This is a genomic window from Micromonospora sp. NPDC048986 (assembly GCF_040649335.1).
GTDB lineage: Bacteria > Actinomycetota > Actinomycetes > Mycobacteriales > Micromonosporaceae > Micromonospora > Micromonospora alfalfae.
In genome coordinates this window covers 55,962-101,713 of sequence record NZ_JBEZFJ010000021.1, presented here as the reverse complement: position 1 = coordinate 101,713, position 45,752 = coordinate 55,962, and the positions used below count along the sequence as shown (strand labels likewise).

The 45,752-nt window shown below is 71.8% G+C and carries 42 protein-coding genes (1 of these 42 only partly in view); 40 read left to right on the top strand and 2 right to left on the bottom strand.

Going from position 1 to position 45,752, the window contains the following annotated elements:
- Positions 1 to 973 precede the first annotated feature (973 nt).
- The 21 genes from AB0B94_RS31780 (at position 974) to AB0B94_RS31680 (ending at position 24,044) form a co-directional block, all read left to right on the top strand.
- Positions 974 to 1,669, top strand: a complete 696-nt coding sequence (locus AB0B94_RS31780; protein ID WP_357289175.1) for a hypothetical protein — start codon at positions 974 to 976, stop codon at positions 1,667 to 1,669.
- 150 nt (positions 1,670 to 1,819) lie between these two features.
- Positions 1,820 to 2,284: a DUF948 domain-containing protein gene (locus AB0B94_RS31775; protein ID WP_112677951.1), complete on the top strand. Its 465-nt coding sequence runs from the start codon at positions 1,820 to 1,822 to the stop codon at positions 2,282 to 2,284.
- Between the two features lie 30 nt (positions 2,285 to 2,314).
- Positions 2,315 to 2,620, top strand: a complete 306-nt coding sequence (locus AB0B94_RS31770; RefSeq protein ID WP_091401860.1) for a hypothetical protein — start codon at positions 2,315 to 2,317, stop codon at positions 2,618 to 2,620.
- Complete coding sequence (alaS, locus tag AB0B94_RS31765) at positions 2,617 to 5,295, top strand: alanine--tRNA ligase (protein WP_357289150.1); 2,679 nt, start codon at positions 2,617 to 2,619, stop codon at positions 5,293 to 5,295. Before AB0B94_RS31770 ends, alaS begins: the two co-directional genes overlap by 4 nt.
- Before the next feature lie 72 nt (positions 5,296 to 5,367).
- Positions 5,368 to 5,826: a Holliday junction resolvase RuvX gene (gene ruvX, locus AB0B94_RS31760; RefSeq protein WP_238671622.1), complete on the top strand. Its 459-nt coding sequence runs from the start codon at positions 5,368 to 5,370 to the stop codon at positions 5,824 to 5,826.
- Positions 5,826 to 7,019 (top strand): endolytic transglycosylase MltG, encoded by a 1,194-nt coding sequence (mltG, locus tag AB0B94_RS31755; protein WP_357289145.1) that lies wholly within the window; start codon positions 5,826 to 5,828, stop codon positions 7,017 to 7,019. The genes ruvX and mltG overlap by 1 nt, the downstream gene beginning before the upstream one ends.
- 293 nt (positions 7,020 to 7,312) lie before the next feature.
- On the top strand, positions 7,313 to 8,140 hold the full coding sequence (locus AB0B94_RS31750) for a shikimate dehydrogenase (RefSeq protein ID WP_357289172.1): 828 nt from the start codon (positions 7,313 to 7,315) through the stop codon (positions 8,138 to 8,140).
- Between the two features lie 96 nt (positions 8,141 to 8,236).
- Positions 8,237 to 8,455 carry a hypothetical protein gene (locus AB0B94_RS31745; RefSeq protein WP_357289142.1) on the top strand — a complete coding sequence of 73 codons (219 nt, stop codon included), beginning with the start codon at positions 8,237 to 8,239 and terminating at the stop codon, positions 8,453 to 8,455.
- A 226-nt stretch (positions 8,456 to 8,681) separates the two neighbouring features.
- Positions 8,682 to 10,388 carry a glycoside hydrolase gene (locus tag AB0B94_RS31740; RefSeq protein WP_357289139.1) on the top strand — a complete coding sequence of 569 codons (1,707 nt, stop codon included), beginning with the start codon at positions 8,682 to 8,684 and terminating at the stop codon, positions 10,386 to 10,388.
- Positions 10,389 to 10,610: 222 nt separating this feature from the next.
- Positions 10,611 to 12,548, top strand: a complete 1,938-nt coding sequence (locus AB0B94_RS31735) for a hypothetical protein (protein ID WP_357289136.1) — start codon at positions 10,611 to 10,613, stop codon at positions 12,546 to 12,548.
- A gap of 128 nt (positions 12,549 to 12,676) precedes the next feature.
- On the top strand, positions 12,677 to 13,195 hold the full coding sequence (locus tag AB0B94_RS31730; RefSeq protein WP_357289133.1) for a DapH/DapD/GlmU-related protein: 519 nt from the start codon (positions 12,677 to 12,679) through the stop codon (positions 13,193 to 13,195).
- The gene (locus AB0B94_RS31725) at positions 13,188 to 14,789 is read left to right on the top strand and encodes a lipopolysaccharide biosynthesis protein (RefSeq protein WP_357289130.1); all 1,602 of its coding nucleotides are present in this window, start codon (positions 13,188 to 13,190) and stop codon (positions 14,787 to 14,789) included. Before AB0B94_RS31730 ends, AB0B94_RS31725 begins: the two co-directional genes overlap by 8 nt.
- An 8-nt stretch (positions 14,790 to 14,797) precedes the next feature.
- A complete protein-coding gene (locus AB0B94_RS31720; RefSeq protein ID WP_357289128.1) occupies positions 14,798 to 16,141 on the top strand; it encodes an O-antigen ligase family protein in 1,344 nt (447 codons plus the stop codon).
- Entirely contained in the window at positions 16,138 to 17,775 is a 1,638-nt protein-coding gene (locus AB0B94_RS31715; protein ID WP_357289124.1) for a polysaccharide biosynthesis C-terminal domain-containing protein, read from the top strand. The genes AB0B94_RS31720 and AB0B94_RS31715 overlap by 4 nt, the downstream gene beginning before the upstream one ends.
- A gap of 8 nt (positions 17,776 to 17,783) precedes the next feature.
- Entirely contained in the window at positions 17,784 to 18,686 is a 903-nt protein-coding gene (locus AB0B94_RS31710) for a sulfotransferase domain-containing protein (protein ID WP_357289169.1), read from the top strand.
- Positions 18,683 to 19,945, top strand: a complete 1,263-nt coding sequence (locus AB0B94_RS31705; protein WP_357289120.1) for a hypothetical protein — start codon at positions 18,683 to 18,685, stop codon at positions 19,943 to 19,945. The genes AB0B94_RS31710 and AB0B94_RS31705 overlap by 4 nt, the downstream gene beginning before the upstream one ends.
- Before the next feature lie 214 nt (positions 19,946 to 20,159).
- The gene (locus AB0B94_RS31700) at positions 20,160 to 20,639 is read left to right on the top strand and encodes a UDP-N-acetylglucosamine--LPS N-acetylglucosamine transferase (protein ID WP_238671613.1); all 480 of its coding nucleotides are present in this window, start codon (positions 20,160 to 20,162) and stop codon (positions 20,637 to 20,639) included.
- On the top strand, positions 20,636 to 21,310 hold the full coding sequence (locus AB0B94_RS31695; RefSeq protein ID WP_238671612.1) for a glycosyltransferase: 675 nt from the start codon (positions 20,636 to 20,638) through the stop codon (positions 21,308 to 21,310). Before AB0B94_RS31700 ends, AB0B94_RS31695 begins: the two co-directional genes overlap by 4 nt.
- The gene (locus AB0B94_RS31690) at positions 21,307 to 22,230 is read left to right on the top strand and encodes a glycosyltransferase family A protein (protein ID WP_357289115.1); all 924 of its coding nucleotides are present in this window, start codon (positions 21,307 to 21,309) and stop codon (positions 22,228 to 22,230) included. The genes AB0B94_RS31695 and AB0B94_RS31690 overlap by 4 nt, the downstream gene beginning before the upstream one ends.
- A gap of 132 nt (positions 22,231 to 22,362) precedes the next feature.
- Entirely contained in the window at positions 22,363 to 23,541 is a 1,179-nt protein-coding gene (aroC, locus tag AB0B94_RS31685; protein WP_357289111.1) for a chorismate synthase, read from the top strand.
- A complete protein-coding gene (locus AB0B94_RS31680; RefSeq protein ID WP_357289108.1) occupies positions 23,541 to 24,044 on the top strand; it encodes a shikimate kinase in 504 nt (167 codons plus the stop codon). Before aroC ends, AB0B94_RS31680 begins: the two co-directional genes overlap by 1 nt.
- A gap of 159 nt (positions 24,045 to 24,203) precedes the next feature.
- Here the strand turns inward: AB0B94_RS31680 and AB0B94_RS31675 are convergent, their stop codons facing one another.
- Entirely contained in the window at positions 24,204 to 24,932 is a 729-nt protein-coding gene (locus AB0B94_RS31675) for an alpha/beta hydrolase (RefSeq protein WP_357289105.1), read from the bottom strand.
- Positions 24,933 to 25,011: 79 nt separating this feature from the next.
- Here AB0B94_RS31675 and AB0B94_RS31670 point away from each other — a divergent pair, with 79 nt between their 5' ends.
- From AB0B94_RS31670 to nusB, 5 genes are all read left to right on the top strand, one after another.
- Positions 25,012 to 26,010, top strand: coding sequence for a YafY family protein (locus AB0B94_RS31670; protein WP_357289101.1), 999 nt, complete (start codon positions 25,012 to 25,014; stop codon positions 26,008 to 26,010).
- Between the two features lie 10 nt (positions 26,011 to 26,020).
- Positions 26,021 to 27,100 (top strand): 3-dehydroquinate synthase, encoded by a 1,080-nt coding sequence (aroB, locus tag AB0B94_RS31665; protein ID WP_357289098.1) that lies wholly within the window; start codon positions 26,021 to 26,023, stop codon positions 27,098 to 27,100.
- Positions 27,097 to 27,522: a type II 3-dehydroquinate dehydratase gene (aroQ, locus tag AB0B94_RS31660; RefSeq protein WP_357289093.1), complete on the top strand. Its 426-nt coding sequence runs from the start codon at positions 27,097 to 27,099 to the stop codon at positions 27,520 to 27,522. Before aroB ends, aroQ begins: the two co-directional genes overlap by 4 nt.
- Before the next feature lie 98 nt (positions 27,523 to 27,620).
- Positions 27,621 to 28,178 carry an elongation factor P gene (efp, locus tag AB0B94_RS31655; protein WP_007458344.1) on the top strand — a complete coding sequence of 186 codons (558 nt, stop codon included), beginning with the start codon at positions 27,621 to 27,623 and terminating at the stop codon, positions 28,176 to 28,178.
- A 23-nt stretch (positions 28,179 to 28,201) separates the two neighbouring features.
- Positions 28,202 to 28,612 carry a transcription antitermination factor NusB gene (gene nusB, locus AB0B94_RS31650; RefSeq protein WP_208641306.1) on the top strand — a complete coding sequence of 137 codons (411 nt, stop codon included), beginning with the start codon at positions 28,202 to 28,204 and terminating at the stop codon, positions 28,610 to 28,612.
- Positions 28,613 to 28,737: 125 nt separating this feature from the next.
- Here nusB and AB0B94_RS31645 read toward each other — a convergent pair whose 3' ends face one another.
- On the bottom strand, positions 28,738 to 29,226 hold the full coding sequence (locus AB0B94_RS31645) for a transcriptional regulator (RefSeq protein ID WP_007458348.1): 489 nt from the start codon (positions 29,224 to 29,226) through the stop codon (positions 28,738 to 28,740).
- A gap of 288 nt (positions 29,227 to 29,514) precedes the next feature.
- Here AB0B94_RS31645 and pyrR point away from each other — a divergent pair, with 288 nt between their 5' ends.
- From pyrR to AB0B94_RS31575, 14 genes are all read left to right on the top strand, one after another.
- Entirely contained in the window at positions 29,515 to 30,099 is a 585-nt protein-coding gene (gene pyrR, locus AB0B94_RS31640) for a bifunctional pyr operon transcriptional regulator/uracil phosphoribosyltransferase PyrR (RefSeq protein WP_238671606.1), read from the top strand.
- Positions 30,096 to 31,022, top strand: a complete 927-nt coding sequence (locus AB0B94_RS31635; protein ID WP_238671605.1) for an aspartate carbamoyltransferase catalytic subunit — start codon at positions 30,096 to 30,098, stop codon at positions 31,020 to 31,022. Before pyrR ends, AB0B94_RS31635 begins: the two co-directional genes overlap by 4 nt.
- Positions 31,019 to 32,296 (top strand): dihydroorotase, encoded by a 1,278-nt coding sequence (locus AB0B94_RS31630; RefSeq protein ID WP_357289087.1) that lies wholly within the window; start codon positions 31,019 to 31,021, stop codon positions 32,294 to 32,296. Before AB0B94_RS31635 ends, AB0B94_RS31630 begins: the two co-directional genes overlap by 4 nt.
- Positions 32,296 to 33,459: a glutamine-hydrolyzing carbamoyl-phosphate synthase small subunit gene (carA, locus tag AB0B94_RS31625; RefSeq protein WP_357289084.1), complete on the top strand. Its 1,164-nt coding sequence runs from the start codon at positions 32,296 to 32,298 to the stop codon at positions 33,457 to 33,459. Before AB0B94_RS31630 ends, carA begins: the two co-directional genes overlap by 1 nt.
- Positions 33,452 to 36,799: a carbamoyl-phosphate synthase large subunit gene (carB, locus tag AB0B94_RS31620; RefSeq protein WP_357289081.1), complete on the top strand. Its 3,348-nt coding sequence runs from the start codon at positions 33,452 to 33,454 to the stop codon at positions 36,797 to 36,799. Before carA ends, carB begins: the two co-directional genes overlap by 8 nt.
- Entirely contained in the window at positions 36,796 to 37,842 is a 1,047-nt protein-coding gene (locus tag AB0B94_RS31615) for a quinone-dependent dihydroorotate dehydrogenase (protein WP_357289078.1), read from the top strand. Before carB ends, AB0B94_RS31615 begins: the two co-directional genes overlap by 4 nt.
- Before the next feature lie 376 nt (positions 37,843 to 38,218).
- A complete protein-coding gene (locus AB0B94_RS31610) occupies positions 38,219 to 39,493 on the top strand; it encodes an adenosylmethionine--8-amino-7-oxononanoate transaminase (RefSeq protein WP_357289074.1) in 1,275 nt (424 codons plus the stop codon).
- Between the two features lie 72 nt (positions 39,494 to 39,565).
- Positions 39,566 to 40,402, top strand: coding sequence for an orotidine-5'-phosphate decarboxylase (gene pyrF, locus AB0B94_RS31605; protein WP_357289071.1), 837 nt, complete (start codon positions 39,566 to 39,568; stop codon positions 40,400 to 40,402).
- 178 nt (positions 40,403 to 40,580) lie between these two features.
- Positions 40,581 to 40,898 carry an integration host factor, actinobacterial type gene (gene mihF / locus AB0B94_RS31600; RefSeq protein WP_030335662.1) on the top strand — a complete coding sequence of 106 codons (318 nt, stop codon included), beginning with the start codon at positions 40,581 to 40,583 and terminating at the stop codon, positions 40,896 to 40,898.
- Positions 40,899 to 40,923: 25 nt separating this feature from the next.
- Positions 40,924 to 41,457 (top strand): guanylate kinase, encoded by a 534-nt coding sequence (locus tag AB0B94_RS31595; protein ID WP_357289068.1) that lies wholly within the window; start codon positions 40,924 to 40,926, stop codon positions 41,455 to 41,457.
- Between the two features lie 64 nt (positions 41,458 to 41,521).
- Positions 41,522 to 41,785, top strand: a complete 264-nt coding sequence (gene rpoZ, locus AB0B94_RS31590) for a DNA-directed RNA polymerase subunit omega (RefSeq protein ID WP_030335666.1) — start codon at positions 41,522 to 41,524, stop codon at positions 41,783 to 41,785.
- A 14-nt stretch (positions 41,786 to 41,799) separates the two neighbouring features.
- On the top strand, positions 41,800 to 43,008 hold the full coding sequence (coaBC, locus tag AB0B94_RS31585; RefSeq protein ID WP_357289065.1) for a bifunctional phosphopantothenoylcysteine decarboxylase/phosphopantothenate--cysteine ligase CoaBC: 1,209 nt from the start codon (positions 41,800 to 41,802) through the stop codon (positions 43,006 to 43,008).
- A gap of 87 nt (positions 43,009 to 43,095) precedes the next feature.
- Positions 43,096 to 44,289, top strand: coding sequence for a methionine adenosyltransferase (metK, locus tag AB0B94_RS31580; protein ID WP_091401916.1), 1,194 nt, complete (start codon positions 43,096 to 43,098; stop codon positions 44,287 to 44,289).
- A gap of 59 nt (positions 44,290 to 44,348) precedes the next feature.
- Positions 44,349 to 45,752, top strand: the 5' portion of a protein-coding gene (locus tag AB0B94_RS31575; protein ID WP_357289062.1) for a primosomal protein N'. It continues 507 nt past the right edge of the window; only the first 1,404 of its 1,911 coding nucleotides appear in the window; the start codon lies at positions 44,349 to 44,351; its stop codon lies beyond the right edge, outside the window.

Here is a 45,752-nt window from a genome sequence, read left to right as displayed (position 1 = left end):
CCCCGCCACCCCCCCCGGCACGCCACCCCCCCACGACCCCGCGCCGGGGGGGCGCCCCGCCCCCCCCCCGGCCGCGGAACGCGGCGCCGCCCGCCGGCCCGCCGGCCCGCCGGCCGACCCGGGCGCGGACGCACCGAACGGTCGTCGCGCGGTCCGGCCCGGGTCGGGATCCACCGGAGAGCACGCCCTCACCTACCCCCCGCCGCCCGGTGACCGCCCCGCCCGTGGGCGGGGCGCTGCGGCGGTGCCGACTCCGGACCCCACTGTCCAGCGCGGCCGTGCCGTGGCGGGGCCCGGCCCGGACGCACCGCCCGCCCCGGACCCGACCGGCCGACGACGGCGTGGACCGGCCGAACCCGGTCCCGACGGTACGGCTGTCCCCGGCCGACCCGGGCCGGTGAGCGACCACGGCGACGACCCCTACGCCGGTGGTCGACCCGGCGCCGGTCCCGCCGCTCGGGGCGCTGCCCGCTCCGTCCCACCGGGCCGGGCCCGCCCCATCCCGGGCGACGCGCCGGCACCCGGCGCCGCGCGCCGTGGCGCTGACGGCCCCCTGCGCCCCGGCCCGGGTGGCGATGCGGCACCCCGGGACGCGACCCGTCCGGACGGTCCGGCTCGTGCGGCAGTGCCGCCGGGTGTCGACGGTCCGCCACGTTCCCGTCCGGACGGTCCGGCTCGTGCCGCCGTCCGCCCACCCGGCGGGCAACCGCCAACCGACGACCGGACGACCGGTGAGCCCGGGCCGGCCCGTGCTGCCGCGCCGGCCGGGCGACCCGCGCCGGCCGACCGTGCCGCCGGACGCGCAGCGCCTCCGAATCGGGAGCCCGGCCGTGCCGAGCCGAGCGGTGTCGCGCCCGTGCCGCCGCCCGGACGCGCCGCCGAGCCCGTCGGCGTGGCCCGCGCCGCCGCCGTGGTGCCCTCAGTGCCTGGCCCGGTGGACCGGCCGGAACCGGAACCCTCCGACGGGCCGCCGCTGCGCCCGGCCGGTCAGGACGCGCCGGACGACGACGCCGCACCGGGCGCCCGCTCCGAGGAACGCCGGCAGACCCGTGAACGACGCCGCCTTCGCGCGGCGGTGTTGGTGCTGGTCAGCGTCGTGCTGCTCGGCGCGCTGCCGCTCTTCTTCGGCATCCGGACGCTGAGCCGTGACCCGGTCTTCGACAACCTCGACCAGCTCGGCGTGCCCGGCTGGGCGGCCGCGAAGACTGTCGACGACGTCAGCGGCAGCCGCTGGTGCCTGCTCGACTGCCGGCTGCGGGAGCGCACGGTGACCTCGGAGAAGGCGCCAAAGGAGACGGCGCAGGTCTACGAGGACGCGCTGCGCCAGGATGGGTGGCAGCCGTGGAAGGTGAGCCGCTGCCCGGAGCAGCAGACGAAGGGCAGCTACACCTGCTGGCGTCGCGACGAGTTGACCCTCGACCTGTGGGTCCGCGAACCGACCTGTGTGCCGCCGCCGGTGGACGGCGAGCCGGCGATCGTGCCGTCCGGCGACCCGTCGGCCGCTGCGACCGAGTGCACCGGCTCGTTGGTGTCGGTGAAGGTGCGCAATGCGATAGACGACGAGCGGACCAGGCCGCAGCCGACCACCGACCCGTCACTGACCGGTGAGGATCCGTTCCCAACTGTCAGTGCGGATCCGCTGGGTGAGCTGACACCCTCACCGTCCTGAGCCGGTCTCCATCACGGACGGTAGGGTCTGGGGCTGGCGGGCACGCCCGTCACCGGTGACCGCCGAGGGCTCGGCGGCCGGTACGGGTGGCATGGTTGTGCGTTCCGGGGACGTCGGGTCCTGCGGAACTTCTGCTTGAGGAGGACAGGCGTGGGCGACATTGGAGCGATCGCGGCGCTGATCGCGGCATCCGCGTTCGCGGTGCTGGTGCTCATCCTGACGCTGCCCATCCTGCGGCTGCGGCACACGGTTGACGCCACCACCCGCATGATCAACGACCTGAACGACCGGACCGCGCCGCTGCTCGGTGACGTGAACACCACTGTGAAGAACGTCAACACCGCCCTGGAGCAGGTGCAGACCTCGCTCGACGGTGTGAACCTCCAACTGGCGAAGGTCGACACCATGACCAGCCACGCGCAGAACGTCACCGCCAACGTCGCCAACCTCGCCACTGTCGTCTCCGCCGCGGCCGCCAACCCCCTGGTCAAGGTTGCCGCGTTCGGCTACGGCGTGCGCAAGGCCGCCGCCGGCCGCCGGCACGCCGAGACCGAGCGCGAGGTACGCGACACCATCAAGCAGCAGCGACGGGCCGCGCGACGCGGCAACAGCTGACCGACCCGGCGCACCAGGAGGTAGCGGGACATGAGGCGCTTGTTCTGGCTCGGCATCGGGGTGGCCGTCGGGGTGATCGTGGTCCGCAAGGCGACCCGGACCGCGCAGGCGTACACGCCGGCGGGCATCGCCAGCTCGCTGACGGAATCCGCTGGCGGGCTCGTCGAGTCGCTGCGTAGTTTCGTGGAGGACGTCCGGGTCGGGATGGCCGAACGCGAGCAGGAGATCCACCACGCGTTCGCCCAGGGCGAGGCGTTCGACGACAAGTTCGCCGACCTGCGGGAAGACCCGCGAATCGGCGATCGAGAAATCTTTCCGGAGGAACACCAGCGATGAAGACGGCGGAGATCAAGCGGCGGTACCTCGCGCACTTCGAGGCGAATGGCCACACCGTGGTGCCGTCCGCTCCGCTGCCCGCCATCAGCGACCCGAACCTGCTGTTCGTCAACGCCGGCATGGTGCAGTTCGTCCCGTACTTCCTGGGTCAGCAGACGCCCGCGTACCAGCGGGCGGTGAGCGTGCAGAAGTGCATCCGTACCCCGGACATCGACGAGGTCGGTAAGACCAGCCGGCACGGCACGTTCTTCCAGATGAACGGCAACTTCTCCTTCGGTGACTACTTCAAGGCCGGCGCGATCCCGCTGGCCTGGGAGTTGTCCACGAAGCCGATCGCCGAGGGTGGGTACGGGCTGGATCCGGAGCGGATCTGGCCGACGATCTACCTCGACGACGACGAGGCGTACGAGATCTGGCGGTCGGTCGGCGTGCCGGCCGAACGGATCGTGCGCCGGGGCAAGGCTGACAACTTCTGGTCGATGGGCATTCCCGGGCCGTGCGGTCCGTCGTCGGAGCTGTTCTACGACCGGGGCCCGGAGTACGGCCGCGAGGGCGGCCCGGCGGTCGACGAGGACCGGTACATGGAGTACTGGAACCTCGTGTTCATGCAGTTCGAGCGGGGTCCGGGCACGACCAAGGAGGACTACCCGATCCTGGGTGACCTGCCGGCGAAGAACATCGACACCGGCATGGGCCTGGAGCGGATGGCCTCGATCCTGCAGGGTGTCGACAACCTGTACGAGATCGACGAGGTCCGGCCGATCCTGGCCCGGGCGGCGGAGTTGACTGGCAAGCGGTACGGCGCGCACTCCGGGCATGTGGCCAGCGAGTCGCACCCGGACGACGTCCGGCTGCGGGTGATCGCCGATCACGTGCGCACGGCGTTGATGCTGATCGGCGACGGCGTGACCCCGTCCAACGAGGGCCGCGGCTACGTGCTGCGCCGGATCATGCGCCGGGCGATCCGGTCGATCCGGTTGCTGGGCTGGCAGGACCGGGCGCTGCCCGAGCTGCTGCCGGTGGCGCGGGACTGCATGGCGCCGTCGTACCCGGAGCTGGCCACCGACTTCGACCGGATCGCTGATTACGCGTACGCGGAGGAGGAGGCGTTCCTGTCCACTCTGCGGGCGGGCACCACGATCCTGGACACCGCGATCGCGGAGACCCGTACGGCGGGTGGCTCGGCGTTGTCCGGCGCGAAGGCGTTCCAGCTGCACGACACCTACGGCTTCCCGATCGATCTGACTCTGGAGATCGCCGCGGAGCAGGGCCTCACCGTCGACGACGAGGGGTTCCGGCGGCTGATGGCCGACCAGCGGACCCGGGCGAAGGCGGACGCGCAGGCCCGCAAGACCGGGCACGTCGACCTGTCGGCGTACCGGTCGGTGCTCGACGCGGGTGGTCCCGTGACGTTCACCGGCTACAGCGAGGTGTCCCGCGAGTCGACGGTGCGGGCGCTGCTCGGCGCCGACGGCCCACGCCAGGCGGCGACCGAGGGCGACACCATCGAGCTGGTGCTGGACACCACCCCGTTCTACGCCGAGGGCGGTGGTCAGCAGCCCGACCACGGCATGATCACGGTTGGTGGCGGGCAGGTCGAGGTGCTCGACGTGCAGCAGCCGGTGCCCGGCCTGATCGTGCACCGCGCCCGGGTGGTCCGGGGTGAGGTGCGCGCCGGTGAGGCCGGCTTCGCCGAGATCGACGCGACGCGGCGTCGGGCGATCTCCCGGTCGCACACCGCCACGCACCTGGTGCACCAGACCATGCGCAACTTCCTCGGCGAGTCGGCCACGCAGGCCGGGTCGCTGAACGCTCCCGGTCGGCTCCGGTTCGACTTCAACACCCCGACCGGGGTGTCGCCGAGCGTCCTGCACGACGTGGAGCAGCAGGTCAACGAGGTGCTCCTGGCCGACCTGGAGGTGCACGCCTTCATCACCTCATTGGAGGAGGCGCGGCGGATCGGCGCGATGGCGCTCTTCGGCGAGAAGTACGGCGAGGAGGTGCGGGTCGTCGAGGTGGGTGACTATGCCCGGGAGCTGTGCGGCGGCACGCACGTGGCCCGTTCGGCCCAGCTCGGCCTAGTGAAGATCCTCTCCGAGTCGTCTATCGGTTCCGGCGTGCGCCGGGTCGAGGCGTTGGTCGGCATGGACGCCTTCGGGTTCCTGGCCAAGGAGCACCTGCTGGTCTCCCGGTTGGCCGAGCTGTACCGGGTGCCGAACGATCAGGTCGCCGACCGGGTGGAGCAGACCGTCACCCAGCTTCGGGACGCTGAGAAGGAGTTGGAGAAGCTGCGGGCCCAGCTGGTGCTGGGTGGCGCGGCGGCGCTCGCGGCGCAGGCCAAGGACGTGCGCGGGGTCGCGTACGTGGGCACCGAGGCGCCGGAGGGCGCGGCCGGCAACGACGTGCGCACCCTGGCCCAGGAGATCCGCGGCAAGATCGACCCAGCGCGGCCGGCGGTCGTGGCGGTGGCGGCGCGGTCGAACGGCAAGGCGTCGCTGGTGGTGGCGGTCAACGCGGCGGCCCGCAGCCGGGGCCTGGCCGCGTCGGATCTGGTGAAGGCGGCGTTCTCCGGGCGCGGCGGTGGCAGCCCCGACCTGGCTCAGGGTGGCGGTCTGCCAGCTGCCGAGGCGCCGAACCTGCTGCTCACCGTCGAGAAGGCGATCACCGAGGCGTGATAGATCATCACTGTGAGTCAGGGCGGGCCGATTGGTCCGCCCTGGTTCGTTACCGGCCGGTGGTGACGTTCGGTGGCTGAGTCGACGCGTGGTGTGCGGATCGGCGTGGATGTCGGTCAGGTGCGGGTGGGCGTGTCCCGCTCGGATCCGGACGGGATCCTGGCAACGCCGCTGGTCACCCTGGCCCGCGATCTCACGGCAGCGCCGGACGCGGTGCCGAGCGACCTCGCGGAGCTGGCCGCGCTGGTGGCCGAACACGAAGCCGTCGGGGTTGTCGTCGGTCTTCCGGTCAATCTCGCCGGCAAGCACGGCCCTGCGGCCGTCCATGTGAAGGCGTACGCTGACCGACTGGTCGATGTGATAGCGCCTGTCCCGGTAACGCTCACTGACGAGAGGATGTCGACCGTGGTCGCTTCTCGTAGGCTTGCCGAGCGTGGCGTCCGAGGTAAACGTCAACGTGCGGTTGTCGATCAGGCGGCCGCGGTGGAGATCCTGCAGAGCTGGCTGGACGCGCAGCGGAGGCGGACGTAATGATCGACGATCTGGATCTTGGGTTCGACGAGCCGGAGCGGGGGGAGAAGGGTCGGCACCGGCGCGGCTTCCGCAAGGGCAAGAGCGGGTCCGGCGGCGGCCGGGGCAAGACGTTCCTGGCCCTGCTGATGGCCCTGTTCCTGTTGGGCGGCATCGGCGGCGGCGCGTTCTACGGCTTCGACCGCATCCAGAACTACTTCGTCACCCCCGACTACGACGGCAGCGGGGCCGGTGAGGTCACCGTCGAGATCAAGAACGGCGCGTTGATCGCCGACATGGCTGACGCCCTCGTCGCGGCGGACGTGGTGAAGAGCCAGAAGGCGTTCATCGAGGCGGCCGAGGCCAACTCGCGCAGCAAGAACATCCAGCCGGGCACGTACAAGCTGCGCAAGCAGATGAGCGGCACTAACGCGGTGACCGCGATGCTCGACCTGAAGAACAAGATCGTCAACGGGCTGACCATCCCTGAGGGCCGCACCAGCTTCAACATCTACAAGTTGCTCTCCGAGAAGACCAAGATCCCGGTCAAGGACTTCCAGGCCGCCGCGAAGGACCCGGAAGGGCTCGGCGTTCCGGACTGGTGGTTCGCGCGCGGCGACGGCAAGAAGAGCGTCAAGTCCGTCGAGGGCTTCCTCTTCCCGGACACGTACGAGATCCCGCCGAAGTCCACCGCCGAGAGCATCCTCAAGCTGATGGTGAACCGCTTCCTGTCGGTGACGGGGGAGATGAAGTTCGCCGACCGGGTGCAGGAGGAACGCAAGGTCAGCCCGTACGAGGCGCTGATCGTGGCCTCCCTCGCCCAGGCCGAGGCGGGCAACAAGGACGACCTCGGCAAGGTCGCCAGGGTGGCCTACAACCGCGCGTACGGCGAGTTCGACTGCAACTGCCTGGAAATGGACGTCACCGTCAACTACTACCTGGAGTCGATCGGTAAGCCGACCAAGTCGTCCAAGCAGATGACGGCGGCCGAACTGGACGATCCGAAGAACCCGTACAACCGCAAGCTGCGTGGCATGATCCCCACCCCGATCAACAACCCCGGTAAGCAGGCCCTGGAAGGCGCGATGGACACGCCGACCGGCAAGTGGCTCTACTTCGTGGCCATCGACAACAAGGGTCACTCCGCGTTCGCCGAGACCTACGAGCAGCACCAGCGCAACGAGAACAAGGCTCGGGAGGCTGGCATCATCTGACCGGCCGGGTCACGCCGTAAAGGCTCCCTTCCCATTGCGACCGCAATTATGGTCGCCGCCGGGAAGGGAGCCTCTGTGGTTCAGTTTCCCTTTGTGATCGGCGCTTCCGTCGCCGAAATGCTTTTACCAACGTCGATGGGAATGTCACGCGATGACGCGGTCGCCAGGGGTGGCCGAAGGGCCGGTTGCCTGGTGCCGGGGCCGGAGTGCTGGGTACTGTCGATTCCGACAGGCGCGCGAGAGCGGGGAAGTGATGTCGACAGTGACCGGGCCGCCTGCCGCGACCGGCGGTGATCGTGTCGATCCGTAGGGCCGCGGTGCTGGGCAAGCCGATCGCGCACTCCCTCTCCCCGGTGATCCACACCGCGGGTTACGTCGCCGCAGGGCTGACCGGGTGGTCGTACACCCGGATCGAGTGCGCGGCGGCGGAGCTGCCGGATCTGGTCGCCGGCCTGGGCCCGGAGTGGGCCGGGTTGTCGGTGACCATGCCGGGCAAGGAAGCGGCGCTCGCCGTGGCCGACGCAGCCTCCCCGGTCGCCGCCGCCGTCGGCGCGGCAAACACGTTGGTACGCCGTCCGGACGGCTCCTGGTACGCGGACAACACCGACGTCGCCGGCATGGTGCGGGTGCTCACCGATGCCGGCGTGACCGCCGGTGCCACCGTCACGGTGCTCGGCGCCGGGGGGACCGCCCGCGCCGCGCTCGCCGCCGCCGCGCAGCTCGCGTGCGCGGCGGTGACGGTGGTGGCCCGCCGACCCGAGGCGGTCGACGAGCTGCGCCCGGTGGCCGGCGCGCTGGGTGTCGCGCTGACGTTCGCTGCGTGGGCTGACGCCCCCCGGCAGTTCGTCGCCGCCGACGTGGTCGTCTCCACGGTGCCCAAGGGGGTCGCCGACCCGCTGGCCGGCGCGGTGGCCTGGCGGCCGGGCGCCGTGTACTTCGATGCGCTCTACGACCCGTGGCCGACCCCGCTGGCGACGGCCGCGAACGGGGCCGGATGCCGGATCGTCTCCGGTCTGGATCTGCTGCTGGCCCAGGCCGTCGGGCAGTTCGAGCAGTTCACCGGCGTGCCCGCGCCGAGGGCGGCGATGGCTGCCGCGCTGACTGCCGCTCGCGCCGGCTGACGGACCGCACAGGCAGCCCCACCATCGAGGGCGTTGATTGCGAACGGGGTTCCGGGGCGGCGTTTGCGCGCCGGCGGGCCGCGGTACTACTACGCCATGCGGGCGGATGAGCGAACTGAGGGGCCGTACAGCAAGAGCACGATGCGCGTTCTCGGTGCGGCATCCGTCGCACTGAGCATCCTCGTCGTGGTCTGGGGAGCGGTGGAGGTGGCCACCGGCGGCGAGAGCGGTGTCCGGATGATCGTCATCGGGGGGATCTGCGCGGTGGTGACAGCCATCGCCATTCCACTGGCGATCCGACGCGGTCGCCTGTAGCCGCACCGGCTGGCAGGCCCCAACCCGGGCCGTTGACTCCGCGCGTGCTCCCCGGGCAAGGTGTGTGGCGGGCTTGTGGTCGCACCTGCGGCCAGCGGCAGTGATTTCCCCGAGGCGTTTCTTAGCTGACGATTAAGACGCGCTTACGGAAAACTGTCCTACCTGCCACATGTCCTGGTCATCGATACGCTGCTCACCGTTACGGACGCAGACACAGGGAGTTTCCTTGACCAGGCACGGACTGCACCGCATCACCCGGTTCCGCTCCGGACCCCGGCGTAAGGCGATTGCCATCGGCGTGGTCGGCGGTTCGGTGGTGGCCGGCATCGTGGCGACGATGATGCCGCTGCTGGCCAGCGACGACCTGTCGATCCGGGCGGCGGCCGACACCACCGCCACCGCTGTCTCGCAGGACGGTGACAACTCTGCCAAGTCGACCCTCGCGACCTGCGCGACGCGCTGCGACGGCAACCCGCGCGGTGGCCGCGAGGCGGTCATCGAGTTCGCCGTCACCACGGTGCCGGCCACCGCTGTCAACATCCGGGCGACGCTGCGGGTGCACGCCTGGCAGCAGTTCGCCGCCACGGTGACGGCGCACGCGTCGCCGCTGAGCGCCCGCGAGTCGCGGCCGCCGCTGACGTCCGCCGGTGCCGCGCTGGACAGCGTGACAAGCGTGTCCAAGGGCGTCAACGAGTGGGACGTCTCCAAGCTGGTCACCGGCAACGGCACCTGGACGGTCTCGTTGGCGCAGAGCGGCCTGGAGAGCCGGATCTACTGGGCGTCGGTCGAGAACCGCAACCCGGACCTGCGGCCCAGCCTGCTGATCAGCTACGACCTCGGGTCCCGGCCGTCGCCGGTGACCCCCACCCGGCCGGCACCGCCGCCGTCGCCGAGCGCGTCGCCGACCACCGCCGCGCCGAAGCCGTCGCCGACCATCGCCCCGACCCGGACGGCGACCCCGAGCGCCAGCGGCACCCTCCCGTCCGGCAAGTGTGGGTCCGTCTCGGACAAGCTCGTCCCGTCCTGTGGCGCCTGGTGGGGCATGTACTCGCCCGCCGGGGCGGCCGGTGGCTGGGATCACGGCAAGGCAGTCGTCGACGTGGAGACGCAGGTCGGGCGCAAGTTCGACATCGTGCACCGCTACCACGACTTCTCCAACGCCGGCAGCAACGGCGCCTTCCCCGACATGTACGAGCAGCAGCAGATGCGCGAAGGCCGGTTGATGTTCTTCGCCTGGGAGTCGCGTGACTTCTCCGCCGGCACCACCCTCAAGTGGTCGGACGTCTACGGCGGCAAGCAGGACGACACCATCGACGCGGTCGCGGGCCGGATCAAGGCCACCGGCGTTCCGGTCTTCATCGGCTTCGACCACGAGCCGGAGGACGAGCCGAACAAGGGCAGCGACGCCGACTTCGTCAGGGCCTGGCGCTACGTCCACCAGCGGTTCGCCAACGCAGGCGCGACGAACGCGGTCTGGGTCTGGACGATGATGGGCTGGTCCGGGCACTACTCCCGGTACGCCGGCCTGTACCCGGGCGACCAGTACGTCGACTGGGTGGCCTACGACCCGTACAACTTCCACGTCTGCAACGGCAGCACCGTGTGGAAGAGCCCGAGCACAACTGTCGGTGGCTTCTACCGGTGGCTGGACGACAACGGCATCGGCGCGGGCAAGCCCCGGATGCTCGCCGAGTTCGGCACCAACTTCAACTCCGCCGACCTGGGCGCCAAGCAGCGCTGGTTCCAGGAGTTCCCGGCAGCGCTGAAGGCGCACCCGAAGATCAAGGCGGCGATCTACTTCAACTCGGCCGGCATGACCAGCCGCACGTCGACCTGCGACATGACGATGAACCACGACGCCTCGGCGGTGGCCGGCTTCGCGAAGGCCGGCCAGGACCCCTACCTGCGGCAACCCACCGGAGGTAACCGCTGACGTTCGAACCGGGCTGACCGGACGGCGGTCGCCGGGGGGTCGGACAACCGATCCTCCGGCGTTCTGTCGGCTTGCGGATTCATGCACCGCCCAATCGGCGGATTTTGTTAACCAGGCTGGACGAGGCACGCTACCTCGGGTTCTCATCCAATCTGGAGGCGCAGCGTGCCCAAACTCTCGCACTTGTGGCGTTTTGCAGGACGACGTCGTACTCGGGCGGGGATGGTCGCGTTGGCGATCATCGCCGCAGCTCTGGGCGTGCCCACTACCGCGTCGGCCGCCGTGGTGCCGGTCCCGACCACGGCGACCCTGGTGTCGGCGAACCCCGCCGACGCGACCCCGCACGCCCGAGACGGTGAGACCCGTGCCTTCGCGCAGGTGGGCAACACTGTCTTCGTCGGCGGCAGCTTCACCCAGCTCCGGCAGACCGCCAGTTCCGCGTGGATCACCCAGCGCTACCTCTTCGCGTACGACCGGACCACCGGCACCATGTCGACCACCTTCCTGCCGGTGCTCGACGGCGCTGTCAACACCCTCGTCGCCGGCCCCGGCGGCACGCTGATCGTCGGCGGCACCTTCAAGAACGTCAACGGTGTCTCCCGGAAGAACCTGGTGGCGCTCAACCCGTCGACCGGCGCGATCATCGACAGCTGGGTCGGGCGCTCCGACGGCGGCACGGTCCGCGACCTGGCGCTGGACGGCAACTGGCTCTACGTGGCCGGGGCATTCAACTGGCTCAACGGCACCGCGCACGCCGGTCTCGGCCGGCTCAACGCGACCACCGGCGCGATCGACCCGAGCTTCAGCATCGACGCCACTGTGGGACGGCACAGCACCACGTCGTACGTCTGGACCATCGACGTCGCGCCGGACGGCGACACCCTGGTCGTCGGCGGCAACTTCACGCTCGTGAACGACCTGCCGCGCAACCAGATCGCACTGGTGGACGTCTCCGCGACGCCCACGCTGATCGACTGGAGCAGCGACAAGTTCGTCGCGCCGTGCGCGTCACCGGCGACCTTCGTGCACTACGTGCAGGACGTGAAGTTCGGCGGCGACGGCACCTGGTTCGTGGTCGGCACCAACGGCGGCGCCGGCTGGCCGTCCGCGTACTGCGACGCCCTGGTCCGCTTCGAGACCGGGGCGCGGGGCGGCGGCCAGCTCGCCACCTGGGTCGACTTCACCGGCAACGACACCATCACCTCTGTCGAGGTGGCGGACAACGTGATCTACCTGGGCGGGCACTTCCGCTGGCTGAACAACCCGAACGCCAGCGACAACGCGGGCGCGGGCGCGATCGACCGGCTCGGCATCGCCGCCGTCACCCCGGCGACCGGTATGCCGGTGAACTGGAACCCGCGCCGCAGCGGCAGCGCGTCGATGCCGTCGGGCACCAGCAGCTGGGGTTCGGCGGTGCCCGTGCTCTGGCGCGGTTCGGACGGCCTCTACTTCGGGCACAACTCCGATGGCATGGGCGAGGAGTACCACGGCCGGCTCGGCATGTTCCCGCTCGCCGGCGGACGCACCTTCACGGCGAAGAACCCGCCGTCGGCCACCACCGGCAACCTCTACCTCGGCACCGCCTCGGGCACCGTGGCGAAGGTGCCGTTCGACGGCACCGCGCTGGGCACCGCTACCAGCGTCAGCCAGCCCGCTTACACGGCGGCCGGCGCGACCTGGCGGGTGGACGACCGGATCTACTGGTCGCACACTGTGGCCGGCACGCCCACCGGCAGTCGGATCGACATCTCGCTCTTCAACGGAGGCGCGATCGGCTCGCCGTGGGAGGCGTCCGGCTACAACGACTGGTACAACCCGGCGTTGCTGACCGGCGCCTTCTTCCTCGACGGCCGGCTCTACTACACCCGTACCGGGGCGAACAGCCTCTACTACCGCTACTTCGAGATCGACGGCAACTACCTGGGCGCCACCGAGTTCGCCCTGCCGACGACGGGCGTTACCTGGTCCGCGGTGCGGGGCATGGCCTGGGTGGGTGGCCGGATCGTCTACGGCTCCACCGACGGCGCGCTGCGCAGCGTGCCGTTCGACCCGACGGCCGCGCCGAGCGCGGTGGTCAGCGGCACCACGGCGACCGTGATCAGCAGCGCGACGCCCGAGTTGTCCTGGTCTACCCCATCGACATTCTTCTCCGTACAGTAAGGGTCAACCGTTCGTAACGGAGCATCGGTAGATTGTTCACGTTGGGCCGGTGGCGGTACCCACCGCCGCCGGCCCGCGATGGTGGGGGAGGGTCGTTGCTCGGCGCCGCTGGCATCCGAACGAGACGTGTGGTGCGTCTGGTCTTCGCGGTCAAACGCGGCTGGTATCAGCTCCGTTATCGACGGTTGACGCTTGGTCGGGACGTGGAGATCCGGGGCCGCATCCGGTTGCGACGCGGGGTGCGGGTGACAATTGGCGACCGCACCCGGTTGAACAAACTCGTCCGCTTCGCCGGCCCCGGCGAGGTACGCGTCGGCGCTGACTGTCTGCTCAACGCCACCTGGATCGGCACCTGGACGTCGGTCACAGTGGGCGACCGGTGCCTCCTGTCGGACTGCGAGTTGCTCGACAACGACTTCCACAACCTGCCCCCCGAGCAGCGGCACGCCCCGCCCGGCCCGCTCACCCGTGCCCCGATCGTTCTCGAGGAGAACGTCTGGGTCGGTGCGCACGCCCTGGTCCTGAAGGGCGTGCGGGTCGGCCGGGACAGCGTCGTCGGCGCGGCGACGGTGGTCCGCACGGACGTACCGCCCGGCGTCGTGGTCGTCGGTAATCCTCAACAGACGGTGAAGAAGTTCCATGACTGATGCAGCGCCCGCCCCCTGGCCCACGGACGGCCCGTCCTCCGGCACCTCGCGTGCCGTGACACTGACCGACCTGCTGCGGGTGCCGATGCACCGGCTGCGGTTGGTGGCGGCGGTCGCCATGGTCGGTCTGCTCGCCGCGCTCGGCTACGTGCTGCTGGTGCCGGCGGCGCTGTCCGCGAGCGCCGTTGTCGCAGTCCGGCCGGTGGTGACCGACGCCTTCACCCCCAGCGGCGCCGGCGCCGACCGCGCGGTCAACATGAACGTGGAGAGCGGCATCGCCACCGGCACCGAGGTGGTGCAGCGGCTCGCCGACTCGGCCGGTGGCGACCCGCGCGACATCCGTGACGCGCTCGAGGTCGAGGTGCCCACCGGTGGGCAGATCCTGCGCTTCACCTACCAGGCGGGCGAGGCGCACCAGGCCGTGCAGAGCGCCAACATGGCCGCCGAGGCCTACCTGAGCGTGCGCCGCACAATGTACGAGCAGCAGCGCGCCGAGATGCTGCGCTCCTACGACGCCAGCATCACCAAGGTCGCCGCCCAGCAGACCGCCCTGCAGAAGCGGGCGAACACCGCCAAGGACACCGCCGCCGGTGACGCGCTGGTGGCCGAGCTGGCCGGGATCAACAACCAGCTCACCCAGCTCAACGCCGCCCGCACCGAGATCGCGGCGGTCGACGTCAACCCCGGCTGGGTCACCCAGACCGCGGAGAAGGCGCTGGTCACCTCCGCCGGGCACCGGCCGCTCTACCTGGTCGCCGGCCTGCTCGGTGGCGCGCTGATCGGCATCGTGCTGGCGTACCTCTGGGAGTCGACCGACCGGAGGGTCCGCTCGGTCGCCGACGGTCGGGAGGCCTCCGGCCTGCCGCTGCTCGGCACCGTACGCCGACCGGCGTTCCGGGGCAGCCCCCGGGCGGTCGACGCCGACGTCCGGTACGTGGCGATGGCGGTCGCCGAGCGGGTCCGGCAGCCGGCCCGGGTGGCGCTGGTCACCGCCCGGGAGGACGCCACGGCGCTCACCGCCGGGCTCGCTGTGGCGCTCGCCGTGGACGGCCGGGAGGTCTTCGTCGCCGACGACAGCGGACGGATCGAGCGGCTACGGGCCACCGTTCTCGCCGACCGGGGGCGGCTGCCCATCGACCCGTCCCGGCCGCTGGTGCCCAAGCCCCGGCCGGCCGGCAGCACACCACCCGCGGCGGCTGCCGCCACGGAGAGCACGCCCGCCCGTCGGCCCTCCCCGCACCCGCCCGGTGCCCGCCCGTCCACCGACCCCGATGCCACACTCACGCTGCCGAGGGTGTCGTCCGCCCGCCCGGAGAACAGTCGCGTCGTCACCCCCGACGAGATTGTCGTGGGTGTGGGCAGTGTCCGGTTCGGCACCTGGCGGCAGGGCGCGGACCACGGCCTGGTCCTGTTCAACGCCCCGCCGGCCGAGTCCGACGAGCGCGGCGTGGCAGTGGCCCGGCAGGGCAGCGCGGTGGTGGTCGTGGAGCGCGACCGCACCCGGCAGAGTGACCTGCGACGCCTGGTGCAGCGGTTGCGCGCCGCCGGGGTCACCCCGCTGGGCTTCGTGCTCACCCGCAACGGCCGGGCCTGAGCGTGTCGGTGACCCGCGCCCCGGCGACCGAACCACCACCCGGAGGCGCTGCCCAGGAGCCCGCGCCGGTGCCGTCGTTCGCGCCGCCGCAACTGCCGCTCTGGCCGCTGTCGATGATGTTCGGCCTGGTGCCGCTCTGGTGGCTGTTCGGCGCGTTCTACCTCGGCTGGCCGCTGCTGGGCGCGCTGCTGTTCGCGTTGCTGCTCACCCGGGGGCGCGTGCCACTGCCACCGGCGGCCGGCATCTGGCTGCTCTTCCTCGCCATCGTGGTGGTCAGCGCCACCCAGTTGTCGTCGCCCGCCTCACTGCTCACCTTCGCCCTGCGGCTGGCCTTCTACCTGACCGCGTTGGTGGTCGGCGTCTACGTCTACGCGGCCGCCCGGGAACGCGCCAGCCTGGTGGCGGTGCTCACCCCGCTCTGCGCGTTCTGGTTCGGGCTGGTGGCGCTGGGCTGGCTCGGGGTGCTCGTGCCCCGGCTGGCCATGACGACCCCGATGGAGATGCTGCTGCCCGGTGGGGTGGCCAACACCCCGTTCATCCAGGACATGGTGCACCTCACCACCGCTGAGTACAGTGCCCGTTCACTCAACCCGATCTATCGGCCGGCCGCGCCGTTCGCGTACACCAACAACTACGGCAGCGCGTACGCGATGACCCTGCCCTGCGTGGTGGCGTTCGCGATGCTGCGCCGGCAGGGGCTGCTGCGCTGGGCGCTGCTGGCGTCGCTGCCGCTGTCGCTGGCGCCGGCGTTCCTCACCCTCAACCGGGCGATGTTCCTCAGCCTCGGCGCCGGGCTGGCGGTGCTCGGAGTGCGGGCCAGCCTGCGCGGCAACGTCCGGGTGGCCGCGTCCATCGTCGGGGTCGTGGTGATCGGCGGGTTGGCCACGCTGTTCATCCCGATCACCGAGCTGATCAGCAGGCGGGTCGACTCCAGCGACACCAACACCGACCGGCTCTCGCTCTACACCGAGGTGATCCGCCGCGTGCAGGAGTCGCCCTGGTTGGGCTACGGCGCTCCGGTGAACGTCGACACCGTGTCGGCGGCCGCGCCGATCGGCACCCAGGGGCAGCTGTGGATGGTGCTGTTCAGCCACGGCGTACCCGCGCTCATCTGCTTCCTGGCGTGGTTCGTCGCCGCGGCGGTGATCTGCGCGCGGGCGACGTCGGCGGCCGGGCAGTGGCTGGCGGTGGTGCCGGTGGTCTGCCTCGTGCAGGTCCCGTTCTACGGCATGGCGAACCAGAACCTGGCTGTCGCGTTCTTCGCTGTGGCCTTCGCGATGGCGCTCACCGAACGTGAACGGCGGACCCGGTTGGCCGGGTCGTCGCCGACGCCCGCGGCGGTGCCCGCGTGACCGCCGCGACCCGTCCGTCGGCCGGCGCCGACGAGGGCCGGTCCACGCTAACCCCGGTCGAGGGTCAGGCCGCGTCGTCGCCCGCCGGGGACACCGGCTCGGCCGAGACCCGCCGCAGCGCGCGCAGCGGCGTGGCCGGACTGCTCGGCGCGGCCACCAGTGGCCTGTTCGGGTTCGTGCTGGCGGTCGTGATCACCCGAAGCTACGGCCCGGCCGGCGCTGGCGCGTTCTTCGCCGCGATCGGCGTCGTCACGGTGGCCACCGCGATCTGCACGCTCGGCGCGGAAACCGGTCTGATGTGGGCTCTGCCGCGCCGCAGCGCCGGTGTGCGCGGTGATGCCGCCCGGGTGCTGCCGGTGGCGCTGATCCCGCCGCTGGTGACCGGGCTGCTGGTCGCCGGCGCGGGCGTGCTGGCCGCCGACGCCCTCGCGCCCCGACTGCTGGGCGGCTCCGGCGCGAGCGGCGGCGCGCTGCTCACCGTCACGTTCGCCGCGGTGCCGGTGGTGGTCACGATGACCCTGCTGCTGGCCGCGCTGCGCTGCGTGCGGCCCATCCGGGCGTACGTCGGGGTGCAGTTCCTGCTGCTGCCGATCGCCCGCCCGGCGCTGGTCGGCGCGGCCGCGCTGGCCGGTGGTGGCCTGCTCGCCGGCATGACCGGTTGGTTGGTGCCGGCGGCGTTGGCGCTGCTGGCCTGCCTCATCCTCGTCGCCGGCCCGCTCGGGCTGGGCCGGGGCGCGACGCTGCGTCCGCGCCGCGCCGACTGGTCCACGTTCTGGCGCTTCGCGCTGCCCCGGGCCGCCTCGGCGGCCATCGACGCCGGCAGCATGTGGGTGGGCGTGCTGCTCACCTCGGTGCTGGCCGGCCCGGCGGACGCCGGTGTGTTCGGCGCCGTCGGCCGGTACGTGTTGGCCGGTCAACTGGCCATGCAGGGGCTACGGGTGGCGGTGTCGCCGCAGCTGTCCCGGCTGCTCGGGCGAGGCGAGCGGGCCGCGGCGGCGGCGGTGCACCGGCAGTTGACCACCTGGGGGCTGGTGCTGTCCTGGCCGGTGTACCTGCTGCTGGCGGTCTTCGCGCTGGCCTTCCTCCAACTGTTCGGGCCGGAGTTCACCGCCGGCGTGCCGGCGATGACGGTGCTCGGGCTGGCGATGCTCGTCAACACCGGAGTGGGCAACGTGCAGAGCCTGCTCCTGATGGGCGGACGCAGTGGGCTGCACCTGGTCGCCACAGTGGCCGGGTTGACGGTGACCGTCTCGCTGGGTCTCTGGCTGATCCCGCGCTATGGCGCGACGGGCGCGGCGGTGGCCTGGGCGGCCGGCATCGCCACCGAGAACCTCACCGCCGCCGGGTTCGCCCGGTCGGTGGTTCGGGAGCCGCTGTTCGACGCCGCGATGGTGCGTGCCGCGGCGGCCACGATCGCCGGTGTGGGTCTGGCCGCCGGGGTCGGCGTGCTGGTGGGCGGTCGCGGTCTGCCCGGCCTCGCGGTGGCGTTGGCGGTGCTGCTGACCGGCTGCGTCGGCATGTTGACGTTGCCCCGGGTGCGCGCCGGAATCCGGGGGACCATGAGACAGATCCGTGGAGGGGACAACGCGGCCACGGCCGCCGAGCCCACCTCGGCATCGACGAGAGGCAGGTGAGGTTCGGCGTGGTGTCCATCCGTGACCGGGTCAAGCAGTTGGTTCCGACCCAGGTGACCACCCGGGTGAAGGAGTCGCTTGTCGACTACGGCGTTCGCACCAGCGACCGTCGGCCGCTGCCGGACTTCCTGATCATCGGGACCAAACGGGGTGGCACCACCTCCCTGTGGAACTACCTCATCCAGCACCCGTTGGTACCCCGGCTCTTTCCCGCGTGGAACACCAAGTCGGCGCACTACTTCGAGGAGCACTGGGGTCGCGGCGAAGCATGGTACCGCTCGCATTTCCCAACCGAGCGGCAGCGCGAGGCCCTGGCCAAGCGACACGGCGGCCCGGTCCGGGTCGGTGAGGCCGCCCCGCTGTACATGTTCCATCCGCTCGCCGCGCAGCGGGTCGCCGGGCTGATGCCGTCGGTGAAGCTCATCGTGCTGCTGCGGGACCCGGTGGAGCGGGCGTACTCGCACTGGAAGGAACGCCGCACCCACGGCATCGAACCACTGGACTTCGCCGCCGCGCTCGCCGCCGAGCCGGAACGCACGGCGGGGGAGCGGGAGCGGTTGATCGCCGAACCGGAGTCGTTCAGCGAGCCGTACGACTGGTACACGTACCGGGCCCGGGGACGCTACCTGGAGCACCTGGAGCCGTGGCTGGAGCGATTCGACCGGGAGCAGATCCTCTTCCTGCCCAGCGAGCACCTGTACAGCGACTCGCGGGCGACCTACCGACGGACCCTGGACTTCCTTGGTCTGCCGGCGTACGACCTGCCCAACTTCAAGGTCTACAACGATCGGCGCTCGGCACCGCTGGAGCCGAACGTGCGCGCTGAGCTGACCGACTACTACCGGCCGTACAACGACGCCTTGCGTCAACGGCTCGGGCTGGACCTCGACTGGGCGGACCGGGCGGCGTGACGACAGGGGTGGGCCCGGCCACCGACCCGCGTTCACGGGTGGACGGCCTGGGTTGGGTGAGCCGCGCGGTCTTCCCGGACGACCGGGTCGGCCTGACAGTGGCCGGCGCCCCGCCGGCCGGTCATCAGGCGGTGGCGAGGTACGCGGTGGTGCCGTCGGTCGCCCGGGCCCGGTTCCTGGTGCCGTTGGGCGCGCCCCGGGCCGGGGCGGCGTCGTTGTTGGCGTACAACGCCCTGCGGCCACCGAAGGTGCGCGCGCTTCGGGCGGTGCTCGGTGGGCTGGCCCGGTTCGGTCGGGTGGGGCTCGCGCCCTTTCCCACGTTGACCGTCTCGGTGCCGACCGGGGTCCCGGCCGCGGAGCTGCTGCTCAGCGAGCGGCTCTCCGCCGACCTGGGTGACACGCCGCTGCTGGCCGCGTTCGGGGTCCGCCCACCCGACCCGAACGGCAAGCCCACGTTGCAACTCTTCACTGCCGACGGGCGTCCGCGTGGCTACGCGAAGATCGGCTGGAACGACGCGACCCGTGCGCTGGTCAGCGCGGAGGCGGCGGCGCTGCGGGCGTTGCGCGAGGTGGTCGGCGTCGCCGACCATCCGACGCCGCCGCGGCTGCTCACCGAGACGTCGTGGGCGGGCCAGGTGGTGGCGGTGATCGAGCCGTTGCCCCCGGCGGTACGCGGTGTGCCGGTGGACGACCCGCCCCGGATCGCGGCGCTGCTCGCTGTCGCCCGGCGAGGCGACAGGGCGCACGCGCCCCGACCGCTCGCCGACTCGACGTTCCTGCGCCGGCTGGCCGATCAGGCCGGCCGGGCCGCCGCGACCGAGCCGGCCGGTGCGCGGGCGGTCGCCGCGGTCTCGGCGTTGGCCCGCCGGCATGGCGACACCAGCGTCGAGTTCGGTCACTGGCATGGTGACTGGGTGCCGTGGAACCTGGGCTGGCACGCCGGTCGGTTGGTCGCCTGGGACTGGGAGCACAGCGGGCCGGACGTGCCGGTCGGCTTCGATCTGGCGCACGACGCGTTCCAGCGGGCCCTCGTGCTGCGCGGCGAGCCGGCCGACGTGGCCGCGTCGGCGGTGGACGGATGTCTGAGCCGGCACGGCGAGCGGCTCGGCCTCGATGCCGCGCAGCGTCGGCTCGTCGCCGACGCGTACCTGGTGGAGATGTGGTTGCGGACGTGGCGGCTGGCCGACGCGGGCGCGGGCTGGAACGCCGCCCTGCATCCCGCACTCTTGGACGTCATCGAGAAAAGACATAGCGGCTGATCTGGAGGAATCGCGGCGACGACGGTGCGCCGCAGAGTGACGACATAATCGCAGGTGGTGATGACGATCGATGGACCTCGGACGTTCGGTGCACCGCACCGCCCGCTGTGGAGATCGTCATCTCGGCCGGTCGCGCTATTCAACGACCGGGAATCGTGTGATCTGCTTCTGCCTGGCGTGAACTGAAATTCCAAGCGAACTTGTGGGGAGTCGCGTGGACACGAACAACGACGACAGTGGGGCACCGGTGCTGCTGCTGGTCGGCTCCAGCGGCGGCCATCTGGCCCAACTACTGGCCCTGCGGCCCTGGTACGAACAGCGGCGGCGCTGCTGGGTCACCTTCGACACCCCGGAGGCGGTGTCGCTGCTGGCCGGCGAGGACCTGGTGCCTGCGCACCACCCGACCACCCGCAACGTGCCGAACCTGCTGCGCAACGCGCTGCTGGCCTGGCGGGTGCTGCGGGCCCGGCGGGTCGCCGCCGTGGTCACCACCGGCGCCGGGGTGGCGGTGCCGTTCGTGGTGCTGGCCCGGCTGCGGCGCATCCCGACCGTCTACATCGAGGTGTACGACCGGATCGACACCCCGACGTTGACCGCTCGGCTCTGCCGACCGTTCCTGTCCTCGATGCTGGTGCAGTGGGACGAGCAGCGCCGGCAGTACCCCGAGGCGACAGTCGTCGGGACGCTGCTGTGACCGGGGAGACGGGCACCGCCCGGCGTCCGCAACCCCGACCGGCCACCGAGGCGGCCCGCCTGCCGCGCCAGCGCGACAGCTCGGCGGTCGCCCAGCTCCGACTGCTGGTCGCGGTGGGCACCGACAAGCACCCCTTCGACCGGCTGGTCGACTGGTTGGCACAGTGGCACGCGCAGGCTGCCGGCCCGGTCGGGCTGACCATGCAGCACGGGCACACGAAGGCGCCCCAGCTCAGCGGCGCGGTGCCGTTCCTCGGCCACGACGCGTTGCAACAGGCGATGATCGATGCGGATCTGGTGGTCTGCCACGGTGGACCGGCGACCATTCTGGAGGCCCGCCGCCACGGCCACCTGCCCATCGTGGTGCCCCGCGATCCGGCTCGCGGCGAGCACGTCGACAACCATCAGCTCCTCTTCGCCCGCCGGCTCGGCGCCGCCGGGCTGGTGGCGCTCTGCGAGACCCGGGAGGCCCTGCACGACGCGTTGGCCGCCGGGGTGGCAGACCCGTCCCGGTACGCGGTGGCCGCCGACCCGGAGGCACACGAGGCGCGACGGGCGGCGGTGGCCCGGGTCGGGCAGATCGTCGACGACCTGGTGGCCCGTTCGACCCCGCGCCGACCCCGGTGGCGGGCCTGGTCCCGGCCGCGCCCGGGTACGGAGGAGATTCGATGACCCAGCAGCCGACCGTCAGCGTCGTGGTGCCCACCCGGGACCGCCCCGAGCTGCTGCGGGCCGCGGTGCGCGCGATCCTGGCACAGGACTACCCGGGCCGGATCGAGGTCGTCGTGGTGTTCGACCAGTCCGCGCCGGACGAGTCGTTGAACGAGTTGGGCAGCGGCCCGGCCCGTGTGGTGCGGGTGGTCCGCAACGCCCGTACCCCCGGGTTGGCCGGTGCGCGCAACAGCGGCACCCTCGCGGCCGAGGGCGAGCTGGTCGCGTTCTGCGACGACGACGACGAGTGGCTGCCCGGCAAGCTGGCCGCCCAGGTCGACGCGCTGGCCGGCGATCCGGCCGCCGAGTTCGTCTGCTGCGGCATCCGGGTCAACTACGACGGGCACAGCGTCGACCGGGTGCTCGACAAGGACCGGATCACCCTGGACGACCTGCTACGCGACCGGATGACCGAGCTGCACCCGTCGACCTTCCTGATCCGCGCCACCGCGTTGCGCAACGGGTTCGGGCTGGTCGACGAGGAGATCCCGGGCAGCTACGCGGAGGACTACGAGTTCCTGCTGCGGGCCGCCCGCAGCGCGCCGCTGATCAACCTGCGGACGCCGTCGGTGCTGGTCCGCTGGCACAAGCGCTCGTACTTCGCGCAGCGCTGGGACACCATCTCGGAGGCGTTGCAGTGGTTGCTGCAGCGCTACCCGGAGTTCGCCAGTCAACCGGCCGGCGAGGCCCGGGTGGCCGGGCAGATCGCGTTCGCCCAGGCCGCCTCCGGTGACCGCCGGGGCGCGCTGCGGTGGGCCCGGCGCACCCTGCGGAGCAACCCCCGCGAGCCGCGCGCCTACCTGGCCCTCGCCGTCGCCGGTCGGGTGGTCCGGGCCGACGCGGTGCTGCGCACCCTGCACAAGCGCGGTCGGGGGATCTGAGCCGCCGCCGTCGGGTGTCGCGTCGGCGGGTGCAGAGCAAAGGACGCCGGGTCGGCGGGCGGCGGCGTCCGCTGGGCGGGACACGACGGGGAGCGCGCCGCGTCGGTGGCCCGCCGTGACAGACTGACCGCTGTGTTGCGCTGGCTGACTGCAGGTGAATCGCACGGTCCCGCCCTCGTCGCGATGATGGAGGGGGTGCCGGCCGGCATTGAGGTGACCACCACCGAGATCGCCGACGAGCTGGCCCGTCGACGGCTGGGCTATGGGCGGGGTGCTCGGATGTCGTTCGAGCGGGACGAGGTCGAGCTGCTCGGTGGCCTGCGGCACGGCGTGACCCTGGGCAGCCCGGTGGCGATCCGGGTCGGCAACTCCGAGTGGCCGAAGTGGCAGACGGTGATGGCCGCCGACCCGGTCGACCCCGACGAGCTGGCCCGGCAGGCCCGCAACGCCCCGCTGACCCGTCCCCGGCCCGGCCACGCTGACCTGGCCGGCATGCAGAAGTACGGCCACACCGACGCCCGGCCGATCCTGGAGCGCGCCAGCGCACGGGAGACCGCCGCCCGGGTGGCCGTCGGCACTGTCGCCAAGGCGCTGATCCGTCAGGCGCTCGGCATCGAGATCGTCTCGCACGTCGTCGAGCTGGGCCCGGTGGCCGCGAAGCCCGGCCTGCGTCCCACGCCGTCCGACACGGCCCGGATCGACGCCGACCCGCTGCGCTGCCTCGACCCGGAGGCCAGCGCCCTGATGGTCGCCGAGGTCGACGCCGCGAAGAAGGCCGCCGACACCCTCGGCGGCGTGGTCGAGGTGCTGGCGTACGGGGTGCCACCGGGGCTGGGCAGCCACGTGCAGTGGGACCGCAAGCTCGACGCCCGGCTGGCCACCGCGCTGATGTCCATTCAGGCGATCAAGGGCGTGGAGATCGGCGACGGCTGGCAGCAGGCCCGTTCCCGCGGCTCGGAGGCGCACGACGAGATCATCCCGTCGGCCACCGGCGTTCGGCGGGTCACCGACCGGGCCGGCGGGCTGGAGGGTGGCATCACCACCGGCGAGCCGCTGCGGGTCCGCGCCGCCATGAAGCCGATCTCCTCGCTGAACCGGGCGCTGGCCACAGTGGACGTCACCACCGGCGAGCCGGCCACCGCGATCAACCAGCGCTCCGACGTCTGCGCGGTGCCCGCCGCGGCGGTGGTCGCCGAGGCGATGGTGGCGCTGGTGCTGGCCGAGGCGGCCACCGAGAAGTTCGGCGGAGACTCGATCGCCGAGATCCGCCGCAACCTCGCCGGTTACCTCGACGCGCTGGTCATCCGCTGATGGCACCTGTCGTCGTGCTGGTCGGCGCGCCCGGCTGCGGCAAGACCACAGTCGGTCGGGCGCTCGCCGCCACCCTCGGCGTGGAGTTCCGCGACACCGACGCCGACATCGAGCAGATGGCCGGGAAGCCGATCCCGGAGATCTTCATCGACGAGGGCGAGGCGCACTTCCGTACCCTGGAACGGGCCGCAGTGGCCGCGGCGCTGGCCGGCGGCACGGGCGTGCTCGCCCTCGGCGGCGGCGCGGTGCTGGCCGAGGAGACCCGAGCGGCCCTGATCGGGCACCGGGTGGTGCACCTCTCGGTCGAGTTGCCCGACGCGGTGCGGCGGGTCGGGCTCGGCGCCGGCCGGCCGCTGCTGGCGATCAACCCACGGGCCACCCTCAAGCACCTGCTGGACCAGCGCCGGCCGCTCTACGCCGAGGTCGCCACCGAGACGGTCATCACCGACGGCCGGGCCCCGGCGCAGGTAGTCGCCGACGTCGCCGCCCTGCTGCCCCGCTGACGTACCCCTGCCCCGTCGCCCCCGTCGCCCCCGTCGCCCCCCTTGCGCCGATCTTGCACTTACTGCTCTGACTTAAGGGGCATTCACCGCATTTCGGCAACCGGAAGTGCAAGATCGGCGCAGGGGGCGGGGCGGGGCGGGGGCGCGGTGGGGTGGCCCTCAGCCGCGGGCGATCAGGTCGAGGACGTCGGCCAGAGCCTTCGGCTCGCTGAGCATCGGCCAGTGCCCGGTGGGCAGCTCGTGCAACTGGCCGTCGGCCAGGCCGGTGAAGAACGGATGCTCCTGTTGGATCATCTGCCGCACCATGCCGAGCGGGAAGGTGCTGGCCACCAGCGCGGTCGGCACCCGTCGCCCGCCGGTGCGTCGGACCGGATCGGTGGCGGCCCGCAGCGGCTGTGGGGTGGCCCGGGTACGCAGCAGCGCGAGCGTCGGCTCGTCCAGACCGGCAAGGTTGGTCGGGTCGGCGGCCGGATCCCAGGCCGGCGGCGGCAGCAGGTGCCCGCTGCCGACAACAGCCCGCAGCCGCTGCTGCTCGTCGGCCGGCAGCGTGTCGAACTGCGCCGTGCCGTCCGGCAACGGCCCGCTCTCCACGTAGATGATCCGGGCGATCCGGTCCGGGATGCGGTCCACCGCCTGGGCGGCCGGCATCCCCCCGCCGGAGTGCCCGACCAGCAGCACGTCGCGCAGGTCCTCGACCTCGATCAGTCGGACGATGTCGGTGGTGTGCGTGTCCAGGCTGACCTCCGGCCCGGCGAGGTGGTCGCGTTCGGCCAACCCCGTCAGCGTCATCGGATACACCTCGTGCCCCTGCGACCGCAGCGCCACTGTCACGTCCCGCCATGCCCAGGCACCCAGCCAGAAACCCGGCACCAGCACGAATGTCGCCATCTGTGGCTCCTTCTCTCGGTTACCGACAGACCGTACGATCTATTCCGGACAGGATCCGCCCGCTTTGAAGGAGTGGCCCGTGTCACGTCCCGCTGGCCGGGTGCTGGCCCTGCTCGAACTGCTGCAGACCCGGCACCGGTCGACGGCCGCCGACCTCGCCGGCCACCTCGGTGTGGACGAGCGGACCGTGCGCCGCTACGCGACCACGCTTGTCGAGCTGGGCATTCCCGTCACCGCCGACCGCGGCCGCTACGGCGGCTACCGGCTGCACTCCGGTTACAAACTGCCCCCGCTGATGCTCACCGACGACGAGGCGGTGGCCGTGCTGCTCGGCCTCGTCGTCGCCGAACGGGTCGGGCTGGCCACCGAGCAGCCCGCCACCGCCACCGCGCTGGCGAAGATCCGCCGGGTGCTGCCGGCGGCGCTCGCCGACCGGCTCGCCGCCGTCCAGGAGCACCTGGGCTTCACCCTGCGTCGTCCGGAGCCGGAGCGCGGACCGGCGTCCGGCACACTGCTCGCGCTCGCCTCGGCCACCCGGCACCGGCAGCGGGTGGCGGTGGACTACCGCTCCTGGCGGGGCGAGCAGTCGCACCGCGAACTCGACCCGTACGGGCTGGTCTTCCACGCCGGCCGTTGGTATGTCACCGGCCACGACCACAGGCGTGGGGAGATCCGCACCTTCCGACTGGACCGGATCGGCGCGGTGACGCCCGGCGTGGCGACGTTCACAGTGCCGGACGGCTTCGAGGCGGTGGCCTGGGTGACCCGGTCACTGGCCGGTGTGCCGTACCGGCACGAGGTGGAGGTCGTGCTGGAGACCGACCTGGTCGCCGCCCGCCGCCGCATCCCGCCCAGCGTGGCCGAGTTGACAGCCACCACCGACGGGGTGCTGCTGCGGGCCCGAGCGGAGAGCCTGCCCGGGATGGCGGCTTTGCTCGCCGGTCTGGGGTGTCCGTTCACCATCCGGCATCCGGACGCGCTGCGCGCCGCTGTGGCCGAACACGCCCGCCGGTTGGCGGACTGGGCCACCCGGCCAGCAGGTGGACAGCCGCCCTCCCCGCGCCGCCCGCTGGACTAGGCTGCCGGCGATGGACGAGGTGACCCGAATTCCGGTCGGCGGCGAGCGGCCGTACGACGTCTTGGTGGGACGTGACCTGCTGGGTGCGTTGCCTGGCCTGCTGCCCGGCGCGACCCGGGTGGCGGTGCTGCACACGCCTCCGCTCAAGGCCCTCGCGGACGCGCTCGGCGAACGCCTGCGCGCCGCCGGCGTCGAACCATTGCCGATCGAGGTGCCCGACGCCGAGTCGGGAAAGCACATCGAGGTGGCCGCTGCCTGTTGGGACCGGCTCGGAGCGGCGGGCTTCACCCGTACCGACGCGGTGGTCGGTGTGGGCGGCGGCGCGGTGACCGACCTGGCCGGCTTCGTCGCGGCCTGCTGGTTGCGGGGTGTGCGCTGGGTGCCGGTGGCGACCTCGCTGCTGGGCATGGTGGATGCCGCGGTGGGCGGCAAGACGGGCATCAACACGGCCGCCGGCAAGAACCTGGTGGGCGCGTTCCACCCGCCGGTCGGGGTGTTGGCCGACCTGGCCACTCTGGACAGCCTGCCCGCTGTCGACCTGGCGGCCGGGTTGGCCGAGGTCGTCAAGTGCGGTTTCATCGCCGACCCGACGATCCTGGATCTCATCGAGAACGACCCGGAGGCCGCCACCGACCCGCGTGGGCCGGTGAGCCGGGAGCTGATCGAGCGGGCCATCCGGGTCAAGGCCGACGTGGTCGCCGGCGACCTGCGCGAGTCGGGCCTGCGGGAGGTGCTCAACTACGGCCACACCCTGGCCCACGCCATCGAGCAGAACGAGGGCTACCGCTGGCGGCACGGCCACGCCGTCGCTGTCGGTCTGGTGTACGCGGCCACGCTGGCCCGGCTCGCCGGGCGGCTGGACGCGCCGACCGCCGACCGACACCTGGTCGCGCTGAGCGCGCTGGGCCTGCCGGTGAGCTACCCGGCCGACGCCTGGCCGCAGCTGTTGGCCGCGATGCGGGTGGACAAGAAGACCCGGGGCAGTCGGCTGCGCTTCGTGGTGCTCGACGGGCTGGCCCGCCCGGCGATGTTGGAAGGCCCCGACGACGCGTTGCTGGAGGCCGCCTACCGGGAGGTGGCAACCCCGTGAAGGTCTACGTCTTGAACGGGCCGAACCTGGGCCGGTTGGGCACCCGCGAGCCCGGCGTGTACGGCGCCACCAGCTACGCGGACCTGGTGGCGCTCTGCGAGAGCACCGGTCGGGAGCTGGGGCTGGCGGTGACGGTCCGGCAGACCGACGCGGAGCACGAGCTGCTCGGCTGGCTGCACACGGCGGCCGACGAGGGCGCCGCGGTGGTCCTCAACCCCGCCGCCTGGTCGCACTACTCGTACGCGGTGCGGGACGCCTGCGCCATGCTGCGGGGGCCGCTGGTGGAGGTGCACATCTCCAACATCCACACCCGTGAGGAGTTCCGGCACCACTCGGTGGTCTCGGCGGTGGCGACCGGGGTGATCTGCGGTCTGGGTATCGACGGCTATCGTCTCGCTCTGCACCATCTGGCCACCCGCTGAAGGCCCACGGACTGGGCGCTCCGAACGGGGGGCCGTCCGATTCGACGCAGCTTGTAGACTTGCCAGGTCTGTCCGCCAATTGATGATCAAGGCAGGAAATGGCCTCCACCAACGACCTCAAAAACGGCCTGGTACTCAACCTGGACGGCGAGCTCTGGGCCGTCGTCGAGTTCCAGCACGTCAAGCCCGGTAAGGGTGGTGCCTTCGTGCGCACCACGCTGAAGAACGTGCTGTCCGGGAAGGTGGTCGACAAGACCTTCAACGCGGGCACCAAGGTCGAAACCGCGACCGTTGACAAGCGCACGATGCAGTACCTGTACGCCGACGGTGAGGACTTCGTCTTCATGGATCTGGAGACCTTCGACCAGATCACGGTGCCCGGTGGCACCGTCGGTGAGGCAGCCAACTACCTGCTGCCCGAGGCGGAGGCGACCGTCGCCCAGCACGAGGGTGTGCCGCTCTACATCGAGCTGCCCACCAGCGTCGTGCTGGAGGTCACCTACACCGAGCCCGGCCTGCAGGGCGACCGTTCGACCGGCGGCACCAAGCCGGCGACCGTGGAGACCGGCGCCACGGTGCCGGTTCCGCTGTTCATCACCACCGGCGAGAAGATCAAGGTCGACACCCGCGACGGCCGTTACCTCGGCCGCGCCTGATGGCTGAGGGTTCCAAGCAGCAGATGCCGGCGCGCCGCAAGGCGCGCAAGCGGGCGCTGGATGTCCTCTACGAGGCCGACCTGCGGGACAAGCCTCCGGTGGAGGTGCTCGCCGGCTACGTGCAGCGGATCGAGCAGCCCCGACCGGAGCACCTGGGCTACGCGGTGGGCCTGGTCGAGGGGGTAGCCGAGCACCTCGACCGGATCGACGAGCTGATCGCCAGCTACGCCGAGGGTTGGACGTTGGAGCGGATGCCGGTCGTCGACCGTAATCTCGCCCGGATCGCCGTCTACGAGTTGCTCTACGTCGACGAGATCGACGACGCGGTGGCCATCAGCGAGGCGGTGGAGCTGGCTCGGCAGATGTCGACGGACGATTCGCCGCGCTTCCTCAACGGGGTCCTCGGCCGGATCGCCGAGTACGCCACCCGCTGAGCGTCGGCACCGAACACCGCAAACCCGAAAGGGCCCGTGCCAGTCGGCACGGGCCCTTTCGGTGGAGCGGTAGATCAGGTGGAGCGGTAGATCAGGTGGAGCGGTAGATCAGGTGGAGCGGTAGATCAGGAGGCGAAGAACGCCCGGGGGTCGGCCACCAGCACGCCGTGCTCGGTGAGCCGCTCGATCAGGCCCGACGGTGAGGCGTCGTAGACGATCGCGAGCGCCCGCAGGTCATCGGCGCGGATGGAGAGCACCCGGCCGTTGTAGTCGCCGCGCTGCTGCTGGATGGCGCGGGCGTAGCGGGCAACGTAGGCCAGGTCCTCGGAGGCCTCGTCGTAGAGCCGCTCCAGGTCCAGAACAATCTTGCTGGTGGGCTCGTGACGGACACCACTGCCGTCAGGCAGCAGCTCCGAGACGGGTACGCGGTAGAACTCGGCCAACTCGGCCAGACGGGACACCGTCACGGCCCGGTCGCCACGCTCGTACGAGCCGACCACCACGGCCTTCCACCGCCCGTTCGACTTCTCCTCCACACCCTGCAGGGAGAGACCCTGCTGCTGGCGGATGGAGCGCAGGCGGGCGCCCAGAGACTTGGCGTATTCAGAGGGCATTCGGACACTCCCAGTGCTGCTCGGGGTTCTCCCGTCGATCGCTACGGAGCGTGACGGTACGGGGAATGCGACACGTGGTCAAGTGGTCGTGCCCCTACCGTTGCGGAGCGTCCGGGGAGTTTTCCCCTTTTCCGGTACCTGACCCGGTGGTCAGCGGCCGCCGTCCATGACCCCGGTGACCACTGGTAACGTGGCGGAAGCCCCGGCCCAGGTCTGCTGAGCGGTCCGGCCGGAGGTGCCCGACATCCTTTAACGACCCGTCCCGTGAGGCGGGGAAGGAGGTCCGCCGTGGCATACCCACCGGCTGCCCGCTCGTCACCACCGCGACAACCCTCGGTGAAGGTGATCCTCGCCAGCGCCGACGTGCAACGCGTGGTCGATCGCATCGCCCACCAGATCCTGGAGAAGACCCAGGGCGCCGCGAACACTGTGCTGCTGGGGATTCCCACCCGGGGCACCCCCCTCGCCCGGCGGCTCGCCGACCGGATCAGCACCTTCGAGGACGTCGCCGTTCCGGTTGGTGTGCTCGACATCACCCTGTACCGCGACGACCTTCGTCGGCACGCCACCCGTGCTGTGGGTCCGACCGAGCTGCCCCCCGGCGGGATCGACGGCAAACGGGTCATCCTGGTCGACGATGTGCTCTTCTCCGGCCGTACCGTCCGGGCCGCGCTCGACGCGCTCAACGACGTGGGCCGTCCGGCCTCGGTGCAGCTCGCCGTCCTGGTCGACAGGGGCCACCGGGAGTTGCCGATCCGCGCCGACTACGTCGGCAAGAACATCCCGACCTCGCTCGCCGAGAGCGTCAAGGTGACGCTCGCCGAGATCGACGGGACGGACGAGGTCAAGCTGTACGGGGGAACCGCCTCATGATCAAGCATCTGCTCTCCGGCGGGGACCTGGACGCCGACACCGCCACCGAGATCCTGGACACCGCCGCCGAGATGGCCACCGTCGCCGGTCGGGAGATCAAGAAGCTTCCCGCGCTGCGCGGACGGACAGTGGTGAACCTCTTCTACGAGGACTCCACGCGTACCCGGATCTCCTTCGAGGCGGCGGCGAAGCGGCTCAGCGCCGACGTGATCAACTTTTCCGCGAAGGGGTCCAGCGTCACCAAGGGTGAGAGCCTGAAGGACACCGCGTTGACCCTGCAGGCCATGGGCGCTGATGCCGTCGTCATCCGACACCCCGCCTCCGGCGCGCCGCACCGCCTGGCCAACTGGGTGGACGGGTCGGTGGTCAACGCCGGCGACGGCACCCACGAGCACCCCACCCAGGCGCTGCTGGACGCGTACACCATGCGGTCCCGGCTGGGCCGGCTCGCCGGCCTGTCGGTCGCTGTGGTCGGGGACGTGCTGCACTCCCGGGTGGCGCGCTCCAACGTGCTGCTGCTCTCGACCCTCGGCGCCAAGGTCACCCTGGTCGGCCCGCCGACCCTCATCCCGGTCGACATCGCGGGCGCCCTCGCGCCCGGCACCAACGTCTCCTACGACCTCGACTCGGTCCTGCCGAACGTGGACGTGGTGATGATGCTGCGCGTGCAGCGGGAGCGGATGAACGACTCCTACTTCCCCTCCGCGCGCGAGTACGCCCGCCGCTACGGGCTGGACGGGCCGCGGATGCGCCGGCTGCCCGAACACGCGATCGTCATGCACCCCGGCCCGATGAACCGGGGGATGGAGATCACCCCCGAGGTCGCCGACTCACCCCGCTCCACAATCGTCGAACAGGTCACCAACGGGGTCTCCGTGCGGATGGCTGTCCTTTACCTGCTGCTCGGAGGGAACAACCGGTGACCGCGTACCTGATCACCAGCGTGAGTGTCGTCGGCGCCGCGCCGACCGACCTGCTGATCCGCGACGGCGTGATCGCCGCCGTCGGTCCCGGCCTGACCGCGCCGGACGCCACAGTCGTCGACGGCACCGGCCTCGTCGCCCTGCCCGGCCTCGTCGACCTGCACACCCACCTGCGCGAGCCCGGCCGGGAGGACGCCGAGACCGTCGAGTCCGGTTCCCGGGCGGCGGCGCTGGGCGGCTACACGGCGGTCTGCGCGATGGCCAACACCTCCCCGGTGGCGGACACCGCCGGTGTGGTCGAGCAGGTCTGGCGGCTCGGCCGCGAGGCCGGCCTGGTCGACGTGCAGCCGATCGGCGCGGTCACCGTCGGGCTGGCCGGCGAGCGGCTGGCCGAGCTGGGCGCGATGGCCGACTCGGCGGCCCAGGTGCGGATCTTCTCCGACGACGGGCACTGCGTCGCCGACCCGAAGTTGATGCGCCGAGCCCTGGAGTACGTCAAGGCGTTCGACGGGATCATCGCCCAGCACGCCGAGGAGCCCCGGCTCACCGAGGGCGCCCAGATGCACGAGGGCGAGGTCTCCACCCGGCTCGGCCTGATCGGCTGGCCGGCGGTCGCCGAGGAGGCGATCATCGCCCGGGACGTGCTGCTCGCCGAGCACGTGGGCAGCCGACTGCACGTCTGCCACGTCTCCACCGCCGGCAGCGTCGAGGTGCTGCGCCAGGCAAAGGCCCGCGGGGTACGCGTGACCGCCGAGGTGACCCCGCACCACCTGCTGCTCACCGACGAACGGGCGGAAACCTACGACCCGGTCTACAAGGTGAACCCGCCGTTGCGCACCGCCGCGGACATCGCCGCGCTGCGTGCCGCCCTCGCCGACGGGGTGATCGACGTGATCGCCACCGACCACGCCCCGCACGCGGTGGAGGACAAGGAGTGCGAGTGGGCGTACGCCCGACCGGGGATGCTCGGTCTGGAGACGGCCCTCTCCATCGCGCTGGACGTGCTCGGCCCCGAATGGGACCTGATCGCCGAGCGGATGTCGCGCACCCCCGCACGGATCGCCGGCCTCACCGGGCACGGCGTCGACCCCGCGCCGGGTGTGCCGGCGAACCTGACCCTGATCGACCCGGCGGCCCACCGCACCATCGAGCCGGCGGAGCTGGCCAGTCGCAGTCGCAACACCCCGTACGCCCGCATGACGCTGCCAGGTCGCATCGTGGCGACCTTCCTGCGTGGCGAGCCGACGGTCCTGGACGGAAAGGCTGTCAAGTAATGGTCAAGCGCAGACCCGCGATCCTTGTCCTCGAGGACGGGCGCACGTTCCCCGGCGAGGCGTACGGGAGTGTCGGGGAGACCTTCGGCGAGGCGGTCTTCAACACCGGCATGACCGGTTATCAGGAGACCCTGACCGACCCGTCGTACCACCGTCAGGTGGTGGTGCAGACCGCGCCGCACATCGGCAACACCGGCGTCAACGGCGAGGACGACGAGTCCGGTCGGATCTGGGTGGCCGGCTACGTCGTGCGCGACCCGGCCCGGATCGGCTCGAACTGGCGGGCCACCGGTGGTCTCGAGGACCGCCTCGCCACCGAGGGTGTGGTGGGCATCAGCGGCGTGGACACCCGGGCGCTGACCCGGCACCTGCGCGAGCGGGGCGCCATGCGGGTGGGCATCTCCAGCATCGACAACGACCCGCAGAGCCTGCTGGCCCGGGTCCGCCAGGCGCCGCAGATGGTCGGCGCGGACCTGTCCGCCGAAGTGAGCACCGCCGAGCCGTACGTCGTCGAGGCTCTGGGCGAGCACCGGTTCACAGTGGCCGCCCTGGACCTGGGCATCAAGCGCAACGTGCCGCGTCGGCTGGCCACCCGTGGGGTGACCACGCACGTGCTGCCGGGGTCGTCGAGCATCGACCAGATGCTCGCCACCGGCGCCGACGCGATCTTCCTGTCGCCCGGTCCGGGCGACCCGGCCACCGCCGACGCCCCGGTGGAACTGGCCCGGGAGGCGCTGCGGCGGGAGGTGCCGCTGTTCGGCATCTGCTTCGGCAGCCAGATCCTCGGCCGGGCGCTCGGCTTCGGCACCTACAAGCTGGGCTACGGCCACCGGGGAATCAACCAGCCGGTGCTCGACCGGGTCACCGGCAAGGTCGAGGTGACCAGCCACAACCACGGCTTCGCCGTGCAGGTCCCCGGCTCGGGCGGCGGCGCGGTCGTCCCCGACCAGGTGATCGACACCGACTTCGGTGGCGTACGGGTGTCGCACGTCTGCCTCAATGACAACGTGGTCGAGGGGCTGCGGGCAGTGGACCTGCCCGCGTTCACCGTCCAGTACCACCCGGAGGCGGCGGCCGGCCCGCACGACGCGGACTACCTCTTCGACCGATTCGCCGAACTGATCGAAGGCCGGACCCACAGCAAGGGGCGCAGCAATGCCTAAGCGGACCGATCTCAAGCACATCCTCGTGATCGGCTCCGGGCCGATCGTCATCGGGCAGGCCTGCGAGTTCGACTACTCCGGCACCCAGGCGTGCCGGGTGCTGCGCAGCGAGGGGATCCGGGTCAGCCTGGTCAACTCCAACCCGGCGACGATCATGACGGACCCGGAGTTCGCCGACGCGACGTACGTCGAGCCGATCACCCCGGAGTTCGTGGAGCTGGTCATCGCCAAGGAGCGCCCGGACGCGATCCTCGCGACCCTCGGCGGGCAGACCGCGCTGAACACGGCCGTCGCCCTGCACGAGGCCGGCGTCCTGGAGAAGTACGGCGTGGAGCTGATCGGCGCGAACATCGACGCCATCAACCGGGGCGAGGACCGGCAGCTGTTCAAGGAGATCGTGGCGAAGGCCGGCGTACGGCTGGGCGTCGACGACCCGGCCGGGTTGGTGCCCCGCTCGCGGGTCTGCCACTCGATGGACGAGGTCGAGGCGACAGTCGCCGAGCTGGGCCTGCCGGTGGTGATCCGGCCGTCGTTCACAATGGGTGGCCTGGGCTCCGGCATGGCGCACACCCCGGAGGACCTGGCCCGTATCGCCGGCGACGGCCTGTCCGCCAGCCCGGTGCACGAGGTGCTCATCGAGGAGAGCGTGCTCGGCTGGAAGGAGTACGAGCTCGAGCTGATGCGCGACCGGCACGACAACGTGGTGGTGGTCTGCTCGATCGAGAACATCGACCCGATGGGTGTGCACACCGGCGACAGCGTCACCGTGGCCCCGGCCATGACGCTCACCGACCGGGAGTACCAGCGCCTGCGTGACCTGGGCATCGCCGTGCTGCGCGAGGTCGGGGTGGACACCGGCGGCTGCAACATCCAGTTCGCTGTCAACCCGGTCGACGGCCGGATCGTCGTGATCGAGATGAACCCGCGGGTGTCGCGGTCGTCGGCGCTGGCCTCCAAGGCGACCGGCTTCCCGATCGCGAAGATCGCCGCCAAGCTGGCCATCGGCTACACCCTCGACGAGATCCCCAACGACATCACCCTGAAGACCCCTGCGGCGTTCGAGCCGACCCTCGACTACGTGGTGGTGAAGATCCCCCGGTTCGCGTTCGAGAAGTTCCCCGGCGCGGACCCGGAGCTGACCACCACGATGAAGTCGGTGGGCGAGGCGATGAGCCTCGGACGCAACTTCACCGAGGCGCTGAACAAGGCGATGCGCTCGATGGAAACCAAGTCGGCCGGTTTCTGGAGTGTGCCGGACCCTGCCGGCGTCACACTGGCGGACACTCTCGCGGCGCTGCGGATCCCGCACGACGGTCGGCTGTACACGGTGGAGCGGGCGCTGCGGCTCGGGGCGTCGATCGCCGAGGTGGCCGAGGCGTCCGGCGGGATCGACCCGTGGTTCCTGGACCAGATCGCCGCGCTGATCGAGCTGCGCACCGAGATCGTCGACGCGCCGGTGCTCGACGCCGACCTACTGCGTCGTGCCAAGCGGGCCGGTCTGTCCGACCGGCAGCTCGCCGCGCTGCGCCCGGAGCTGGCCGCCGAGGACGGCGTACGGACCCTGCGCCACCGTCTCGACGTGCGCCCGGTCTACAAGACAGTGGACACCTGCGCGGCCGAGTTCGAGGCGACCACTCCGTACCACTACTCGACGTACGACCTGGAGTCCGAGGTCGTGCCGTCGGACCGGCCGAAGGTGCTGATCCTGGGCTCCGGCCCGAACCGGATCGGGCAGGGCATCGAGTTCGACTACTCCTGCGTGCACGCCGTGCAGGCGTTGCGGTCGGCCGGTTACGAGACGGTCATGGTCAACTGCAACCCGGAGACGGTCTCCACCGACTACGACACCGCCGACCGGCTCTACTTCGAGCCGTTGACCTTCGAGGACGTCCTGGAGGTCTGGCACGCCGAGGACTCGTCCGGCCGGGCGGCCGGCGGGCCGGGTGTGGTCGGGGTGGTCGTCCAGCTCGGCGGGCAGACCCCGCTGGGGCTGGCGCAGCGGCTCAAGAACGCCGGTGTGCCGATCGTCGGCACCTCCCCGGAGTCGATCCACCTGGCCGAGGAGCGCGGCGCGTTCGGCGCGGTGCTGGCCCGTGCCGGCCTGCGCGCGCCGGCACACGGCATGGCCACCTCGTACGACGAGGCCAAGACGATCGCCGACGAGATCGGCTACCCGGTGCTGGTCCGGCCGTCGTACGTGCTGGGCGGGCGGGGCATGGAGATCGTCTACGACGACCCGACGCTGCGCGACTACATCGGCCGGGCCACCGACATCTCCCCGGACCACCCGGTGCTGGTGGACCGGTTCCTCGACGACGCCATCGAGATCGACGTGGACGCGCTGTGCGACGCCGACGGCGAGGTCTACATCGGCGGTGTGATGGAGCACATCGAGGAGGCGGGTATCCACTCCGGCGACTCGTCCTGCGCGCTCCCGCCGATCACCCTCGCGGGCTCGCACCTGGTCGAGGTCAGCCGCTACACCGAGGCCATCGCGCGTGGCGTCGGGGTCCGGGGCCTGCTCAACGTGCAGTACGCCCTCAAGGACGACGTGCTCTACGTGCTGGAGGCCAACCCGCGCGCGTCGCGGACCGTCCCGTTCGTCTCCAAGGCCACGGCGGTGCCGCTGGCCAAGGCGGCGGCCCGGATCGCGCTCGGGGCGAGCATCGCCGAGCTGCGCGCCGAGGGCCTGCTGCCGGCGACCGGGGACGGGGGCACGATGCCCGCCGACGCGCCGGTCGCCGTCAAGGAGGCGGTGCTGCCGTTCAAGCGTTTCCGGACCCGTGCGGGCAAGGGGATCGACTCGCTGCTCGGGCCGGAGATGAAGTCGACCGGCGAGGTGATGGGCATCGACACCAACTTCGGGCATGCCTTCGCCAAGAGCCAGTCGGCGGCGTACGGGTCGCTGCCGACCGCCGGGAAGATCTTCGTCTCGGTGGCCAACCGGGACAAGCGCGGCATGATCTTCCCGATCAAGCGGCTGGCCGATCTGGGCTTCGAGATCGTCGCCACCGCCGGCACGGCCGAGGTGCTGCGCCGGCACGGCATCGCCTGTGAGCAGATCCGTAAGCACTACCAGGCCGGTGCGGGCGACGACGCGGTGTCGTTGATCGGCGGCGGCCACGTGGCGCTGGTGATCAACACGCCGCAGGGCTCGGGTGCCAGCGCCCGCTCCGACGGTTATGAGATCCGCAGCGCGGCCGTCACCGCGGACATCCCCTGCATCACCACGGTTCCCGGCGCCGCCGCAGCGGTGATGGGCATCGAGGCGCGGATCCGCGGCGACATGCAGGTCCGCCCCCTGCAGGACCTGCACGCCATCCTGCGGGCGGCCCAGTGACAGTGTTCGAGCAGGCGGTACGGCCGTGGTTGTTCCGGCTCGGGGGCGGGGACGCCGAGACGGCGCACGAGTGGACGCTGCGGCGCTTGGCTGCCCTGTCGCGGCGGCCGGCCGCGCTCGCCGCGCTGCGGGCCCGGTACGCGGTCGACGCGCCGCGCACCGTGTTCGGGGTGCGGTTCCCCAACCCGGTCGGGTTGGCCGCCGGGATGGACAAGGACGGCGCGGCGCTGCCGGCCTGGCCGGCGCTCGGCTTCGGTTTCGTGGAGGTCGGCACGGTCACCGCGCACGCCCAACCGGGCAACCCCCGGCCGCGGCTTTTCCGCCTGCCGGCCAGCGAGGCGGTGATCAACCGGATGGGCTTCAACAACGCCGGGGCCGCTGCGTTGGCCGCCCGGCTGGCGGCGCTGCCGCGCCCGCTCGGGGTGCCGCTGGGCATCTCGCTGGGCAAGTCCAAGGTGACCCCGCTGGACGAGGCGGTCGAGGACTACCTCGCCTCGTACCGGGCGCTGCGCGGGCACGGCGACTACTTCGCTGTGAACGTGTCCTCACCGAACACCCCGGGTCTGCGGTCGTTGCAGGACCGCGCCCACCTGGACGCGCTGCTCGGCGCGCTGGTGGGGGAGAAGCCGGTGCTGGTCAAGATCGCACCAGACCTGACCGAGGCGGCGATCGCCGAGCTGCTGGAGGTCTGCCTGGCCCGGGGCGCCGCCGGGGTGATCGCCACCAACACCACCCTGTCTCGGGAGGGGCTGGCCAGCGGTGACGTCGAGCGTGGCGGGCAGGCCGGCGGGCTCTCCGGTCGGCCGCTCACCGGGCGGGCCCGCGAGGTGGTCGCCTTCGTTCACTCCGAGACCGACGGCCGGCTGCCGATCATCGGCGTCGGCGGGGTGCTGGATCCGGACGACGCGGCGCGGATGTTCGATGCCGGCGCCGCCCTGGTGCAGCTCTACACCGGCTTCATCTATCGAGGACCGGCCCTGGTCCGTGCCGCCGCGCGCGCGGTGGACGCAACGGCGGCACCGGACGCGGTCGCCGGCCGGTGACCACCCCCCGGCGCGTTGCCGGCCCGGCCCGACCGGCGCCGAGCCCGCAACGCGCCGGGAGCCAATCGCCACTGCTGCCGCCTTTGCTCTGCACCCCCCGGTGCGCCACGCAGGTGCCCGGGGGCGGACGCCCTGGGTCGGACGCTCGGGGTCAGACGCCCGGGGTCAGCCGCCCGGGTACCACGCCCGGGGGTTCGGACGCCCGGGTTCGGACGCCGGGTCCCACGCCCGGGTTCGGACGTCCCGGTCGGGACGTCCCGGTCGGGACGCCGGGTGGCGCATCCACAGGTGCAGAGCAAAGGCCGGCGAAGAAACCATTCGACCGGGCCGCCGGATGGCCACGGTCCGGACCGTTCGTGCCTGGAATGGAGTACGCGTGACACCCGAGGAGATTCTGGCCGCGGACCGGGCCCACGTCTGGCACCCGTACGCCGCGCTGCCGCCGGCCAACCCGCCCTACGTGGTGCAGGGCGCCGAGGGGGTGCGGCTCACCCTGGCCGACGGGCGGGAGTTGGTGGACGGCATGTCGTCCTGGTGGGCGGCGATCCACGGGTACCGGCACCCGGTGCTGGACGCGGCGATGACCGACCAGCTCGGCCGGATGAGCCACGTGATGTTCGGCGGGCTGACCCACGAGCCGGCGGTGCGGCTGGCCCGGACCCTGGTCGAGCTGACCCCGGACGGCCTGGAGCACGTGTTCCTGGCCGACTCCGGCTCGGTCAGCGTCGAGGTGGCGGTGAAGATGTGCCTGCAGTACCAGCGGGCCGTCGGGCGGCCCCAGCGGCGCCGGCTGGCTACCTGGCGGGGTGGCTACCACGGCGACACCTTCCATCCGATGAGCGTCTGCGACCCGGAGGGCGGGATGCACCACCTGTGGGGCGACGTGCTGCCCCGGCAGGTGTTCGCCCCGGTGCCGCCGGGGGGCTTCACCGATCCGCCCGACGACGCGTACGTGGCGGCGCTGGTCGAGACGGTCGAGCGGCACGCCGACGAGGTGGCCGCCGTGATCGTCGAGCCCGTCGTCCAGGGCGCCGGCGGGATGCGCTTCCACCACCCGGGTTACCTACGGGTGCTGCGCGAGGTGACCCGCGCGCACGGGATTTTGCTGATCTTCGACGAGATCGCCACCGGGTTCGGCCGTACCGGCGAGATGTTCGCCGCCGAGCACGCCGGGGTGACGCCGGACGTGCTCTGTGTGGGCAAGGCGCTGACCGGCGGGTACCTGACCCTCGCGGCGACAGTGTGCACCGCGGAGGTCGCCCGGGGCATCTCGGCGGCCGGTGTGCTGGCGCACGGGCCCACGTTCATGGGCAACCCGTTGGCCTGCGCGGTGGCGAATGCCTCCATCGGGCTGCTGCGGGCCGGAGACTGGGCCGGCCAGGTCGCCAGGGTCGGCGCCGGTCTGCGCGCCGGACTGGAGCCCCTGCGCGGCATACCGGGCGTGGCCGACGTACGGGTCCTCGGCGCGATCGGCGTGGTCCAGCTCGATCACGAGGTCGACCTCGGCGCGGCGACCGCTGCCGCGGTCGCCCAGGGGGTCTGGCTGCGTCCGTTCCGCGACCTGATCTACACGATGCCGCCGTACGTCACCGACGACGTCGACCTGGCCCGGATCGCGACCGGGGTGGCGGCGGCGGTGGCGGCCAGCTGAGTCGACCCGGTCGCCGGGTCGACGGTTACCCGGGCGGGGCAGCCGTCCGGACGAGGAGAGGGGAACACTCCCATGGAGAGCTTCGGTACCCGGCTGCACCGGGCGATCACCGAGCGGGGCCCACTCTGTGTGGGCATCGACCCGCATCCCGGTCTGCTGGCCCAGTGGGGCCTTCCGGACGACCTGCACGGGCTCGACCGGTTCAGCCGAACCGTCGTCGAAGCGCTCGGTGACCGGGTTGCGGTGGTCAAGCCTCAGTCGGCCTTTTTCGAGCGATTCGGATCCCGAGGTGTGGCGATTCTTGAGTCAACTATCCGACAGTTACGAGATGCCGGCTCGCTCGTTCTGCTCGACGTCAAGCGCGGCGACATCGGCTCGACGGTGAACGCGTACGCCTCGGCGTACCTTGATCCATCCAGCCCCGTGTATGTCGACGCGGTCACCGCGAGCCCGTACCTCGGGGTCGGTTCGCTGGCGCCGATGTTCGAGCTGGCCGCCGAGCACGGCGGCGGCGTGTTCGTGTTGGCCCTCACCTCCAACCCCGAGGGCGCCGCCGTGCAGCGGGCCGTCACGGCCGACGGCCGCACCGTGGCGCAAACCGTGATCGACGAGATTTCGCAGCTCAACAGGGGTGCATCCCCGCTCGGGAGCTTCGGTCTGGTGGTCGGCGCGACCATCGGTGACACCGGTCACGACCTCTCCGGTGTGGGCGGACCACTGCTCTCTCCGGGGCTCGGCGCACAGGGTGCCGGCGCAGCCGATCTGCGTACCGTCTTCGGTTCGAGCCTCGCCTCGGTGCTCCCGTCGTACTCCCGGGAGGTGCTCTCGGCAGGCCCCGATGTGGCCGCGCTGCGGGCCGCCGCGGACCGCGTGTTGGTCGACTGCCGGGCCGTTCTGCCTGCCCGGTGACTGACTGACGGGTCGGTCACTCTACGGTGATCATGCGGCCCCCACGTTGCCGAAAGCTCCGTTGGCCGCTAGTTTTCCCCGCGCTGGGAACCATGGACCCCTTGGTTCACAGCGACACCACGTTTCACAGATGCGGCGGTGCGCCCCGCCCGCCGCGATAGGGACCTGAGGAGAACTGGTGCCGCTCCCGTCACTGACCCCCGAACAACGCGCTGCCGCGCTCGAGAAGGCCGCGGAGATCCGCAAGGCCCGTGCTCAGCTGAAGGAGCAGCTCAAGCAGGGCAAGACCACCCTCGGTGCCGTCCTCGAGCGGGCCGAGAGCGACGACGTCGTTGGCAAGCTCAAGGTGTCGGCCGTCCTGCAGGCCATGCCGGGCATCGGCAAGATCCGGGCTACCCAGATCATGGAGAAGCTCAAGATCGCCGACAGCCGTCGCCTGCGTGGCCTCGGCGAGCAGCAGCGCAAGGCACTGCTTGGAGAGTTCGCCGCCAACTGAACCTGGCAGCGTGTAGAAACAAGCAGTGAGCACGGATGACGAGGCGCGCCCGGCGGCTCGGCTCACTGTCCTGGCTGGACCTTCGGGTTCCGGCAGGGAGAGTGTCGTCGAGCTCGTCCGGGCGCGTTCTCCGTCCGTGTGGATCCCGGTCGCGGCAACCACCAGGCCGCGCCGGGAGTCGGAGATCGACGGGGTGGACCGCGTCTTCCTCGCCCCCGCCGAGTTCGATCGGCGGATCGTCGACGGCGAGCTGCTGGAGTGGTCCCGGATCGGTTCGCACCGCCGGGGCACCCCGTACCCGCCGCTGCGCGCCCGACTCGACGCCGGCCAGGCGGTGCTGCTCCCGCTCGACCTGCGCGGCGTCCCACTGGTCCGGGCGCGCCTGCCCGATGCCCGGCTGGTGTTGCTGAGCCCACCCGGGTACGCGCCCGACGCCACGGTGGCCGCCACCGTCGAGCACGCGCTGACCCACGACCACACCGAACGGGTGGTCGAGGAGCTGGTAGGCTTACTCGGTTCTTCTTATCCGGATCCGGCCTGGTCGCGCGTGCGTGGCTGACGGTCGGCCGCCGTTGAGACTCAGCACCGCGTCCGCGCGGCTCGAAAGACGCAGAGGTTAATTCGTGGGATCCATCGCCAACCCCGAAGGCATCACCAACCCGCCGATCGACGAGCTCCTCGAGAAGACGACGTCGAAGTACGCGCTGGTCATCTTCGCCGCCAAGCGCGCGCGCCAGGTCAACGCCTACTACAGCCAGCTCGGTGAGGGTCTGCTGGAGTACGTCGGCCCGCTCGTCGAGACCACCCCGCAGGAGAAGCCCCTCTCCATCGCCATGCGCGAGATCAACTCGGGCCTGCTCACCGCCGAGCCGACCGACCAGCCGTAAGCCCCCGCTGGCCGATGTCCGCCTCGATCGTCCTCGGGGTCGGTGGCGGCATCGCCGCCTACAAGGCGTGCGAGCTGCTGCGACTCTTCACCGAATCGGGTCACCGGGTTCGGGTCGTGCCAACCGCGTCGGCGCTCCGCTTCGTTGGAGCGCCGACCTGGGCCGCGCTCTCCGGTCAACCGGTCGCCGACGACGTCTGGACCGACGTCCACGAGGTGCCGCACGTCCGGCTCGGTAAGCAGGCCGACCTGGTGGTGGTCGCGCCGACCACCACCGACCTGCTCGCCAAGGCCGCCCACGGCCTCGCCGACGACCTGCTGACCAACACCCTGCTGACCGCCCGCTGCCCGGTCCTGCTGGCCCCGGCCATGCACACCGAGATGTGGGAGCACCCCGCCACGGTCGCCAACGTCGCCACGTTGCGCTCCAGGGGAGTGCGGGTCATCGAGCCCGCTGTCGGCCGGCTCACCGGCGCCGACACCGGCAAGGGTCGGCTCCCCGACCCGGCGGAGATCTTCGCCGTCGCCGGCCGGCTCCTGGCCCGGGGTGACTCCGCCCCCGCCGACCTGGCCGGTCGCCGGGTGGTCGTCACCGCCGGCGGCACCCGCGAGCCCCTCGACCCGGTGCGTTTCCTGGGCAACCGTTCGTCGGGCAAGCAGGGGTACGCGTTCGCCCGCGCGGCGGTCGCCCGGGGTGCCCGGGTCACACTGATCTCGGCCAACGTCGGCCTCGCCGACCCGGCCGGGGTCGACCTGATCCGGGTGGGCACCACCGCCGAGTTGCGGGAGGCGACACTCAAGGCCGCCGTCGAGGCCGACGCGGTGGTGATGGCGGCGGCTCCGGCCGATTTCCGGCCCGCGACGTACGCGACTGGCAAAATCAAGAAGTCGGACGACGGTGTCGCACCCACCATCGAACTCGTCACGAACCCGGACATCGCGGCGGAGCTCGGCCAGCGCAAACGACCAGGGCAGGTGCTGGTGGTGTTCGCCGCCGAGACCGGCGACGCCGAGGCCAACGGCCGGGCGAAACTCGCCCGGAAGCGGGCCGACCTGATCGTGGTCAACGAGGTCGGTCCGGATCTGGTCTTCGGTGCCGACACCAACACGGTGACGGTGATCGGCGCGGACGGCTCGGTCGGCCGGCTGCCCGAGCAGGCCAAGGAAGCTGTGGCCGACGCCGTGTGGGACCTCGTCGTGGCGCGGCTGCCTGGCCGCTCCTGACGGGTGGAACAGGGCGCGACCGATCCCGACACCGGCCGCAGTGGTGATTAGACTGCCGCGGAACGACCTCACACGCTTAGGAGTGCCGTGACACGCCGTCTCTTCACGTCCGAATCGGTCACGGAAGGCCACCCGGACAAGATCGCTGACCAGATCAGCGATGGCATCCTCGACGCGTTGCTGACCGAGGACCCCCACAGCCGCGTGGCAGTGGAGACCATGATCACCACCGGTCAGGTGCACATCGCCGGTGAGGTGACCACCAAGGCGTACGCCGACATCCCGACGATCGTCCGCCGGACCATCCTCGACATCGGTTACGACTCGTCGAAGAAGGGCTTCGACGGCGCCTCCTGTGGGGTCAGCGTCTCCATCGGCGCCCAGTCCGAGGACATCGCGCAGGGTGTGGACAACGCCTTCGAGTTGCGCACCGGGGCGTCGGAGAGCGCGCTGGACGCGCAGGGCGCCGGCGACCAGGGCATGATGTTCGGCTTCGCCTGCTCGGAGACGCCCGAGCTGATGCCGCTGCCGATCGCGCTCGCGCACCGGTTGGCCCGCCGCCTCTCGGCCGTGCGCAAGGACGGCACGATCCCGTACCTGCGGCCGGACGGCAAGACCCAGGTCACCATCGAGTACGAGGGGCTGCGCCCGGTCCGGCTGAACACCGTTGTGGTGTCCAGCCAGCACGCCGCCGACATCTCGCTGGACTCGCTGCTCACCCCGGACGTGCGCGACCACGTGATCGCCCCGGAGCTGGAGAGCCTCGGCCTGGACACCGACGGTTACCGGCTGCTGGTCAACCCGACCGGCCGGTTCGAGATCGGCGGTCCGATGGGCGACGCCGGGCTGACCGGCCGCAAGATCATCGTCGACACCTACGGTGGGTACGCCCGCCACGGTGGCGGCGCGTTCTCCGGCAAGGACCCGTCGAAGGTGGACCGCTCGGCCGCGTACGCGATGCGTTGGGTGGCCAAGAACGTGGTCGCCGCCGGCCTGGCCGAGCGGTGCGAGGCGCAGGTCGCGTACGCCATCGGCAAGGCGCACCCGGTGAGCCTGTTCATCGAGACGTTCGGCACCGAGACGGTGCCCGTCTCCTCGATCGAGAAGGCCGTCACCGAGGTGTTCGACCTGCGTCCGGCCGCGATCATCCGGGACCTCAACCTGCTCCGCCCGATCTACCAGCAGACCGCCGCGTACGGCCACTTCGGCCGGGAGCTGCCGGACCTGACCTGGGAGAGCACCGACCGGGCCGCCGACCTCAAGTCGGCCGCGGGAGCCTGACCGCCACCAAGCACAGCGACCGGCGACCCGCTGATGGGTCGCCGGTCGCACGCGTCTGCGTGGATGTCGGGTTGGCGCACCTGGACCGGCCGTTCGACTACCTTGTGCCGGCGGAGCTGGACGAGGTGGCGGTGCCGGGTACCCGGGTGAAGGTGCGCTTCGCCGGGCAATTCGTCGACGGGTGGTTGCTGTCACGCGCCGACGACTCCGGGCACACCGGCCGCCTCGCGTACCTGGAGAAGGTGGTCTCCCCGGAGCCGGTGCTGGCACCCGAGGTCGCCCGGTTGGCCCGGGCGGTCGCCGACCGGTACGCGGGCAGCCTCGCCGACGTGCTCCGGCTCGCCGTGCCACCCCGGCACGCGCGGGTGGAGAAGGAGCCCCACGACGAGCCACCCACCCCGACGGCCCCCACCGGGGCCTTCGACCCACGCGGATGGCGCGACTACCCGACCGGCCCGGCCCTGCTGCGGGCGCTCGCCGACGGCCGGGCCCCCCGCGCGGTCTGGTCGGCGCTGCCCGGTGAGGACTGGGCGGCCCGTTACGCCGACGCGGTGGCGGCCACCGTCGCCGGTGGGCGCGGCGCGGTGGTCGTGGTGCCCGACGCGCGTGACCTCGACCGCCTCGACGCGGCGCTCACCGGTGTCCTCGGCCCGGGGCGGCACGTCACCCTCTCCGCCGCGCTCGGTCCGGCCCGGCGCTACCGGGCGTTCCTCGCCGCTCGCCGTGGCCGGGTGCCGGTGGTGATCGGCACCCGGGCGGCGATGTTCGCCCCGGTGGCCCGGCTCGGCCTCGTCGCCGTCTGGGACGACGGCGACGACCTGCACTCCGAGCCCCGGGCGCCCTACCCGCACGCCCGCGACGTGCTGCTCACCCGCGCCCACCTCGCCGAGGCCGGCGCGCTGGTCGGCGGGTACGCCCGGACGGCCGAGGCGCAGCTGCTGGTGGAGACGGGCTGGGCCCCGGAGGTGGTCGCCGACCGGGCCACCGTGCGGGCGCGGATCCCGGCCATCGCGCCGACCGGGGACGACCCGCAACTGGCCCGCGACCCGGGGGCCGCCACCGCCCGGCTGCCCAGCCTGGCCTGGACGGCTGCCCGCGACGCGCTCCGCCAGGACCTGCCGGTGCTGGTGCAGGTGCCCCGCCGCGGCTACCTCCCGTCGATCTCCTGCGCCGAGTGCCGCACTCCGGCCCGCTGCGCGCACTGCGCCGGCCCGCTCGCGCTGCCCTCGGCCGGCGGCACGCCGGCCTGCCGGTGGTGCGCCAGGGTGGCGGCCGCGTACGCCTGCCCGGAGTGCGGTGGACGGCGGCTGCGGGCAGCGGTGACCGGCGCCCGGCGGACCGCCGAGGAGCTGGGTCGGGCGTTCCCCGACGTCCCGGTGCGCACCTCGGGGCGCGAGGAGGTACTGACCGACGTGCCGGGTGGCGCGGCCCTCGTGGTGGCCACCCCGGGCGCCGAGCCGGTC

Bases quoted from the DNA above. Each gene is read 5' to 3' on its own strand.
- mltG (WP_357289145.1), top strand. From the start codon at position 5,826: ATGATCGACGATCTGGATCTTGGGTTCGACGAGCCGGAGCGGGGGGAG.
- alaS (WP_357289150.1), top strand. From the start codon at position 2,617: ATGAAGACGGCGGAGATCAAGCGGCGGTACCTCGCGCACTTCGAGGCG.
- AB0B94_RS31635 (WP_238671605.1), top strand. From the start codon at position 30,096: ATGATCAAGCATCTGCTCTCCGGCGGGGACCTGGACGCCGACACCGCC.
- AB0B94_RS31770 (WP_091401860.1), top strand. From the start codon at position 2,315: ATGAGGCGCTTGTTCTGGCTCGGCATCGGGGTGGCCGTCGGGGTGATC.
- efp (WP_007458344.1), top strand. From the start codon at position 27,621: ATGGCCTCCACCAACGACCTCAAAAACGGCCTGGTACTCAACCTGGAC.
- AB0B94_RS31725 (WP_357289130.1), top strand. From the start codon at position 13,188: ATGACTGATGCAGCGCCCGCCCCCTGGCCCACGGACGGCCCGTCCTCC.
- AB0B94_RS31645 (WP_007458348.1), bottom strand. From the start codon at position 29,226: ATGCCCTCTGAATACGCCAAGTCTCTGGGCGCCCGCCTGCGCTCCATC.
- AB0B94_RS31690 (WP_357289115.1), top strand. From the start codon at position 21,307: ATGACCCAGCAGCCGACCGTCAGCGTCGTGGTGCCCACCCGGGACCGC.
- AB0B94_RS31675 (WP_357289105.1), bottom strand. From the start codon at position 24,932: ATGGCGACATTCGTGCTGGTGCCGGGTTTCTGGCTGGGTGCCTGGGCA.
- aroB (WP_357289098.1), top strand. From the start codon at position 26,021: ATGGACGAGGTGACCCGAATTCCGGTCGGCGGCGAGCGGCCGTACGAC.
- AB0B94_RS31680 (WP_357289108.1), top strand. From the start codon at position 23,541: ATGGCACCTGTCGTCGTGCTGGTCGGCGCGCCCGGCTGCGGCAAGACC.
- coaBC (WP_357289065.1), top strand. From the start codon at position 41,800: ATGTCCGCCTCGATCGTCCTCGGGGTCGGTGGCGGCATCGCCGCCTAC.
- pyrF (WP_357289071.1), top strand. From the start codon at position 39,566: ATGGAGAGCTTCGGTACCCGGCTGCACCGGGCGATCACCGAGCGGGGC.
- AB0B94_RS31735 (WP_357289136.1), top strand. From the start codon at position 10,611: ATGGTCGCGTTGGCGATCATCGCCGCAGCTCTGGGCGTGCCCACTACC.
- nusB (WP_208641306.1), top strand. From the start codon at position 28,202: ATGCCGGCGCGCCGCAAGGCGCGCAAGCGGGCGCTGGATGTCCTCTAC.
- carB (WP_357289081.1), top strand. From the start codon at position 33,452: ATGCCTAAGCGGACCGATCTCAAGCACATCCTCGTGATCGGCTCCGGG.
- carA (WP_357289084.1), top strand. From the start codon at position 32,296: ATGGTCAAGCGCAGACCCGCGATCCTTGTCCTCGAGGACGGGCGCACG.
- AB0B94_RS31745 (WP_357289142.1), top strand. From the start codon at position 8,237: ATGCGGGCGGATGAGCGAACTGAGGGGCCGTACAGCAAGAGCACGATG.